Below are 55,604 nucleotides of genomic sequence, written 5' to 3' on the forward strand. Positions count from 1 at the left end.
GTTGGTGGCCATCGCCGACAGCCCACCGCCCCCGGGGTTGGTGCAGGCCACGCTGGAGACGGCGCACTGGGCCGGTAACCAGCTCGCCCTGGCCGAGCTGGATTCGTCCCGCGAGCGGCTGGCCCGCGCCGAGATCCGCGCGTTGCGGGCGCAGATCAGCCCGCACTTCATCTACAACGCGCTGACCGCGATCGGGTCGTTCGTCCGCACCGACCCGGAGCGGGCCCGCGAGTTGATCCTGGAGTTCGCGGAGTTCACCCGGTACTCCTTCCGGGCGCACGGGGAGTTCACCACCCTTGCCGAGGAGCTGCGCTCGATCGACCGCTACCTCACCATCGAGCGGGCTCGATTCGGTGACCGGTTGCAGGTGCGGTTGCAGATCGCCCCGGAGGTGCTCCCTGTGACGTTGCCGTTCCTCTGCCTGCAACCGCTGGTGGAGAACGCCGTTCGCCACGGGTTGTCCCGCAAGCCGGGCACGGGCATGGTGAGCATCGAGGCCCGGGACGCGGGCGCGGAATGCCACATCACGGTGGAGGACGACGGAGTGGGAATGGATCCGACCACGCTGACCGCCGGCATCGCCGAGCTGGCCCGCGGCACTGGCGACCCGGGCGACGACACGGGCCAGCACGTCGGTCTTTCCAACGTCGACGAGCGGCTGCGGTCGGTCTTCGGGGACCGGTTCGGCCTGGTCGTGGAGACCGGGCTGGGCTCGGGCACGAAGGTGAGCATGCGGGTGCCGAAGTTCCACCCCGGCGTACGGGCAGGGTCGTGAGCGAGCGAAGCGGGACGGGTGCGGTGAACGCGTCCGGTTTCCTGCGGGTGCTCGCGGTGGACGACGAGCCGCCCGCACTCGACGAGCTGGCGTACCACCTGCGGGCCGACCCCCGGGTTGCCCGGCTGCACACGGCCGGTGACGCGACGGAGGCGCTGCGGCTGCTCCGGGACGGTGACGTGGACGTGGTCTTCCTGGACATCCGGATGCCCGGGCTGGACGGGATGGAGCTGGCCCGGGTGCTGCGCCGGTTCGCCCGGCCGCCGGCGATCGTCTTCGTCACCGCGTACGACGACGGCGCGGTGGACGCCTTCGACCTGGGTGCCACCGACTACGTGCGCAAACCCGTTCGCGCCGACCGGCTGGCCGAGTCACTGCGTCGGGTGATCGGGTCGCGGGTGGTGCCGTCGCACCCGGCGGCACTGGCCCGCGCCGAGGAGGACCCGACCATCCCCATCGAGTTGGCCGGCACCACGCGGATGCTGCCCCGCTCGGCGGTGCGGTGGGTGGAGGCGCAGGGTGACTACGCCCGGTTGCACACCGCCGAGGGGTCGCACCTGGTGCGGGTCTCGCTGGCCACACTGGCGGAGCGTTGGGCGGATGCCGGTTTCGTCCGGGTGCACCGGTCGTACCTGGTGCAGTTGAAGTTGATCGCAGAGCTGCGGCTGGTCAACTCCGGCTACGTCGTGGTGATCGACTCCACCGAGCTGCCGGTGAGCCGGCGGCACACCCGGGAGCTGAAGGACAAGCTGGTCAGGGCCGCGAAGCAGGACTGGAGTCGCTGATCCGGGAATGAGACGACAGCTGCCGTACGTTGTACGCTAGTCCGTACGACTTCCGGAGGCTGCCGTGACTGATTCCCCGTTCGACGCCGAGACCGAGTTCGACCGTCAGGTCGACCGACTGGTCCAGCTCGGCTACCCCGCCCTCGCCGGGCTGCCCGAGCGCGCCTTCCGCGACCTGGTAGCGCCGCTGCGCGCGAGGGCGATCGAGGGTGCCGACGGGCTGTCCGCCCCCACCGACGCCCGGGTGCCCTTCCTGCTGGTCATCACCCGCGACCTGGTCGGCGTGCAGGAACGACTGGAGCTCACCACGCTGGCCGGCAAACGCAAGCCCGGCGTCCTGGACCGCCACTACGCCGAGGACGACCTGCCGCGCTTCGACCCGATCAAGGAGCTGGAGGTGCCGGCCGGACCGGCGTACCTGCTCTTCGACGTCGACCGGGGCGAGGAGTTCCGCAACCTGGCCCCGGCCACCGCCATGGAGGGGATCACCGCCCAGGGTCGGCTGCCGCTCACCATCGACGAAGGTCTGGCCTTCGTCACGCTGCACCCGGCCGCGCTGGCCAGCAACCGGTGCTTCTCGCTCGTCGGGTCCCGATGCGGCGACAAGCGGGTGCCTGCGCTCTGGATCAGCCAGGGCGCGCCGAAACTGGGGTGGTGCTGGTACGGCAACCCGCACACCTGGCTCGGCTCCGCCTCCGCCCGCCCGGAGCGCATCGGTCTGGAGTGACCGACGGCCGGTGCCACCAGGTCCGGCCTCGATCGACTCGGATTCCTGGAAGTCGGGGCATCCGGCCCGCCCGGATGCCCCGGCTCCCGCATGTCCAGCCCACAAGGCAGTTATCCACAGCCGTGAACCGTTCTCCACAGGTTATTCACAACGCCACCCACTGATCTCCACGGCGGCTCCCTACAGTCGAGACCCATGACGCAACGCCGGGTACTGGTGGTCGAGGACGAACGGACCATCGCCGAATCCATTGCCGCCCGCCTCCGCGCCGAGGGCTTCAGCGTGGAGATCGCGGCGGACGGGCCCAGCGCGGTCGAGCAGTTTCGCAGCGGCCAGCCGGACCTCGTCGTCCTGGACGTGATGCTGCCCGGCTTCGACGGCCTGGAGGTGTGCCGGCGGATCCAGGCCGACCGTGCGGTGCCGGTGCTGATGCTCACCGCCCGCGACGACGAGACGGACCTGTTGGTGGGGCTCGCGGTCGGTGCGGACGACTACCTCACCAAGCCTTTCTCGATGCGGGAGCTGGCCGCGCGGGTGCACGTCCTGCTGCGCCGGGTGGATCGGGCCGCCACCCCCGCGCCGCCAGCCATCCGCCTCGGCGACATCGAGATCAACGAGGCCGAGCGGCGGGTTCGCCGCGACGGCGCGGACGTGCACCTCACGCCGACGGAGTTCGACCTGCTGGTCCACCTCGCCGGGCGGCCCCGCACGGTGCTTCCCCGCGAACGGCTGCTCGCCGATGTCTGGGGATGGGTCGACGGGAGCGGCACCCGCACTGTGGACAGCCACATCAAGGCCCTACGCCGCAAGCTGGGCGCCGATCTCATCCGCACCGTGCACGGGGTCGGCTACGCCCTGGAGCTGCCGTCGTGACCGCCGCTATGCCCACCCGCCTGGACCGGGTGCTGGAACTGCTGCCCCGCCCGCTGGATCCGGTGCGCTCGATCAAGCTGAAACTGGGCGTGCTGCTGGTCGTCTCCGGTGCGGCCGGCCTCGGATACTTCTCGTACGGCATCGGCTGGCCACCACCGGTGACCTCGGCGACCGCCATCGCCGTCGCCCTGCTCACCTCCCAGGTCCTCGCCCACGGGATGACGTCGCCGCTGCGGGAGATGACGGCGGCGGCCGGCGCGATGGCCCGGGGCGACTACACACGACGGGTCCGCGCCACCTCCCGCGACGAGGTCGGTGAGCTGGCCCAGGCGTTCAACAAGATGGCCGCCGACCTCCATGCCGCGGACCAGCGCCGGCGTGAGCTGATCGCCAACGTCTCACACGAGCTGCGTACGCCGATCACCGCGTTGCAGGGCGTGTTGGAGAACATGGTGGACGGGGTGGCCGATCCCGAGCCCGCGGCGCTGCGCTCGGCGCTGGCCCAGACCGAACGGCTCGGACACCTCGTCGCCGACCTGCTCGACCTGTCCCGCCTCGACGCCGGGGTGGTGCCGCTGCGCCGGGTACGGATGGACGTGTGGGACTTCCTCGACGAGGCGGTGGAGCACGCGACGGCCAGCGCGTCCGGCGCCGGCATGGACGTGCACTTCGAGCTTCGCGAGTTGCTGACACCGCTGACGGTCGACGCGGACCCGTGGCGGTTGCACCAGGTGTTCGCGAACCTGCTCGACAACGCGGCGCGGCACAGCCCACCCGGCGGCGTCGTGCGGGTCAGCGCCGAGGAACACGGTGACCAGCTCCGGTTCGAGGTGAGCGACGAGGGCCAGGGCATTCCGGCGGACGAGCGTTCCCGGGTCTTCGAGCGGTTCACCCGCGGCGACCGGGCGGCCGGCGGCGGGACGGGTCTCGGTCTGGCGATCGCGCGATGGGTCGTCGAGTTGCACGGCGGTCAGATCCGGGTCCTCGATCCGGTCGGACCGCACCGGGGAGACCAGCCCGGCTGTCGCATCCAGGTCACCATCCCGATCGACGGGCCACACCGAAAAGAGGCCGCATGACCAGCCCTGGCAGCGTTCCCGTTCCGGCCACCGGGCCGACCGGAGCGCAGATCCCCCCACCCGTCAGACCCGGCACGGTTGCCCCGGCGGCCACCGGTCGGCCCCAACCGTGGCCGGTCACGCCGGCCCTGCCCAGGCCGCCGTCACTGATCGCGCGCCGCTGGCCAGGGCCGTCCGGCTCCGCCCGACCTCTGGTCCTGGCGGCCTTGACGGCGGCGACCGTCGTCGGCGCGTCCACGCTCACGATGGTTCGTCCCGGTCTCGGCTGGCTGGTGGCCGCGCTGGCCGGCACCGCCGCCCTCGTCACCGCCACGCTGAACACCACCGCAACGCCTCCGACGAACACCCCCACGACCGCGGCACCATCCGGGCCGACGAGCCCCGGAACGGTCGCCGCGACACCGACCGCCACGCCGGCTCCGCCAGCCGCGGCGACCACCGCCCGTCCCGGTGCCACGGGGGCACCGGGGCGGGCGGCACAAGTCGCCTGGGCTGCAGCGACGGTCGCCTTGGTCGCCGTCGGCACGGTCCGGGCCGCCGGCTGGCTCTTCGCCCTGTGCCTGCTCGCGGCCGCGGTGACCGGGACGCTCGCGGTGACCGGTGGGCGAAGCCCGCTCGGGATGCTGGCCGCCGCGACGCTGCCGCCCGCCGCGACGGTACGGGCGCTCCCCTGGGCGGTACGCGGGCTGCGGTTCGGGCAGCCGGCCACCTCGGGTATCGCGGTCGGGCGCATCCTGACCAGCCTGGCGATCTCGGCCGGCCTGCTGCTGCTGTTCGGTCTGCTCTTCTCCTCCGCCGACGCGGTCTTCGAGAACCTGGTCACCGGCCTGCTGCCGGATGTCTCGTCGGTCGGAGTGCTCGGCTGGCTGGCGCGGCTGGCGCTGATCGGCGGAGCCCTGCTCGGTGGCGCGTTCCTGGTCAGCCGTCCACCCGATCTGGAGGGGCTGCGCCCGACACCACCCCGACCGGCTCACCGGTTGGAGTGGACCCTCCCGCTGGTGTTGCTGGTCGCCCTGTTCAGCGTGTTCGTGCTGGTCCAGCTGACGGTGTTGTTCGGCGGCGCGGGGCACGTCCTGCGCACGGCCGGGCTCACCTACGCCCAGTACGCCCGCGGCGGGTTCTGGCAGCTGCTCGCCGTCACCGCACTCACCCTGCTGGTGATCGCGATCGCCGCCCGCCGGGCACCGAAGGCCACCCGGGCGGACCGCCTGCTGGTGCGCGTCCTGCTCGGCACGCTCACCGGGCTCACCCTGGTGATCGTCGCCTCGGCGCTGTACCGGATGCAGGTCTATGCGGACGCCTACGGCGCCACCCGGCTACGGCTCGTGGTGGCGACCATCGAACTCTGGCTCGGGCTGCTCTTCGTGCTGGTCGGGGTGGCGGTGGTGCGGTTGCGGGCCGACTGGCTGCCCCGGTTGGTGATCGGCGCGGCGGTGCTCGCCCTGCTCGGACTGGCCCTGGTGAACCCGGACCGGTTGATCGCCGACCGGAACGTCGACCGGTACCTGCAGACCGGCCGGCTGGACGTCACCTACCTGTCCGGGCTGTCGGCGGACGCCGTACCGGCACTGGCCCGGCTGCCCGAGCCGATGCGCGTCTGCGCGTTGGGGCAGATCGCCGCCGAGCTGCCCTCGGACGGCCTCTGGGGGACGAACCTCGGCCGGGATCGGGCGCGGCGTGAACTCAGCAGCATCCCGCTGACCGCGCGGACCGACTGCAACGGCGGCCGGTCCTGGTGACCGGAGCGGCTTGACAATCCCGCGCGGCGGGCGAGACTGCCGGGGTGGCCAAGCAACTCCCTGACGTGGGGTCGGGCGGTGCGGTACCGCCGCCCCGGCGGGCGCGGATCGTGCTGGCCGAGATCACCCGGCAGGACACCCGCGCCGAACGGACCCGCGCCGAGCTGGCCCAGCAGACCCAGGTCGGTGAGGCGCTGGTCCGCGGCCTGGTCCGGGCCCAACTCGCGCTGGCGTTGCGGCTCTCGCTGGTGGTGGTCATCGGGTTGGGTGGGCTGCCGTGGCTGTTCGCCATCGCGCCGTCGCTGGGCCGGACCACCATCGCCGGCGTCAACCTGCCGTGGCTGCTGCTCGGGGTCGCCTCCTTCCCGTTCCTGATCGGGGTGGGCTGGGCGTACGTGCGGCTGGCCGAGCGCAACGAGCAGGACTTCAGCGACCTGGTGCAGCGGCCGGAGCGCTGAGGTGAGCAACGATTTCGTGGTTCCGGCCATCGTGGCAGTCACCCTGGTCACCGTCGGGATCGGCTTCTACGGGCTGCGGCTGGCCCGGACCACGTCGGACTTCCTGGTCGCGTCGCGGGCGATCAGCCCAACGTGGAACGCCGCCGCGATCGGCGGGGAGTACCTGTCGGCGGCGAGCTTCCTGGGCATCGCCGGCCTGGTCCTCAAGGACGGCGTGGACGTGCTCTGGTACCCGGTGGGGTTCGCCGCCGGCTACCTCGCCCTGCTGCTCTTCGTGGCGGCACCGCTGCGCCGCTCCGGCGCGTTCACCCTGCCCGACTTCTGCGAGCTGCGGCTGGGGTCCCGCCGGCTGCGCATCCTGGCCACCGCCTTCGTGATCTTCATCGGTTGGCTGTACCTGGTGCCGCAGCTCCAGGGCGCCGGGCTGACGCTGGCAACGGTGGCCGGCTCCCCGTACCCGGTGGGCGCCCTGCTGGTGGCCGCCGTGGTCACCGCGAACGTGGCGCTGGGCGGGATGCGGGCGATCACCTTCGTGCAGGCGTTTCAGTACTGGCTCAAGCTGACCGCGCTCGCCGTACCGGTGATCTTCCTGGCGTTGCAGTGGCAGGCGGACGGCCGCCCGGCGGTGACCCCGCCCGACGGGCCGACGTTCCGGGTCGCGACCACCGTCGTGGTCGAGCACCGCGCGACCCTCACCCTGCCCGACGGCGAGATCCGGGAGGTACGCCCCGGCGACGAGCTGACCTTCGCCGCCGGCGACCCGGTGCCGGACGTGTCCGGGGCGGCCGCCGACGCCAGCGACTGGTTGCTGCCCAGCGCCGCGGGTGACGACGACCGAGGGCTCTTCGGGACGTACTCGCTGATCCTTGCCACGTTCCTGGGCACCATGGGCCTCCCGCACGTGCTGGTCCGCTTCTACACCAACCCCGACGGCGCGGCGGCCCGCCGGACCACCCTGGTCGTGCTGGCCCTGGTCGGTGCCTTCTATCTGCTGCCCACCCTGTACGGGGTGCTCGGCCGGATCTACACCCCGCAGTTGCTGGTCAGCGGGCAGACCGACGCGGTGGTGGTGCTGCTACCCGGCGCGGCCCTCGGCGACGGGACGGCCGGGCGGCTGCTCACCGCGCTGGTCTCGGCGGGCGCGTTCGCGGCCTTCCTCTCCACGTCGTCCGGGCTGCTGACCAGCGTCGCCGGGGTGATCTCGACGGATGTGCTCGGCCGAGGCTCGGTACGCGGCTTCCGTCTGGCCACGGTGATCGCCGGAGCGGTGCCGACGGTGCTGGCGCTGCACGTCTCCGGACTGGACGTGTCGCAGGTGGTCGGGCTGGCCTTCGCGGTCGCCGCGTCGAGCTTCTGCCCGCTGCTGGTGCTCGGCATCTGGTGGCGTGGCCTGACCGACCTGGGCGCCGCCGCCGGTGTGCTGGTCGGCGGCGGGGCGGCGATCGGCGCAGTGCTGGTGACGGTGCTTGGCCCGCCGCTGTCCGGCTGGCCGGCCACGCTCACCACCCAGCCGGCCGCCTGGACGGTGCCGTTGGCCTTCACCGTGATGGTCGCGGTGTCCATGGCCACCCGTCGCCGTGCCCCCGCCGACGTCGCGGCCACCATGCTCCGCCTGCACACCCCGGAAGCCCTCCGGATGTAGAGCGCTCTGAGGGCCTGTCCACCTCGGGGATGATCTCGGGTCCGCCCGTCGCGGGACGACAGAGCTGGCGATCGGCGGATAACGTCGGCGCATGACTGTTGAGCACCCCGCGCTCGCACTGCGTGGCCTGGCCAAGCGGTTCGACGGCACGATCGCGGTGGCCGGCGTCGACCTGGACGTCCCCGCCGGCTCCTTCTACGGCCTTCTCGGCCCGAACGGCGCCGGCAAGACGACGACCCTGTCGATGGCGGTCGGGCTGTTACGCCCGGACGCCGGCTCGGCCCGGGTGCTCGGGCAGGACGTCTGGCAGGACCCGGTGGCCGCCAAGCGGCTGCTCGGCGTGATGCCCGACGGTGTGCGCCTGTTCGACCGGCTGACCGGGGCGGAGCTGCTGGCGTACAACGGTTTGTTGCGGGGGATGGACCCGGCGGTGGTCGACCAGCGGGCCGCGGAGCTGCTGGACGTGCTGGCGCTCGGCGACGCCGGTCGGACGCTGGTGGTGGACTACTCGGCGGGCATGAAGAAGAAGATCGGCCTGGCCTGTGCGCTGCTGCACGGCCCTCGGGTGCTGGTGTTGGACGAGCCGTTCGAGGCGGTCGACCCGGTCTCCGCCGCGCTGATCCGGGACATCCTCACCAGGTACGCGGCCGGCGGCGGCACTGTGGTCTTCTCCAGTCACGTGATGGAGGTCGTCGAACGGCTCTGCTCGCACGTGGCGATCCTGGCCAGCGGCACCATCAAGCGGGTCGGGACGATCGGCGAGGTCCGTGGTGAGCGCTCGCTGGAGCAGGTCTTCGTCGAGGTGGTCGGCGGGCGCACCGCGACGGGTGAGGAGCTGTCGTGGCTGTCCCGGTGAGCACGGACGCCGCGCCCGTACGCACGGTCTCCGCCCGGCACTTCGTACGGCTCAAGCTGCGCGTGATGGGCAACAACTTCCGTGGCCAGGGCTGGCGGATCGCGATGTTCATCGGTGGCGTGTTCCTCGGCCTCTGGTTCGCCGCCAGCGGCTTCTTCCTCTTTGCCCTGCCCGGCCTGACGGGCGATGGGCAGTACGCGGTGCTGGTCGCGGCGGCGGGCGGTGGGCTGCTGGTGCTCGGTTGGCTGCTCCTGCCGCTGGTCTTCTTCGGTGTGGACGAGACACTGGACCCGGCCCGGTTCGCGCTGCTGCCGCTGCCCCGCCGCACCCTGGTGACCGGCCTGTTCGCGGCGGCTCTGGTGAGCGTGCCGGTGCTGGCGGTGCTGATCGCGTCGTTCGGGCTGGTGCTCACCGCCTGGTCGTTGGGCGGTTGGTCGGCAGGGCTGGTGGCGGTGGTCGGTGTGATCGCCGGGCTTCTGCTCTGCGTGGCCGCCAGCCGGGCGGTGACGAGCGCCTTCGCGACCATGTTGCGGTCCCGTCGGGTCCGCGACCTGGCGGCCGTGCTGCTGGCGGTGACCGCCGCGCTGCTCGGTCCGTTGCAGGTGTTCGGTCTCGCCGCGTTGCGGGAGGCCGACTGGACCCGGTTGACCGGTGTGGCGACCGTGATCGGTTGGACGCCGTTCGGCGCGCCGTGGACCGTCGGCATCGACGTCGCCCAGGGGCGGGTGTGGGCGGCCCCGGTCAAGTTGCTGATCACGGTGGTGGCGCTCGGTGCCCTGTTGGCGTGGTGGTCGCGGTCGCTGGAGTCGGCGATGGTGGGTGCGGCGAGCGCCGGTAAGGCTCCGGCGCAACGCGGTGTCACCGGCGGCGCGATCGCCCAACTCTTCCCCAAGGTCGCCGGCTGGGCCCGTCGGGACCGGTTCGGCGCACTGGTCGCCCGGGAGGCCCGTTACTGGTGGCGGGACGCCCGCCGCCGGGCCAACCTGATCACGATCGCGGTGGTCGGCATCTTCGTGCCCGTGATGATCAACCTGGGTGGCGCGGGTTTCGTGGCCGGGGACGGGCCCGATTCGACGACGAGTGCCGCCAACAGCTCACCGGTCCTGGTCACCATCTCCATGCTCTTCGTGGGTGTGGTCGCCGCGGTCACCCTGGCCAACCAGTTCGGCTTCGACGGCAGCGCGTACGCCGTGAACGTGGTGGCCGGGGTGCCCGGTCGGGTCGAGCTGGGCGCGCGGATGACGGCCTTCTCGCTGTACGTCCTGCCGATGCTGGCGTTCGTCGCGGTGGTGCTGTCGATCGTGCTCGGCCGGCCAGGTTGGATCGGGCTCACCATCGGCGGCCTGGTCGCCACCTACGGTGCCGGGCTGGCGGTGAACAGCCTGGTGTCGGTGCTCGGGGCGTACTCGCTGCCGGAGACGAGCAACCCGTTCGCCATGAACAGCGGCGCGGGTATGGCGAAGGGGCTGCTCACCCTGCTGGCCATGCTCGCCTCGGCGGTCGCGGCGGTGCCGATGGTGGTGGCCGCTGCGCTGCTCGGCGACGCCTGGCTCTGGCTGGCCCTGCCGGTGGGTGCGGCGTACGGGCTGGGGGCGGCGCTGCTGGGCGCGTACCTGGCCGGTGACGTCCTGGACCGACGCCAACCGGAACTGCTGGCCACGGTCACCCCACGCCGCTAGCCGGTCTGCCGGCTGGGGGCCAGGGCAGCGTCGGCGACGAAGCCACGCCAAGCGGCCGGAGCGAAGGCGAGGGTCGGGCCTGAGCGGTCCTTGCTGTCCCGAACCAGCACGACGCCGGGCAGATTGTCCGCCACCTCGACGCAGGCACCACCCGTGTCGCCGGACCTGGTCGACGTCCGCCAGCGGGGTTGAGGAACGGTCATGGCGTCACCTTCAGCTTCCGGATCAGATCCAGCGAGGCGCTTGTGGAGAGTGCTTCGCCGAGCAGGCTATCCCATTTCCGACCAATCAGACGCACGACGTCCGGGTCGTCGATGACGTGTCCACGAGCAACGTCTTCGACATAGGTGACCCGTTCACCGTCGGGCAGTTCAGCGAGCAGAAACCCGCCCGTCAACCCGACGTGGGCTCCGGCGTCAAGCGGCACGACGTGCAGTCTGACGCTCGGCATGACGGCGAGTTCCATCAGCCGACCAAGCTGAGCGTCCAGTACCGCCGGTCCACCGATCGGGCGGCGTAGAGCCGTCTCGTCCAGGACGAAGACGCATTGCGGCGACTCTGCCCGCTGCCACAACTGCTGTCGATCCATCCGAACCGTGACCAGCTCGTCCACCACCCTGGTCGGATTCAGGCCACCGGCGGAAATGACCGCGCGGGCATAGTCCTCGGTTTGCAGGAGTCCCGGAATCAGGCACGGCTCGAATTCGCAGAGCCGGATCGCCTGCTCCTCATGGTTGCGCCACGGCACGAACCACGTCGGCAGCCGCTGCCGATCAGCGGCCCGCAACAGTTCGGCGAGGAGGCCGCCGGTGGCGAGGGCCTCGTCGGCGGCGACCGCGAATTCCATTGTCGGCCGACGGCGCCCGGTCTCGATGGCGGCCACCGTGGACGGACTCCACTTGGTCAGCGAAGCCAGAGCCTCCTGGGACACCTCGGCACCGGCTCGGGCGGCCTTCAACGCCCGTACCCACATCTCGACGTTCATCCTTACCTCTCCGGTAAGTACGTGACCCCGCTGCGTAGTAAGCCCTGGCATCCTCCCCTCTCCGCGCCTCTCGGTCCAGGGTGGATGACACGCGGCCCGGCCGGTGGAGGCGATGTCCCGGCGTCCGGTCCTGCGTTCGGGCCGCCCTGGTCATCCCCCCGATCGGGGCGGCCCTCGTCGACCGGGAGGAGATCAGCCATGTTCGGGTTCATCCGTGGCAGGAACGGGGCGCGGTGGTCGCTCGTGGCCAAGATCCGCGCAACATCAGGGTTGTTGGTGCCTCCCGCGTGTCGGAGGCAGCAACATCCGGGAAGTTGCTCGGATCTTGGAGCGTGACGTGGAGCGTCACCGGTGAGCCGCCCGCACCTGCCGATGCGGCCGCTGTGGCGGTGTCGGGGCTGCGGCGCGCTCTGGCCGTGCCAGCCCGCACGGCTGGCGCTGCTCGCCGAGTACCGACACGACCGTGTGGGGCTGCTGGTCTACCTGGGCTCGGCGATGGCGGAGGCGGGCGATCAACTCGCCCGCCTCAATGGGCGCCCCGCCGACCTGCACGAGCGCTTCCTTGGTTGGGCGAGGGCCCGGGGCGGCACAATGTTTCACGTGAATCATGAGCCGGGCGCCGAGATCCATTCCACCGACCCGTTCGCGGTGCCGAGCGGGCAGCGATCGCCGGTGCGTCGACTGCGCGGCCGGCTCGCCGCGCCGGTGACCCTCTGGACGGCCCCCGGCCCGGCCGGGCTCACGGTGTCGTCCACCCTGGTCGCCGAGGGGGAGCCGGACCGGCTGGTCGGGCTGATCGACGCGGAGTCCGACTTCTGGGCGGCAGCCGAGGAGGCGGGCCGGTTCGCTGTCACGCCGCTCGGCCCGCCGCACCGGCAGCTCGCCGACCGGTTCGCCGGCCTGTTCCCCTCTCCGGGTGGGCTCTTCGCCGCGGACACGTGGATCGAGACGCCCTACGGTCCGGTGCCGGCGGACGCGGGCGGTTGGGCCGCCTGCCGGCTGGACACCGCCCGGGAGTACGGCTGGGGCCTGCTGGTGGAGGCCACCATCGAGGCTGTCGACCTGGCCGAGGAGGCCGCTCCGCTGCTGCACTATCGCGGTCGGTACCACGAGCTGCCGAGCTGAACGGACGGTCCCCGAGGACCGACCGGTCACCGGGGTGATCTGGGTCACTCGGCGCAGCCAGGCAACCGCTCGGCGCACTCGACGACCGACGTCGATCTCGGCCTTCCCCGTCGGGGAGCGCGCTCTTTACGGTGCGCGAAACTCCCTCTGACGCCTGTGAAGGTGGTGATCCACAGATGTCCACGGACACACCCGCTTCGGCCGCTTCCCAGTCGGACAAGTACCTGGCCGTACAACGGTCGGACGAGTTCGCCGGGCTGCGGCGTGCGCTGCGCGGCTTCGTCTTCCCGATGACCGTCGCGTTCTTCCTGTGGTATGCGCTCTACGTCATTCTCTCCGCGTACGCCCGGGACTTCATGGGCACGAAGCTGTTCGGCAGCAACATCAACGTCGCGCTGGTCTTCGGCCTGCTCCAGTTCGTCTCCACGTTCCTGATCGCCTGGCTCTACTCCCGGTACGCGGACCGGAAGATCGACCCCATCGCCGACCGGATCCGCGCCGAGATCGGGGAGGTGACCCGTGAAGACGGTTCACGCGGTTGAGACGTTCCTCGCGGCTGAGGCGGGCAATCACACCGCCCGCAACCTGACCATCACGCTGTTCCTGGTCTTCGTGGCGGTGACCCTGGCCATCACGATCTGGGCCAGCCGGCAGACCAAGACGGCAACCGACTTCTACGCGGGCGGCCGGTCCTTCTCCGGTTTCCAGAACGGCATGGCGATCGGCGGCGACTACATGTCGGCCGCGTCGTTCCTCGGCATCGCCGGCATCATCGCGCTCTACGGCTACGACGGCTTCCTCTACTCGATCGGCTTCCTGGTCGCCTGGCTGGTGGCCCTGCTGCTGGTCGCGGAGCTGCTGCGTAACTCGGGTCGGTACACGATGGCCGACGTGCTGGCCTTCCGGATGCGCCAGCGTCCGGTGCGTACGGCGGCGGCGGTCTCCACCATCACGGTGTCGATCTTCTATCTGCTCGCGCAGATGGTGGGCGCCGGCGCGCTGGTCGCGCTGCTGCTCGGCATCAAGCCGGGCACGACCTTCCTCGGCATGGACGCCTCCACCGCGAAGATCGCCACCATCATCATGGTCGGCGCTCTGATGATCATCTACGTCACCGTGGGTGGCATGAAGGGCACCACCTACGTGCAGATCGTCAAGGCGTTCCTGCTCATGGGCGGCGCGCTGCTGATGACGATCCTGGTGCTGGCGAAGTTCAACTTCAACCTGTCGGCGCTCCTGGGCCAGGCCGCCGAGGCATCCGGCAAGGGCAGCGCGTTCCTCGAACCCGGGTTGCGGTACGGGGTCGAGGTCGCCGGCAACTCGACGCAGACCTTCTACAACAAGGTGGACCTGCTGTCGCTGGGTATCGCCCTGGTGCTCGGCACCGCCGGTCTGCCGCACATCCTGATCCGCTTCTACACGGTGCCGACCGCGAAGGCGGCCCGTAAGAGCGTGCTCTGGGCGATCGGCATCATCGGCACCTTCTACCTGCTCACCCTGGCCCTCGGCTTCGGTGCGGCGGCACTGGTGGGCAGCGCGGCGATCACCGCGCAGGACAAGGCCGGCAACACCGCGGCGCCCCAGCTGGCCGAAGCGCTCGGAATCGACTTCTTCGGCGGCGAACTGGGTGGTGCGGCGCTGCTGGCGATCATCGCGGCGGTCGCCTTCGCCACCATCCTGGCGGTGGTCGCCGGGTTGACACTGGCCTCGTCGTCCAGCCTGGCGCACGACTTCTACGCCAACGTCATCAAGCGGGGTGACACGTCGGAGCGGCAGGAGGTACGCGTCGCCCGGATCTCCGCCCTGGTGATCGGCGCGGTGTCGATCGCCCTGTCGATCTACGCACAGAACCTCAACGTGGCGTTCCTGGTGGCGCTGGCCTTCGCGGTCGCCGCCTCGGGCAACCTGCCGGCGATCCTCTACAGCCTCTTCTGGCGGCGGTTCAACACCTCCGGCGCGGTGTGGGCGATCTACGGCGGTCTGGTCTCGGCCGTGCTGCTGGTGTTCTTCTCGCCGGTGGTCTCCGGCGCGGCGACGTCGATGTTCCCGGACCACGACTGGCAGTGGTTCCCGCTGTCCAACCCGGGCATCCTCTCCATCCCGTTCGGTTTCCTGTGCGGGTGGATCGGCACCGTCATCTCCAAGGAGCACGACGAGGACAAGTACGCGGAGCTGGAGGTGCGGGCCCTCACAGGCTCCGGCGCCCACTGATCCGAGCGCTCGTCACGAAGAGACCCCCTGTGCTCAACAGGGGGTCTCTTCGTGCAAATGGGGGTCGGTAGGCTGACCGGCATGAAGGTTGCTGAGCGCTTCGGTTCCGGTCACCGCGTTCTCGTCACCGGCGGCGCCGGTTTCGTCCCGTCGCACCTGGTGGATTCCCTGATCGCCCGGGGCTGCACGGTGGTGGCGCTGGACAACTTCGTGACCGGCTCCAAGGAGAACATCGCCCACCTGGTGGACCGGCCCACCTTCACGCTCGTCGAGGCGGACCTCTCCGACGGCCTGCCGACCGACCACCCGGCGCTGGCCGAGCGTTTCGACGCGATCCTGCACATGGCCTCGCCGGCCAGCCCCACCGACTTCGCCCAACTGCCGGTGGAGATCCTCCGGGTCGGCTCGGTGGGCACCCTGCACCTGCTGGAGCGCGCGGTCGCCGACGGCGCCCGGTTCCTGATGGCCTCCACCTCCGAGGCGTACGGGGACCCGAAGGAGCACCCGCAGCGCGAGACCTACTGGGGCAACGTCAACCCGATCGGGGTCCGCAGCGTCTACGACGAGGCCAAGCGCTTCTCCGAGGCCGCGACGATGGCGTACCACCGCTACCGCGGGCTCGACGGGGCGATCGTCCGGATCTTCAACACGTACGGCCCGCGGATGCGCCCGGACGACGGCCGCGCCATCCCCACGTTCATCTCCCAGGCGCTGCGCGGCGAGCCGATCACCGTGCACGGCACCGGCAACCAGACCCGTTCGATCTGCTTCGTCGAGGACCTGGTGCGGGGCATCCTGCTGCTGCTCGACTCGACCGAGACGGGCCCGGTCAACTGCGGCACCGAGCACGAGCTGACCATGCGGCAACTCGCCGAGTTGATCGTGTCGCTCTCCGACAGCAGCTCAGAGGTGACCTTCGTCACCCGCAGCTCGGACGACCCGGAGATGCGCCGCCCCGATCTCACGCTCGCCCGTGAACTGCTCGGATACGAGCCGACGGTCGCGCCCGAAGATGGCCTGCGACGCACGATTGAGCACTTCCGGGCACGGCTAGGGTAACCAGTTCACCGCGTACCGCCTGCCGCTGAGTGTCGCCTGAAGGCGGCGGTGGCTCCCGCTACGTACCCTGAGTTACATGTCCGCGACTTCGTCTGCCGGCGTCCCGCATCCGTACCTGCACCGCAGCGCCGGGCGCGCGTCGGTGCCCGGCCCCGATCGGGGCGCCTCCGGGCGTGCCCGTCCGACCGAGGCACGCTTCTACCCGTCGTACGACGAGGAGGAGCCCAGGCCCGGCGGCCCGGGTGGTGCCGGCGGGTCCGGGCGCCGTGGCCCGCGACCGCGCTGGGGTCGGATCGCCCTGGTGGCCGGGGTCGCGGTGCTGGTGCTGGCGTTGCTCGGCAGCGTGGGGGCCTGGTTCTACGCCCGCAACCTCAACAACGACCTGGCCCGCACCGACCCGTTCGCGGAGATCACCGGTGGCCGGCCGGTCAAGGCCGTCGACGGCGCGCTGAACATCCTGCTGGTCGGCAGCGACTCACGGGACCCGGACGCGCCTGTCGACACCAGGAGTGAGTGGCGCGCCGACACGGTCATCGTGATGCACATCCCGGCCGACCACCAGGAGGCCTACCTGGTCTCCATTCCGCGTGACCTCTACGTGCCGATCCCGGAGAGCGCCGGCGCGGACTGCGACTCCGGTGAGCGCGCGAAGATCAACGCGGCGTTCGCGTTCGGCGGGCTGCCGCTGGCGGTACGCACCGTGGAGTGCTTCACCGACGTGCGGATCGACCATGTGATGGCGATCGACTTCGGCGGGTTCAAGGAGGTCACCGACGCCCTCGGCGGGGTGGACCTGAAGGTGGAGCGGACGGTCACCTCGATCCACAAGCCGTACCGGACGTTCACCAAGGGCACCAACCACATGGACGGCGCGGAGGCTCTGGACTGGATCCGGCAGCGTAAGCAGTTCCCGGATGGGGACTTCGCCCGGATGCGGCACCAGCAGGAGTTCCTTCGGGCGCTGATGGACAAGGCGGCGAGCAGCGGCACGCTGGCGAACCCGAAGAAGCTCAACGATTTCCTCCAGTCGGTGACCGCGGCCGTAACCGTTGACCAGGGTTTCTCGGTTACAGACATGGCGCTGCAGTTCCGCAACCTGCGCAGCCAGAACCTCACCTTTGTGACCAGCCCGAACTCGGGCAGCGAGACGAGAAACGGCGAGTCGGTGGTCGTCTCGGACCGGGAGAAGGCGCTTGCGATGTACAAGGCCATGTCGGCGGACACCATGGCGGACTGGGTCAAGGCCAACCCGCCGAAGGGCAACGCCGGCGGCTGACCGAGGCGGGCACCCCGCTGCCGACGGCCCGACGGCGAACCCGCCGTTCGGGTCATCGAGTGGCGACGATCGACTGAATCCGGGAAGATCGACATCCGATTGATCCGAGATGAACTCGCCAAGTCGTTTTCATGTCCGTACAGTGGTGCCGCCCCCTCCTGATCACGAGCTGGAGCACGAATGCCGGTTCAGGCCAGTCGTCGCCCTTCCTCCTCCGGGTCTGCCGCGCCCAGCGGCCGGATCTCTGCGGCCATACCAGTGCAGCCACGCCCCGCCGGCGGTGGACCGGGCGGTCGTCCGCCCGGCGGCGGCGACGGCGGCAGTTCGGGTGGCGGCGGCGCGGGTGGCGGTGGGTCGGCGAAGAAGCGGACCAAGCGCAAGGACCCCCTCTGGGCCCGGTTGACAGTGGTGTTCGGGGCGGTGCTGATGCTCAGCAGCGGGGCGGCCATCGTCGGCAGCAAGGTGGTGATCGGGCAGGCGACCGGCGGCATCGCCCAGCGCGACCTGCTGGGTGGGGCCGGCAAGTCCGACGCCGAGGGCGGTGCGAGCCTGGAGGGGCCGATCGACATGCTGCTACTGGGCGTAGACGCCCGGGAGCGCTGGGCCGCCGATGACGTCCGCTCCGACAGCATCATCATCCTGCACATCCCGGCCACGCACGACCAGGCGTACCTGATCTCCATCCCCCGGGACACCGAGGCGCAGATCCCGGCGTTTCCCAAGAGCGGCTTCACCGGCGGCACCGACAAGATCAACGCCGCGTTCCAGGCGGGTGCCCGCAACGGTGGTGGCTGGGAGGGTGGCGCGCAGCTGATGGCGCAGACGATCAAGCGCCTCACCGGGATCAGCTTCGACGGCGCGGCGATCATCAACTTCGGTGGTTTCAAGAACGTCATCGACACCCTGGGCACGGTGCGCATCTGCGTCAGCCAGGAAGTCCAGTCGCTGCACATGTCGTACGTCGACGGCAAGCCGATGTGGAACGCCGACGCCAAGAAGACCGGCAAGCCGCGCACCCCGGTGGTGCACAAGAAGGGCTGCCAGGAGATGGAGGGCTGGGCTGCACTGGACTACTCCCGGCAGCGCAAGACCCTCCGCAACGGCGACTACGACCGCCAGCAGAACCAGCAGCAGCTGATCAAGGCAATGGCCAAGAAGGCCACCGACCGCGGGATGCTGACCAACCCGGCCAAGATCAAGCAGTTGATCAAGGCGGCCGGCGAGGCGTCCGTGCTGGACACCGGCGGCGTGCCGATCGAGGACTTCATCTTCACCATGCGCGGGGTCACCGGCAACGAGCTGACCATGCTCAAGACCAACAACGGCACCTTCCACGCCAACGGCAACAACACCGAGGGTCTGAACGAGGAGACCAAGGAGATGTTCCGGGCGGTCAAGCAGGACAAGCTCGCCGAGTTCGTCTTCACCCACCCCGAGGTGATCTCCAACCGCAAGTGACGGCCGGAAGTCGCGAAACCCAGCGACGGAATCGTCACCGCCCGTAGCCTGACGTGAGCAGGTTTCACGTATCGGCTGCGGGGAGGCGGTCACGTCCAGGTGGGGACGGAACGCGGCGGGCCGGGCCGGAGCGGCCCCGTCGGCCCGAGCACACCGCGCCCGCGGGTCGCGGATCCTGCTCGGCGTCGGCCTGGTCCTCGTCCTGCTGGCCGGGCTCGCCCTGGCCGGGATCCGGACACTGAGCAACCGGTACGAGCGAACGGTGACCAAGGAGCAGTTGCTCGACGCCGACTCCCGCACCGACCGCACCGACCTGGACGGGCCGCTCAACTACCTCCTGGTCGGCTCCGACCGCCGCCCCGGAGGCAGCGGGCCGGACCAACGCTCCGACACCATCCTCATCGTGCACGTACCCGCCGGCCAGCGGGAGGCGTACCTCGTCTCCATTCCCCGTGACCTGCTGGTCGCCATCCCGGCCGGGAACGGCTTCGGCGGCGGCCAGGACAAGATCAATGCGGCGTACGAGCACGGCGGCGGCGGGCAGGCCGGCGCCCAACTGCTCTCCGCCACACTGACCCGACTCACCGGCATCCGGTTCGACGGTGCCGCACTGATCGACTTCTCCGGCTTCCGCAAGGTCATCGACCTGCTCGGCGGGGTGCAGATGTGCGTGGACACCGAGGTCCGCTCGATCCACACCAACCGGGTCTTTCCCGTCGGCTGCCAGCAGATGGACGGGGCACAGGCACTGGACTACGTCCGGCAGCGCTACGACCTGCCCGGCGGCGACTACGACCGGCAGCACCACCAGCAACAGTTGCTCCGGGCGATGCTGGACAGCGCCGGCAGGGCGGACCTCCGCAGCAACCCGATCAAGCTCGACCAGGTGCTCCGGGCGGTCGGCGGGTCGTTGACCGTCGACACCAACGGCGTACCCCTGGAGGACCTGCTCCTCGCGCTGCGCGCGCTGCCGCCCGACGGGATGCGCGGCGTCCAGGTGCCCTCGTCACCGCAGACCATCGACGAGGTCTCGTACGTGGTGCTGGACAACGGGGGCAACGGGCTGTTCGAGGCGGTTCGCGGCACCCGGGTGCCCTCCTGGGCGCAGGCCAACCCCCGCTGGGTGACCCGGTTGTGACGGTGTCGACGGCCGGGTCGGTGCCGAACCGGCCGACGAGGATCTAGTGTTGCTTCCTGTGTTCGGACCCCAGGTTCCCACCGTGCCCGTGACCGAGATCGCCGACGAAACCTACCTGCTGGATGTGCGGGAGGACGACGAGTGGGCGGCCGGCCACGCCCCCACCGCTCACCACCTGCCGATGATGGAGTTGCCGGCACGGCTGGCCGAGGTGCCCACCGACCGGGAGGTGGCGGTCGTCTGCCGTTCCGGCGGGCGCTCCGCCCAGGTCGTCGCCTACCTGATCAACAACGGCTGGGAGCAGGTGCGTAACGCCGACGGCGGCATGCGCCAGTGGGCTGCCGTCGGCCGACCGGTGGTCGACGCGAACGGGCAGCCCGGCCAGGTCATCTGAGGCGGACGGGATGGGCGGGCCACTGGTCTTCGCGCACCGCGGCGCCTCGTACGACCTTCCCGAGCACACCCTCGCCGCGTACCTTCGCGCTCTCGACGAGGGCGCCGACGGCCTGGAGTGCGACGTCCGGCTGACCCGGGACGGGCACCTGGTCTGCGTACACGACCGTCGACTCGACCGCACCAGCAACGGTCGCGGTCTGGTCAGCGCGCGTACGCTCGCCGAGCTGGACGCACTGGACTTCGGCTCGTGGCATCCGGGCAGCGCACCGGGCGGCGACCTGCCGCCGGACGACTCGCACACCCGGCTGCTCACCCTGGCCCGGCTGCTGGACGCGGTGCTCGACGCCGGCCGGCCGGTCCGGCTGCTGGTCGAGACGAAGCACCCGTCCCGCTACGGCTCGAACGTGGAACGCCGACTGGTCAGCCTGCTGCGCCGCTACGGGCTGGCCGACCCGGCGCCGGACGACCCCGTGCAGGTCACCGTGATGTCGTTCTCCCCGCTGGCGGTCCGCCGGGTGCGCGAACTCGCCCCGACGCTGCCCACCGTGCTGTTGCTGGAGGTGTTGCCGCCCTGGCTGCGGTTGGGCCGGCTGCCGTTCGGCTCCCGCATCGCCGGGCCGGGTATCGGCCTGGTCCGGGGCCGTCCGCAGCTGCTGCCCGCGCTCCAAGCGGCCGGCAACGAGGTGTACGTCTGGACGGTCAACGAGCCCACCGACCTGGAGCTGGTGCTGTCCGCCGGGGTGGACGGGATCATCACCGACCGGCCGGCGTACGCCCTCGCCCGGCTGGGCCGCTGACGGGCGGGGGTGCCCAAATCCGGGTCGACGGGGCAGACTCGCCCCCATGCCGGAGCGTATTGACTTCCCCGCTCTCCTCGCCGGCCACACCGTCGTGATCGAGATGATCAATTCTGGGGACGCCGGCCTGCCGGTCCTCACCCAGCTCCTCCGGGTGGCCCAGCCGGCACTCGGCGCGACCGGTATGGCGTTCGTCGAGTTCGGTCCGACCGGTGGTCGCGTGATCTCCGCGACCGGCGCGGCGGAATGGGCCCTCGGTCGTCCGCTGGCCGCCGACGACCCGGACACCGTCTGTCTGCTCGCCGGGCCACGGGTACGCCAGGTACGCGTGGACCACCTCAACGGCAAGCTGGCCGGCGAGCTGAGCGGCAGCGACCTGCACTGGATGGTGGTCTCCCGGGCGGAGATCGGCGGCCACATCGTCGGGAGCATGCACGCGCTCTACTCGGACGACGACGAGCCGGGCCCGGACCAGCAGGCGGTGATCGGCTACCTCGCCTCCTGCGTCGCGCACATGTACGGCGACCAGAGCGGCCTGCCGGTGCACGGCGACGGCCCGGTGGTGGCGGCACTCGCCGACGGGCTCGCTGTCGTCGACCGGGACGGGCACGTCCGACTCTGGAACCCGGCCGCCGCCCAGGTCACCGGGCGGTCGGTCGAGCAGGCGCTGAGCGCGCCGTTGCCGTTCCCGCTGCCCCCCTCCGGCCAGGTCCGGGACCACCGGATGCCGGACGGCCGCTGGCTGCGGATCACCTCCGGCGAGCTGCCCGGCCCGGGCACGTTGCGGGTGGTCACCTTCCGCGACATCACCGACCAGCAGCGCCGCGACCACGACCGGGAACTGTTCGTCGCGGTGACCAGCCACGAGCTGCGCACCCCGGTCACCGTCATCAAGGGGTACGCGGACACCCTCACCGACCACTGGGAGTCGCTCACCGAGGTGGACAGGCGGCAGGCCGCCCGGGTGATCGGGCAGCGTGCCAACGAGTTGGCCCGGTTGGTCGACCGTCTCCTCTCCTCGGCCGCCGAGGCGGGGCCGGGGGACGACCCCGCGACCCCCTTCGACCTCGGCGAGGCGCTGCGCTCCGCCGTCGGCGACCTGCCGGCGGACCTGCGTCGCCGGCTGGTGCTGCTCCTCCCGACCGACCTGCCCAAGGCGCTCGGCCACCGGCCCAGCCTGGCCACGGTGTTGACCGAGCTGACGACCAACGCCGGCAAGTACTCGACACCGGACTCCCCGATCGAGATCACCGCCTCCGTGGACGGTCAACTGGTGGCGTTCCGGGTCAGCGACCGGGGCATCGGCATCCGACCGGAGCACGTGGAGCGGGCCTTCGACCGGTTCTGGCAGGGCGAGTCCGGCGACCGGCGCGGCTATCCGGGGGCAGGGCTCGGCCTCTATCTCGTCCGCCGGATCGTTGAACAACAGAATGGATGGGTATCCCTACGTCCGAGGACCGGCGGCGGTACGGTCGCAGAGGTGCGGCTACCACGCGGTTGACCGAGGTGGCGCGACGTGGAGGCGACGGTGGCAGCGGCAACGAGGGAGCGGGCGTGGTGCGTGGTGGTTCCCCACCACCCGGTCGGGGCACGACTGGCCCGGCACCGGCTCGCCGGCGAGTTGGCGGACGTCGTACCCCCGACGCTTCTCGCGGATCTGATCGCGGTGCTCGCGGAGCTGGTGGGTAACGCCGTGCGGCACGCCCGGCCGCTGCCCGGCGGAGTCATCCGGGTGGCCTGGCACCTACGCCCCTCGGCCGAGGGCGATCTGATCCAGTTGCGGGTCACCGACGGCGGTGCGAGCACCGGGCCGCGGATCCGGACAGCCAGCCTCGACGCGGCGGACGGGCGAGGGCTGCACATCGTGGCCGGTCTGGCCACCCGTTGGGGAGTCGAGCGCGACGGCATGGGCCAGCGCGTCTGGGCCGAGTTCGACCCGGTGCCGGCACCCCGACCCGACCTGGTGCCGGCACGCTGACCGTCACTGATCCTGACCTCGTCGGTGCGACCGGTGCTCGACGGGCTCGGGATGGGTGGGTCCCGCCCACGGAAAGCCGGTCGGGGCTCTAGGCTGTGACGCCGTGAGCAAGCGTCGAAAGAGCCAGCGCACCGCAGCCGACAGCGCCCCCCGCCGGGAGAAGGTGCGGGACATCTTCGTGCCGCGTCCGTTCGACGGGCTGGTCGACGAACCCGAGTGGATCGCCCTGCGCGAGTTGGTGCCGGCCGCCTCCGCGCCGCTGCGACTGGCACCCGCCCTGGTCGAGGAGTTCGGCGACCGGTCGGCGACGCTCGCCACGGTGCTGCCGATGGCCGCCCCGGCGATCAGCAAGCCGGACGGTCGGGTGCTCATCGGCCTCCAGCGCCACCAGCAGTCCGGTGACGTTTCCCGGGACCTGGCCGAGGCGCTGCTCTGCGCACTGCGGACCGAGCCGGGTGGCCAGGTGGCCGTGCCGCCGCTGCCCGGCCCCGGCCCACGCCTCCAGGACATCCTCGCGGACGGTCCACTGGACATCACGATGCACGAGGGTTTCGAGTTCTGGCTCGACCCCGGGGCCGGCGATGATCCGACCGTCCAGGCGTCTCTGGAGCGGGCGAACGCGGCGATCTACCCGACCGTGCGGTTGACCGCCGCGAAGGCCGCGTACTGGTGTCAGGTCCCGGAGAAGGCACACGTGCGCTGGGTGTTGCCCGAGGACGAGGACGCCGCCCTGGACGCGCTGGCCCGCCTCGGCGCGGCCGGTTCGCTGACGCTCGGCGAGCAGACCAAGTTCGCCGGCATGTTCCGCGCGCACGGCCGTCTGGTGCCGGTCTGGGACCTGCCGGAGGAGACTCCGGCGGCCGACTGGGAGGACCCGGTGGCGCAGTTCGCGAAGCGGTACACGGAGGCGCTCGCCGCCACCGACCCGCTGGACGCCGCCGGCCGACGCGCCCGTCAGGGGCTGCTCGGCCGCCAGCTCACCCTCCGCTGAGCCCGACCCGGCCCGTTCCGGCCGGCAACGGCTCGCGGGTGATCGGGCAGGACATGCAGCGCGGCCCTCCCCGACCGGACCCCAGCTCGGAGCCGGCGATCGGGATCACCTCGATGCCGGCTCGCTCCAACTGTGCGTTCGTCTCGGTGTTGCGCTCGTAGCCCACGCAGAGCCGGGGCGCCAGCGCGAGGGTGTTGTTGCCGTCGTCCCACTGCTCGCGTTCCGCGGTGACCGGGTCCAGCCCGGTGTCGATGACCCGGAGCAGGTCGAGGTCCATCGCGTCGGCGGCGGCCCGCAGGAACGGCGCCGGCCCGTCCACCCGCGGGTCCTCACCGTCCGCGCCGGCGATGACGGTGTACGCCGACAGCGTGCTCGCGATGTTGGGGTACATCAGCACGGCGTCCACGTCGACCATCGTGCAGACGGTGTCGAGGTGCATGGTGGCGCGCTTCTGGGCGATCGGCACCACCAGGATGGTGTGGGCCAGGCCGGCGGCGAAGACCTGCCGACCGAGGCGTTCGGCACCGGCCGGTGTGGTCCGTTCGCCCACCCCGACCGCCAGCACCCCGGGCGCGAGCAGCAGCACGTCCCCGCCCTCAAGGTGTTCGAGGTTGGGGCGGTAGACGAACTCGGTGCCGGCGAAGCGCGGGTGGTGCCGGTAGATGGCGTCGGTCAGCGTGGTCTCGCGGCGGCGGGCGGGCATGGCCAGGCTGGTGACGCCGACCCGGTCGCCGATCCAGAGCGACGAGTCTCGGGTGAACAGCAGGTTGGGCAGCGGGTCGATGACGAAGTCGTGCCGATCCATCAGGGTGTAGACCAGCCCGCCGGGCCGCTCCGAGCTGATCCGCAGTTCCTCGTGGGCCAGCCCGGCGGTCAGCACGTCGGCCAGTGCCGCCGGGTCCAGGTAGGAGAGGTGGTCGGCGACGCGGGCCCGCAGGGTGTCGCCGAGACGTCGGGAGCGCAGCACCTGTTCGGTGAGCTCGGCGCGGGCGTCCGCGACGGCAAGCGTCTCGGCCAGCAGGGTGGCAAGGTAGAGCACCTCCACCCCGCGCTCGCGCAGGGCGGCGGCGAACGCGTCGTGCTCCTCCTGGGCCCGCCCGACCCAGGGGATCGCGTCGAACAGGAGCGAGTCGTTGTTGCGTGGGGTGAGCCGGGCCAGTTCGGGGCCGGGCCGGTGCAGCAGTACGGTGCCGAGCCGCCCGACTTCACTGTCGACGTAGTGGGTCACTCCCGCAGCGTAGGGCAGGGTTTGGCGGCATCCGAGAAAAGAACTGTGGATGAATATGGCATTCATCCACAGTCATTCCGGCGCTCCGGCTTGCCGAACCCCGGTAGTGGCAACGTAGGGTAGTGGGGACATAACTTCGAGGGACCTTTTGCCGGAGGTCGACGACGATGACTGTCTTTCCCGCACGACGAGCCGTACCGTCCGCTCGGGCACTGCCGCCCGTCGCGGTGCCACACCCCCGTGCCGAGTCGACGGGGGTTCTCGAACCAGTCCGTCCGACACCGCTCGAATGGGCCCGCCGCCGTCGGGCCGAGCGAGGGGCGCGCCGCCTGGAGGCGGCCGGGGCGCGGGCGCTGGGCCAACTCGATCACCTCGGGCCCGCCTGGCACGTGATCGAGTGGCCGCGCACCGACGTGACAGACATCCTCGACCGCGGTCAGGACGAGCGCGCCGGGTTCCTCGCCATCGGGCCGAGCGGCCTCTTCGCCGTGACCATCGCCGACCACGGCCGGGCCAGAGTGCTCGTCGCCGGGGACGTCGTGCAGATCAACGGCAAGCGACCGCCGTACGTGGCCGAGTCCCGCCGGGACGCCAAGCGGGCCAGCAAGGCCCTCTCCGACGCGGTGGGGCTGCCCGTCCCGGTGACGCCGGTGCTGACCTTCGTCGGCTCCGGCGTTATCAGTGTCTACGGCCTTCCGAAGGACTGTCTGATGGCCACCCACCGCGAGCTGGATCGGCTTCTCGTGGCCGGTGGCAGTCGGATCAGCCCCGCCACGGCCGAGAAGCTGTCCCGGGTCGCACAGCACCCTGGCACCTGGCTGAACGGCACGTACCGTCCAGCTGCCGACTACCGGTGGTATGACGAGGGCCGAACGGCCGCTGACAAGCCGGCCAGTCGCCGGTAACGTCACCGGCGACGCCACGCGGCTCCGGTCCCCCCGTCCACCTCACCGGCTTCCCGCGCCGTCACCGGCCGCCTCGGTTCAGGCTGTGCGGCCTGGGTGACCAGGTGCGCTCGGTGATTCGTCGGCGACCCGCTAGCGTGGACAGTCGATCGGTGCACATAGGAGGCGCGGTGGCCCACGTCGAACTTTCGCTCTCGGAAGCGTTCGTGCCGGCGGCGCGGGCCTCGACAGAGCCGGAGTCCGACAATGTCGGCCAATGGTCCTCGACAGTGTCCCGGGCCGACGAGCCCTGCCTGCTGATCGACGCCGACACGAGGGTGGTGGCGATCTCCACGGCCGGCTGTGAGCTGCTCTGTCTGGGCGAGCCGGACGCTCTGATCGGGCGACCGCTGCTCGACGGAGGGCTGCGCCTGCTCGACTTCACCGCCAACCGGGGCGAGCTGACCGAGGCCGAGGCCGACAAGATCCCGCCCCTGCTGGCGCTCTCCTCCGGCCGACTCGCTCGTGGGCTGCTCCGGGTGCAGGCCGCCTCGGCCGACAACTCCGACGCGACCGTCGACGCGATCTCCACTCCGGTGCTCACCGACGGCACCGTCGCCGGTTCGCTCACCTTCTTCTCCGAGGTCTGACCTGCGGCGGAGTGTGTTGTTCACCGCACGCGGCGTTGCTGGGATGAGCCCGCGCGCAGGCCGTAGGGTGCCCTCATGCTGGATATCGCGCTGCTGCCGGGGGATTACGCCGTGTGCCGCCTGGCCGCCGGCACCACCCTGCCGTACGCGTTGTCCAGCGGGCTTCGCCACACCGACGTAGTCACGGTGAGCTGGACCTCCGACGGGATCTCCGTGATCTGCCCGACCGACCGGGCTCCGGCACAGGCCGTGGTGGAAACCGTGTGGCGCTGTCTGCGGGTCACCGCCCCGGTGGGGATGGCCGCCATCGGCAGCCTGGCCGCGCTGGTCGACCCGCTGGCCGAGGCACGGGTCAGCGTGGTCACGTTCTCCACCTTCGACACCGACTATCTGCTGGTGCCGGCCGTCCGGCTGACCGAGGGCACTGCCGCGCTACAGCGCGCCGGGCACCGCGTCACCGGCTGAGCTTCACCCCCACCGGCTGCTCACCCTACGATGGGCTCGGCCACCCCGGCCGCGACGAATTCTCCGATGTCCCGAGGATCGGCCCGTGCCGTTCACCCCACCCCGCCCCGCGTCTCCCCCATCGCGGGCAACGATCCACATCTCACCGGCGACTCGTGGCCGGTCGACCGGTCGCGTCCCCGTGCGGACCACCGCCCGGGTCCTGCCTGTCGCACTCGCGGTGTTCGTCGTCACGGTGCTGGTCGGCTGTGGCGCCCCACCCGAGCTGAGTGAGCCGACCGCCCTCCCCACCCACACCGCGGCACCGACGCCACCTGGCGCGAGCACCGCTCCCGCCACCCCGCAGGTGACCGCACCGCCGCCCGTCGCGGTCACGCCCACCGCCGATGCCGGTCTGGTCGCGACCGCCTGCCGCAACGGGCCGACCGGGCAGCGGGTGGTGCAACTGTTGCGCGGGCGGGCGGGAGTCCTCCCGGCCAACGTCCGGGTCCAGGTCCGCACCGGCCCACTCTGCGCCGCCGACTGGCAGTTCACCGTGCTCGAGGTGACCGGCCACGAGGAGCTCCAGGTGGTAACCCGGGGCCAGGCGGCCGCACCGACGCTGGTCACAGCCGGCACGGACGTCTGCACCATCGAGGTACGCGCCACCGGCCCCGCCGGGATCCGTGCCCTCGCCTGTGAGGCCGGTCCGGCCGCCGGCCCGGGTGCGTAGGCTGATCGGCATGCCGGGAACACCGCCGACACGTTTCGTCTACCTCGGGCCGGAGGGCACCTTCGCCGAGCAGGCCCTGCGTTCCGTCCCCGCCGCCGAGCGCGGCACCCGTACGCCCGCCCGGAGCGTCGGTGAGGCGCTGGACAGCGTCCGTGACTCCGACGCCGATGCCGCGCTGGTGCCGCTGGAAAACTCGATCGGCGGCGCGGTCGGCGTCACGCTGGATGAGATGGCCGAGGGCGAGCCGCTGGTGATCACCCGGGAGGTGATCCTGCCGGTGGAGTTCGTGCTCGGTGCCCGACCCGGCACGTCGCTGACCTCGATCCGCACGGTGGCGGCCCACCCGCAGGCGTCCACCCAGTGCCGGGGCTGGCTGCGCGACCACCTGCCCGACACCGTCGTGGTCGACGTGCTGTCCAACGGCGCGGCTGCCGCTGGTGCCGGCGCCGGCGAGTACGACGCGGCGATCTGCGCACCGATCGGGGCGACCCGGCACCGGCTCGCGATACTCGCCGACAAGATCGCGGATCATCCCGACGCGGTGACCCGGTTCGTGCTGGTGTCCCGTCCCGGGCCGCCCCCGCCGCCGACCGGCGACGACCTCACCTCGCTCGCGGTCTACATCGCCCACGACCGTGTCGGCGCGCTGCTGTCGGTGCTGATGGAGCTGGCCGTCCGCGGAGTCAACCTGACCCGCATCGAGTCCCGCCCGACCGGGGAGGCACTGGGCCGGTACGTCTTCTTCCTGGACTGCACCGGTCACGTGGCCGACGTACGCCTGGGCGAGGCGTTGCAGGGGCTCCGCCGGGTCTGCGCCGACGTCCGGTTCCTGGGCTCGTATCCCCGGCACCGGTGGGCCGAGTCGGCGGGCGAGCGGCCGGTGCCCGCACCGGCCGGCCTCTCCGACGTCGACTACGCCGACGCGGCGGCCTGGCTGGCCCGACTGCGCACCGGCGAGCTGACCTGACCGGGCGGGACGCCCCCAAACTCGGGAGCGCCCGCACCGCCGCTGTCAGCTCAGCAGACCGCCGAGCAGACCGCCCTCCTGCTGCTGCTGGCCACTGCCCACGACCGGCGGCTCCTCGGACGGCTGCACCACCACGAAGCCCTGGCCGGCGAAGCTCATCGTGAACGACTCACCGGTGCGTCGGCCCAGCAGCGTGCCGAGGCCCATCTGCTCGGCCCGGTGGTAGCCGGTCTGGAGGTTGGCCGACCAGCAGACCGCAGCCTGCGGGTCGACGTACGTCGGGGCGTCCACGTTGAGCACGACCGGCGTGCCCCTGGTGGTGATGGCGATCCGGCCGTAGCCGCTGAACACACAGTTGAACAGGCCGGACGACGAGGCCATCCCGGCGCCGCCGACCATCCTGATGTCGTACTGCAGGGTCGAGTCGAAGGCGAGCACGCTGGAGCCGTTGATGGAGAGGGCGTCGCCGGGCTCCAGGTCGATGATGTGCACGTCCTTGGCCAGCTCGGCGAGGAAGACGTCACCCTGGCCGGAGACCTTCATCAGCGGGACGCCCTCGCCGGTGAGCTTCTGCTTGAGGAACTTGCCGAGCCCACCCGAGCCCAACGCCTGGAACTGCACATTTCCCTGGTAGGCGACCATCGACCCGACCCGGGCCATCGCCTCACCGTTGAGCTCGATCTTCAACATCTTGGAGTTTTGCAGCCGCATGCCGGGCTGTGCGGACTCCTTTTCCAGATTCTCCGAGGAGAACAGCTCGCTGCGCATGTAAGGGTGCCTCCTGACAGGGTTGCGGTCGCTGCACCGAAGGTAGGCGACCCGGGCAACCACGTGCCAGCGGCCGCGCTGCGAGGACCGGCTGCCGCCGACCGGTGGCGCTCAGCCCCAGCCCAGCGCGTGCAGCCGCTCGTCGTCGATGCCGAAGTGGTGGGCGATCTCGTGCACCACGGTCACCGCCACCTCGTCGACGACATCGTCGTCGTTGTCGCAGATCCGCAGGATCGGGTGTCGGTAGATGAAGATCCGATCCGGCAGGACGCCGGAGTAGTCCCAGCCGCGGCTGGTGAGGGCGTGACCCTCGTAGAGACCGAGCAGGTCGGCCTCGCCCGGCGGCGGGTCGTCCTCGACGAGGATCACCACGTTGCTCATCAGGCCGAGCAGTTCCTCGGGCACCTCGTCGAGGGCATCGCCGACCAGTTCCTCGAAGCGCTCGCGGGTCATCTCCACCGGCACCTCACCCATTCTGCCCGATGCGGGGTGCGCCCGGCCCGGTCAGTTGGAGCACCGCAGGGATCCGCGGGGCCACGGAGAGAGTGATTCCCGAGGTGGGCGACGACTCTCTCCGTGGTCGAGCGGTTGGTGGGTCGACCGGCTCAGGAAGCCAGGCGGGCGTTGAGGGTGATCTCGGCGCCGGGCGAGAGCAGGCGGGAGATCGGGCAGTTGGCCTTGGCGGCCTCGGCGAGCTTCTGGAACTCCGCGTCGTCGATGCCCGGGACCTGGCCGACGGTCTCCAGGTCGATCCGGGTCACGGTCATCCCGGCATCGGTCTTGTCCAGGTGGACCTTGGCGGTGGTCTCGACCGAGCTGGCCGTCGAGCCCGCGTCGGCGAGGGCCTTCGAGAACGCCATCGAGAAGCAGCCGGCGTGCGCGGCGGCGATCAGCTCCTCGGGGTTGGTGCCCTCGCCCTCCTCGAAGCGCGACTTGAACGAGTAGTTGCCCGACAGGCCGCCCTTACCGGTGCGGACGGTGCCGGCGCCCTCGGTGAGATTGCCCTGCCATTGTGCTGAAGCGGTACGGATAGGCATGGGGAGAACGCTAGCGGAAAGGTGACCGCCGAGCGACCGACCGGGGCGGACGCCCGCCCTGCGATCCCCGTCACGCACAGCTGGCTGTGTCATGATGCGACCCAGGTCCGTGACCGGGCGGAAGGATGACCGATGTCCGAGGAGCTTCCCATCCCACGGCAGGGCGACCGCTCCGACGGTCTGGCCGTGATCGAGTGGGGTGCCGACGACGACCCGGCCCCGCGCCGCCGGTTCGGTTGGTCCCTGGCCGGGCTCACCCAGGACCCTCGGCTGCCCCTGCTGCTCGCCGGTCTGGGCGCGGTGGCCGGGGTCGCCTCGATGGTCGGTGAGTGGCTGGTGATGAGCCTGCCGAACGGCGGGCCCGAGGGGGACGCCACGATCGAGGTGCCCGCCGGGGTGTCCGAGGTCGGCGGCTTCGGAATCGGCTACCTGGTGGGGCTTCTCGCACTGGTCTGCACCGTGGTGTTGGCGCTTCGCGGCACCGCGTCCGTGCGGTCGAATGCCCGGCTGACCGGCCTCACGCTGGCCGGTGCCCTGCTGGCGTTGCTGGTCGCCGCCACGGCCACCCTCAACGATTCCGGTCAGCGCACCTTCTTCTACTCGGCACAGGACGGCTTCAAGGCCGAGTACGGTCGCGGCCTGATCATGGCCTTCGCCGCCTGTGTGCTGCTCGGTGCGGCCCTGCGGCTGGCCCCGGCCGGGACGCCGGAGGACGACCGGCCCGGGGACGCGCCGGCGGCCCGTGCCTGGCGCCGTCGCCGGGACCGCGACCCGGTGCAGGAGGACGGCCTGCCGGCACCGGCCGACCTCACGGTCACCCCCGCCGCGCCTTTCGCGCGCCCCGACACCCCGTCCTGAGCTGCGCGGATCCCGGCAACGGCTGTCCTCGCCGGGCCGCGACCGGCGGACACCCGAGGGGTGCCGCTCGTTGGCGTCCGATTCGCCTGGAAGCCATGGATGCGACCCGTTCCGCGAGGTACGGTTGCTGCCCGCCGTTACGCCGGGCCTCGGCTTTTCCGACCGCACGGCAGGCTGCGACGGCGGCGGGCGAAGGAGGAACGATGACCCGCCCGGGACTACCCAAGCTGATCGCGACCGACCTCGACGGGACACTGGTCCGCGGCGACGAGACCGTCTCCGCGTACACCCATGGGGTGCTCGACCGGGTGCGGGCCGCCGGAATTCCGGTGGTCGGCGCGACCGGTCGCGGCCCCCGGCTGACCGAACTGACCCGCAACGACATCCGCGCCGCCGACTTCCTGGTGATGGCCGGCGGCGGACGGGTGGTCGACCAGAGTGACCCCTCCGGCCCGCTGGTGCTGCGCGACGAGCGGCTGCCCGCCGAGGTGCTGGCCCGGCTGCTCGCCGACCTGGAAGCCGAGGTCGGCCCGCTGACCGTGATGGTCGAGGCGTCCGACGAGCATGACGCGCCGCTCTGGGGTGACTACCACGAGAGCTGGCCCTACCAGGACCGGTTCGAGGCGCGGACCCGCGCGGAGTGCCTCTCCTGCGATGTGATCAAGGCGTTCGCCCGGACCGCCGACCACCACGTGGACGAGCTGCTGGCGGTGGCCCGCCGGATCGTCTCACCGCAGGTCGCCACGCTCACCCAGGCCGGGCTCGGCTTCCTCGAGATCTGCCCGCCCGGCGTGGACAAGGCGAGTGGGCTGACCGTGGTGGCGCAGACCCTCGGGGTCGACCCGGCCGACGTGCTGGTCTTCGGTGACATGCCCAACGACCTGCCGATGTTCGAGTGGGCTGGCTGGGCGCGGGTGGCGGTGGCCAACGCGCACCCGGACGTCCGGGCCGCCGCCGACGAGGTGACCCTGCGCAACGACGACGACGGAGTGGCGGTGTACCTCGACCGGCTACTGTCCCGGTGATGCAAGAGACACCCCGCCTGATCGCCACCGACATCGACGGCACGCTGATCCGCGACGACCACACCGTCAGCCCACGCACCGCCGACGTGCTCGCGCGGATCTCCGCGCAGGGCACGCCGGTCGTCCTGGTCACCGGCCGTCCGGTCCGCTGGCTCAAGATGGTGTACGACCAACTGGCCGAGCCTCTGCCGGCCGTCTGCGCCAACGGGGCCGTGGTCTACGACCCGTTCTCCGACGAGGTGCTGCGGGCTGACCCTCTGGCGCCGCAGCACCTGGCCGAGGTGGCCCGGAGGCTGCGCGCCGAGGTGCCCGGCATCAGCTTCGCCGTCGAGATCCTCAACAGCCGGGAGATGCGACACGAGGCGCACTACCCGCTGCGCTGGGACGCCGACGCCGCCGGCATCCGACCGATCGAGACGCCGGAGGAGTTGCTCTCGCTGCCAGCGGTGAAGCTGCTGGCCCGGGCCGGCGAGCAGGACCCGGACGCGTTCGCCGAGCTGATCGCGGCAGCGGTGGTGGGGCTGGCGGAGGCCACGCACTCGTCGTCGTCCGGCCTGGTGGAGATCTCCGCCGCCGGGGTGACCAAGGCTGCCGGCCTGGACTGGTACTGCGATCGACTCGGGGTGAGCGCCGTCGACGTGCTGGCCTTCGGCGACATGCCCAACGACGTGCCGATGCTCACCTGGGCGGGGCGGGGCGTGGCGGTCGCCAACGCGCACCGCGCCGTCCTGGCGGTCGCCGACGACGTGACGACGGCGAACACCGAGGACGGCGTGGCGGCGTACCTGGAGAAGGTCTTCGGTCTGGACTGAGCGGGCCGCGACCGGTCAGAGGTACTGACCGGTGTTGTGGCCCTCACCGCCGCCCGGCTGGGCGATGCCCGGCATCCCGGGGACCATCCCACCGGGGCCGCTGGGCAGCGCCTGCCGGCCGCCACGCATCTGCTCCAACTGGACCCGGGCGGCCATCTGCTGGGCCACCAGGGCCGCCTGGATGCCGTGGAACAGGCCCTCCAGCCAACCGACGAGCTGGGCGTGCGCGATCCGCAGCTCGCCCTCACTGGGGGCCTTGTCCTCGGCGAAGGGCAGCGAGATGCGCTCAAGCTCGTCGCGCAGCTCGGGGGCGAGGCCCTCCTTCAGCTCGACGATCGACCGCTCGTGGATCTCCCGCATCCGGTTGCGGCTGGCGTCGTCCAGGGGTGCGGCCTTCACCTCCTCCAGCAACTGCTTGATCATGCTGCCGATCCGCATCACCTTGGCCGGCTGTTCGACCAGGCGGGTCGGGTCCTCGCCCTGGCCCTCGTCGGTCTGCATCGTGCCGATCGGCCGGCCGTCCGGGCCGACCACCACAACGGTGCCGGAGTGGCCGGAATCGTCGGGGCCGGGCTCGTCGTCTTGTCCAGCGGAGCGCGCTTCGGTCATGGGGTCCATCTTTACCCAGCGAGCGCGACCCATGCCGCCCGGGACCTACTCCCGGGGCCGAAACACCCGGGCGGGGCGCGCTACCGTCGCGCCATGCCTGTCGACCCGCGCGCCGTGCTGACCCGACCCGCGCCGGAACCCGACCGGACCGTCGCGTACGGCGACCACCCGGATCAGGTGGCCGACCTGCGCTTCCCGGCGGGCACCGGCCCCGCGCGACCGCTGGTCGTCGTGGTGCACGGCGGTTTCTGGCGGGCCGAGTACGACCGGCGGCACACCGGCCCGCTCGCGGCCGCTCTCGCTGCCTGCGGCTACCCGGTGGCGCAGCTGGAATACCGGCGGACCGGGCAGCCGGGAGGCGGTTGGCCGGGCACGTTGACCGACGTGCTGACCGGCGTGGCCGAGCTGCCGGCGCTGGCCGCCGAGGCGCTGCCCGGCCGGGTGACCCGGGCCGCGCCGATCCTGCTCGGGCACTCTGCCGGCGGCCACCTGGCGATGTACGTGGCGGCCAGCGCCCCGGCGACGGTGGCCGGGGTGCTCGCCCTGGCCCCGGTCGCCGACCTGGGCGAGGCGTACCGGCGGGACCTGGACGCGGGCGCGGTGGCGGCGTTGCTCGGCGGCGGCCCGGCGGAGGTGCCGGACCGGTACGCAACGGCGGATCCACGAATGTTGGTACCCGTTCGAACACGCACCGTAGTCATTCACGGCTCGGAGGATCAACAGGTTCCGGCGGAGATGAGCCGCGACTTTGTCACAGCAGCCCGTGGCGCAGGATCCGATATCTCCCTTGTTGAACTGCCCGGATGCGAGCATTTCGGGCTGATCGACCCTGAGTCGTCTGCCTGGCCTCAGGTTCTCGACGCTTTGCGGGCCCTGCACGATGATCTATAGCCATTGACGCAGCGTCGCGGACCAGGTAGAACGCCGGAGGGGCGGTGTTCGGCCCTGCAACGCTCCTTGGAAGGAACTCGGTGTCGCAGATGAATCGCAGGCGGGCGCTCCAACTGTTGGCCGCGCTCGGTACCACCGGGTTCGTCGCCGGGTGTGGCTCCGACACCGACGCCCAGCCGACCGCCAACCGCAGCCCGGTCAAGATCGGGTTGATCACGCCGCAGGGCGGCGGGTTCAAGAGCATCGGCGACGACATCACCAACGGCTTCCAGCTCTTTCTCGACCTGCACGAGCAGCGGCTGGGCGGCCACCCCGTCGACCTGCTGACCGCCGACGAGGGTGACACCGCCAAGAGCGGCAAGGCCGCCGTCGAAGGCCTGCTCAAGCAGGGCGTGCTGGCGCTCACCGGCGTGGTCAACTCGGCGGTGATGGTCGGCATCCGCGACACCGTCGAGGAAGCCCGCGTCCCGCTGATCGGCTCCAACGCCTCACCGAGCAGCCTGCAGAGCGTCTTCTACATCTGGCGGACGTCGTACGTGCTGGACGAGGCCGGCCGGGCGCTGGGCCGCTACCTGCGCGACCAGCTGCCGGCGAACGGCCGCGTCGCGATCATCATGCCGGAGAACGTCGGCAGCCCGGACGTGGTGCGCGGCTTCCGGCAGGAGTTCGGCGCGAACGACCCGCGCATCTCCGACCCGGTGACCTACACGAGCGCCAACCCCAACCCGGGCAAGACGACGTACGCCTCGGACATCACCAAGGCACTGGCCAAGAAGCCCACGGCAGTCTTCTGCTTCTTCGCCGGGGCTGCCGCTGTGGAGTTCATCAAGCAGCTCCGGGAGAAGTTCGCCGGCCCGGTCTACGCACCCGGCTTCCTCACCGAGGGCTCCGTGCTGGAGAACCTGAGGGACAACGCACTGGGCATCCAGACCGCGCTGAACTACTCGGCCGACCTGAACAACACGTCCAACCGGGTCTTCGCCTCGGCCTACCGCAAGAAGTACCAGGTCACCCCCACCACCTACGCGATGGCGTCGTACGACGCCGCGCAGGTCCTCGACCAGGCCATCCAGCTGACCGGCGGGAAGCCCACGCCGCAGCAGGTCAACCTGGCCCTCGGCAAGATCGGCCAGATCGACAGCCCGCGCGGCATCTGGCAGTTCAACCAGCCGCGCACGCCCCAGCAGAAGTGGTATCTGCGGGAGGTGCAGCGCGACGGTCAGGTCATGTCGAACGTGCTGATCAACGAGCTGGCCACGCTGGGCTGAACGCCCACCCGGAGCACGATTCGGGGCCGGTCTCCCAGTGGGAGGCCGGCCCCGAGGCGTCCGCGGGTCAGTGCCGCAGTTCGGCGATGCAGCACTTCACGCTGCCGCCGCCCTTCTTCAGCTCGGCCAGGTCGACCGCCACCGGGTTGTATCCGGCGGCCTTCAGCTTGCCGGCCAGCCGGGTGGCCTCGCTGTTGAGCACCACGTTGGCGCCGTCGCTGACCAGGTTGAGCCCGAAGGCCATCGCGTCCTCGTCGTCGGCGATCACCGCGTCCGGGAAGAGCTGGGTGAGCACCCGCTGGCTGGCCGCGGAGAACGCGCCCGGGAAGTAGACGACGTTCGAGTCGTCGATGGCCGCGAGCGCCACGTCCAGGTGATAGAAGCGAGGGTCGATCAGGCGCAGCGACACCACCGGCCGACCCAACGCCTCCTGCGCCTCGCCGTGTGCCGGAAGCTCGGTGCGGAAGCCGTGCCCGGCCAGGATGAGCCCGCCGTGCGCCTCCGGCACGTACGCGAAGTCGCCCTCGCCCTCGTTGGTCTCGCTCGGTGCGATGAACCGCCAGCCCTGCGACTCGTAGAAGGCGTGGTGAACGGCGGCCTCGGCGGCCCGCTGCTCGTGCTTGAACCGAGCGCCGTACACGCTGCCGTCCACGGTGAAGCCGCCGTTGGCGGCGTAGACCATGTCGGGCAGGCCCTGCTCGGGGGTGAGCAGGTGCACCTCGTGACCGAGGCCGACAAGCGTCTCGCGCAGCCGGTCCCACTGTTTGACGGCCAGGTCCCTGTCGACCGGGGTGGTCACGTCCATCCACGGGTTGATCGCGTACTCAACCGTGAAGTGCTCCGGCGAGCACAAGAGATATGTCCGCTTTCGCGGGACTCGGTGCTGGTTCACGGTCACCAAGAGTAGGTACCGTTGAACTTTGGTAACAGCCACAACCGTTGCTTCCCAGAGGCGGAACGTTGCAGATAGACGCGGTAGACCAGCGGATCATTGCGTTACTCGTCGCCGACGCCCGTGCGTCGTACGCCGACATCGGCACTCGGGTGTCACTCTCCGCCCCGGCAGTCAAGCGTCGCGTCGACCGACTGCGGGCCACCGGCGTGATCAGGGGATTCACCGCCGTCGTGGACCCGGCCGCCGTCGGGTGGACCACGGAGGCGTTCGTCGAACTGTTCTGCGCGGGCCGGACCACCCCCGCGCAGATCGGGGTGGCCGCACGTCGACACCCGGAGGTCGTCGGCGCGTACACGGTCTCCGGGGAGGCGGACGCGCTCGTGCACCTGCGCGCCGCCGACATCGCCCACCTGGAGGCGGCGCTGGAGCGGCTGCGCGCCGAGTCCTTCGTGACCTCCACCCGCAGCACCATCGTGCTTTCCCGGCTGGTCGAATCCCCGGGCGTGGGTCCCTCCACCCGACCTTGACCTCAAGCCCGCTTCAACAGGTGCAATGGTCGTGGCGTGGCGCGAGGCCCGCCGAGGCCGAGGGGGACCACATGCGGGCGATCTGGTTGCGGGAGTTCGGCGGGCCCGACGTGCTGGTGCCGGGCACCGCCCCCGACCCGACGCCCGGCCCCGGGCAGGTGCTGATCGACGTCGCGCACGTGAACATCACCTTCGTCGAGACGCAGCAGCGCTCCGGTCGCCCCGGGCCGTTCCAGGTCACCCCACCGCTGATCCCCGGCAACGGCGTCGGCGGGATGATCACCGCCGTCGGGCCGGACGTCGACCCGGCACTGATCGGGCGACGGGTGGTCAGCGCCACCGGCGGCTCCGGCGCCTACGCCGAACGCGCGGTGGTGGGCGTGTCCGCACCGATCGAGGTGCCCGCCGGGTTGGCGCTGGACGACGCGGTGGCACTACTGGCCGACGGGCGTACCGCCACCATGCTGATCGAGGCGGTGGGCGTACACCCCGGTGACCGGGTGCTGGTGGAGGCCGCCGCTGGCGGCGTGGGCAGCCTCCTCGTGCAGCTCGCGTCCCGGGCCGGCGCCCGGGTGATCGGCGTCGCCGGCGGGCCCCGCAAGGTGGAGCTGCTGACCGGCCTGGGCGCCGACCTGGCCGTCGACTACCGCCTGCCCGACTGGGCCGACCGCATTCGAGCTGCGACGGGTGGGGTCGACGTGGTGCTCGACGGGGTCGGCGGGGCGGTGGCCCGAGCGGCATTCGAGCTGGTGGACCCGGGTGGCCGCATGGTCAGCTTCGGATTGGCCAGCGGGGAGTGGTCGCCGGTCTCCGGGGAGGCCGCCACGGCACGGCAGGTCACACTGATCCGGCCGGACGTGCCGCCCACGCGGCTGCGGGCGTACACCGAACAGGCCCTGGCGGACGCGGCGGCCGGCCGCCTGCGACCGCTGATCGGCCAGCGATTCCCACTGGACCGCGCCGTCGACGCGCACGCCGCCATCGAGGCGCGCGCGACGGTCGGCAAGACCCTGCTGGACGTGTCCTAGAGATACATGCCGGTGCGGTGCTCCGAGTCGTCGCGTCGGACCGGCTTGTCGCCCTCACCGAAGAACCGCTTGCCGCCGAACTCGCCGTGCAGACGGTCGTCCAGTTCGTCGGCGAGACCGGTCATCACCTGCACCGCCAGCATCAGGTGGGTGGCCTGGAAGTTGCGGCCGAAGACCGGGATCGACGCCCAGACCGTGTCGTCGGCGCAGTAGAGGCGGCCGATCGGCATCCGGTTGGTCAACTCGGAGAGCTTGACGTAGAGGCGTTCGGTCGGCTCCACCTCGGTGAGAACCGGGGAGAAGACGTCCACCAGAGGTGGATTGTCCCGCACCCGCACGAAGACCATCGCCGAGCCGGCGCGGATGGTGATGTCGCCGTCCGAGTCGATCTGCAACCGGTCGGTGTCCGACTTCAACATCGTGGAGACCACCGTACGGACCCGGTCCGCCAGGTCGAGCACGTCGTCCCGATCGACCTGCGCGGCGGCCGCCTCGGCGAGCGCCTCCTCCAGGTCCGCCTCGACATCGGCGTCCGGGCCGAACTCGCTGCGCGCGGTGCCGAGCGGTTCCGAGGACAGCGGTTCGCCCTCGGCGTCGTGCACCAGATAGACCAGGAAGGCCGGGTGCGGAGCACCGTAGACGTCGCGCAGCGTGCGGGAGAGCAGCGTGGCGACCCTGGTCGACTCGCCCGTCGTGGCGTTCAGCCCGAAGGAACCACCGGAGCCGGGGACCACCCCCGGCGGGGACCAACCGAGCGCGACCATGTCCGCCACCGCGCCCCGGTCCAGTCGGTAGCCCGCCGGCAGGGCGGCGTTTCCGACCGCACGGGCGGACAGCACGCCGTCGGCGTCCACGTCGATGCTGATCGAATAGACGGCGTCTCCGGTGCCGGAGGCGGTCGGGTCCAGCGTCACGTCGAGATGCGCCCCCACCGGAAGGTCCCGCAGTCGCACGGCGAGCGCGCGGGCGAACTCCTGCCACGCCTCGGTCACCTTCGCCCGCAGGTCGGTGGTGCTGGGCTCGTCGAGCAGGATCGATTCCACCGGCTCAGCCGTAGCGCCAGGCAGCTCACCGTGCGGCGCCGAGGGGTGGTCAGCCGTCATGATCGCCTCCGTCCGTCACGATCACCCTACCCACGCCGCCCATGGGCCGAATCAGCCCGGACCGGGATCGGACAACGGCGGTCAGGGCGCCGTCGGGTCCGCAGGGTCGGCGCCCAGCTCGACGGGCCAGGTGCCCGCCAGCGCGCTGACCCGGGCCGCGGCATCGGCCGGGTCCGCCCCTCGACCAACCGCCAACCCCAGGAGGTACGCGGTGACCGGCGCCCCGGGCCGCAGCACCTGGTGGGCGACGTCCCGGGCCAGATCCAGCACCGCCGGCACCGGCACACCGGCCGGATCCAGATCCAACTCCGTGCACACCGCCGTGACCCAGTCGTCCATCACCGTCATCGCGCCCACTCCTCCGCCCGGCGTACGTCCTCGTCAGTGTCGCAGTCGAACCAGGGCGGCGGGCCGTCGCCGGACCAGGGCACCTCCCGTACGACGAGCCCGGCCAGCAACGCCCGGACCGGCGCCCCGTTCAGGCTGCCGCCGCGCTCGACCGCCAGCCGGTCCAGCCCGGCGCGCAGCGCGGCGACGCGCCAGACACCGCAGAGCGACTGCCGCCGCCCGTCCCCGTCGACGAAGCAGGCCCCGTCGGGCCGTCGTTCGCCACCGCCTGCCGCAGCCTCCTCGGCGACGTGACCCAGCAACTCCCCGATCGCGGAGCGGGTGAGCAGCGGCAGGTCGGCGGCGAGAAGCGCGACAAGTGCCGTGTCGGGATCCAGCAGCGCCAGGCCGGCAGCCGCTGCGGCGACCGGCCCGCCGCCGGGTGGGTCCTCCCGGATGACCCGCACGCCTGCGGGGACGGCGTCGGCCGAACCGACCAGCACCCGGAGCGTGGCATCGCTGACGGCGGCCAGCACCCGGTCGCGCATCGGCCGGCCACCGACCGGAAGCGCGGGTTTGTCGACTCCGCCCATCCGTCGGGCGGCCCCACCCGCGAGCACCACGGCGGCGTACGTCCCCATCCGGCCACCGTAGCCGTGTGGACGCCCCGGCGGCGGCTGGCCATGTGGATGCCAGACGCGCTCGCTGCCGGTGCCTGGTGGCCGGTGGCCGTGCGGGCGTGCCGACCTGGGGTGGAGGATGGCGGGATGGGACGGGCAACTGATCGACGGGGCGTACTCCGGATCGACCTGGACGCGGCGGCTGACGGACGCGGGTCGGTCCGCCGACCGGACACGCTCGCGGTGGAGGAGCCGCTGGAGATCCGGGTCGGTGCCGCCGGTCCCGGCCGCCGGCGACCGCTCGCCGTCACGATGCGCACCCCGGGCGACGACCTGGACCTGGCCATCGGGTTCCTGCTGACCGAGGGGCTGATCCGGTCGACCGATGACGTGTTGACCGCACAGCTCTGCGCCGGCGCGGAAACGCCGAACACGTACAACGTGGTGGACGTGGTGCTCGCGCCCGGTGTGCCGGAACCGACCACCGACCCGTCCCGGAACTTCTACACGACCAGTTCCTGCGGGGTCTGCGGCAAGGCCAGCATCGACGCGGTCCGCACCCGGTCGCTGTTCCCGGTCTCGGAGGATCCGCTCAGCGTGCCGGCCGCCCTCCTCACCGAACTGCCGGACCGGCTGCGCGCCGCCCAGCGCGGCTTCGATCGGACCGGCGGACTCCACGCGGCGGGGCTGTTCACCCCGGACGGTGAGCTGGTGGTGCTCCGGGAGGACGTGGGCCGGCACAATGCCGTGGACAAGGTGATCGGCTGGGCGGTGCGGGAACGGCGGCTGCCGCTGGCCGGGCACCTGTTGCTGGTCTCCGGACGGGCCAGCTTCGAGTTGACCCAGAAGGCATGGATGGCGGGGTTGCCGCTGCTGGCCGCTGTGTCCGCGCCGAGCACCCTCGCCGCCGAGTTGGCCGAGGAGGCCGGCATGACGCTGGTCGGCTTCCTGCGCGGCAACACCATGAACCTCTACGCCCGTCCCGAACGGGTCACAGTCTGATCACCAGCTCGTCGAGCAGCCCCAGCCGAATCACGGCATCGCGGGCAACCAGGAAACCGGCGATGCCGAGGACCCAGCCGAGCATACCGCCGGAGTGGCGTGCGATCCAGCCGTTGAGCCGCACCAGCACCGGCTCTACCAGCCTCGGCCACGCCATTCGCGCCACGAGCAGCAGCACCGCAGGCAGGACCATGACCACGCAGTAGGCAGCGAGCAACCCCACCATCTCCGCCGCACCGATCCCGGAGGTGGTCAGCAGACCGACCGCACCGAGGTACGGCAGCATCGTCGCCACCTCCGCGAGCGCGGCGAGTAGCGCCAGCCCCACCAGCCAGCGCATCGAGGAGTCACCGGCGGTGACCCGGTCCCGCCACCGCAGCACCCCGCCGCCGCGTGGCCGTCGTTTCCCGTCGTACCGGAAGCTGAGAGCGAACAGCCCAACGCCGAGAACGAGCTGCGCCCAGAGCACCGGCCGGTTGTCCATCGCCCCGCCGAGGACGTCGGCCAACTGGCTGCCACCCACGGCGAGCAGCAGCCCGACGGCGAAGTAGAAGAGGGCGATGGTGCCCAGATAGACGAGGATCCGCCGCGCGTTGACCGTCCCGGGCGCGAGCAGCAGCCAGATCGGGATGAAGAGGGTGCCGATGCTGGTGCTGTCGATCAACGCCAGCCCGGCCAGCGACAGCAGCAATTCGGGGGTCACGAGATCATTCTCCGGTGGTTGTGGCGCTGCCGCGTCGGCCGTGGACAGGAGCACCGCCTACATCCTTCGACGGATGCCCTGGACCTTCGCGCACGGATCGCTGAGCGACTCGGGTTCGTTGAAATCGGGGTATCGCGGAAGCGGGGACACCCCGAGTTCCGGAAAGCGGAGTCGATCAAACCCGAGTCGATCAAGCCGGCCTGCCGCCCACCTGGACGCCGCACGCCGACGGCCTCGCCGTCGGGTCGCCTGGTCAGGCCAGGTCGAGGATGCTCCAGTTGGTCGGCAGCACCTTCGCCGCCAGCTTGGGCTGCACTGTCGCGTAGTGCGCCTCGTGGGCGAGTGCCGCACTGGCGGCCTGACCGAGCGAGATGTCTCCATCAACGGCACGGGCCAACGTGCCGGTGTCCCGCACCTCGGCTGCGTCGAGCGGCAGCAGACAGATCACCGGCGCGCTCATCATCAGGGCCAGCAGCGCCGCGCCGACCTCGTCGCCCGCGCCCGCGATGGCGGCCGCCAGACAGGTGGCCGGGACGGCAACCTGCCGGCCCTCGTCGGCGACCTCCAGCATCAGCTCCCCCACCGAGACGTTGCCCTCGATGTAGGCCGTCAACGCCGACGCGTCGAACACGGCCGCGATCTGATCGCTCATCCGGCCCGTCCCAGCATCCGGCGGGCCTCCGCCAGTGCGTCCGCCGGAATCGGTGTGGCCAGTCGCGCCCGCCACCGCGCCCGGCCCGCCTCGGTCGGCTCAATGCCGGCTCGCCGCAGCACCTCGTGAAGATGCCCGGCGGCCATCTGGGCACGCACCGCAGCGGTGATCGCGGCCGAGACGTTGGGCTGCTGATCGAGCCACTCCGCGACGTCGTCGGGGAGGCTCACGGAGCGCTTCACGGTCATACCCGGCAGCCTACCCACTCTGGTAGCACCCACGGTATTACCATGCTGGTCAGCGGCGGCCACGTCGGCTCCGTCTGCGGGGACGGACCACGCCCGGCATTCCGACCGAGGGCCAGCCGTCCAGCTCGGACGGGGGCACGCCGCGGCGGAGCAGGTCGTCCAGCAGCACGGCGAGCGAGTAGTCCGGGTGCAGGCTCAACGTGCGTTCCAGTGCGACCGCCGCCAACGCCCCCTGCCCCGCTCGCCACGCCGCGAACGCCAGCAGCGCGCCCGGGGCGGCAACCAACTCCGGCTCGACCCGACGCAGCACGTCGGTCCAGAGGGCGATGTCCCGGTCCCGACCGTCGGTGCGTTCCCAGGCGTGGTCGCGGACCGGCAGGTGGGTCATCAGCAGGCTCAACCAGGCCACCTCGTCGTCGTCGAGCCGCTCACCACGTCGCTGCCGGCGCTGGGCCTCGCGGACCGCCGTCACCCCTGCGGAACGCACCGCACGACCGCCGAGCAGATCACTCTCGGGCGCCTGCTCGATCAGCTCGGCCAGCCTCAGCCGGGCCCGAGCGGTCGCCGCGCGCGCATCCTCCCGGGCCGAGCCGTCCACGGGTGACACCTGCGCCACGAGGGCGGCCCGGTCGGGGAGCGCGACCTGGCCGGCGAAGACAGCGGATGCGGTCAACGGGTTGGCGTCGGGGTCGTAGCGCCGGCCCTCGGGTGGGCAGCAGTCGGGCTCGGTGCAGAGATAGGACCACCACCGGCCGTCGGTCACGCGCAGCGCGTCGAGCACGTCCATCCCGCCGGCGCTCAGTGCGGCGCGCACCGCGTCCACGGCCGGCGTCACCCGATCGGGTTGCCCGTAGCCGACCACGGTGGCGGCCTCCGCGCCCTGCCGGCGGATCACACCGGCCAGGTGCCGGGCCCGCTCGACCTGGTCGGTCGACGGGTCGGGCAGGTCCGCACGAGCGGCGAAGATGATCTGCCGACCGAGCAACGCCACGGCGACCACGCTGTCGGTGGGATGAAAGCCGAGCAGGTACGGCACTGCGGCGATCAGGTCGGCGGGTGAGCGGACGGCGAGCTGGGGGCGGTCGGTCGAGGTCATGACGGAAGCGTGCGGCGGGTCCGCCCGGCTCGACAGACCCTGTGGATGACACGCGGCTTATCCACAGCTACTCAGCGTGTTTTCCCTGCTCAGCCCGCACCTACGGGTTGCCGGAACGGTGTCGGTGTCCTCGGGCGGGACCGTGCTGTCGTGGGGAGCGGTTACGGTGCGCTGATGGACCTGGCGTACCTGCGCGCGCACCCGGCACACCTGCCGACCTTCCGGACCCATCAGCGGCTCCGGGAGACGCCGGTGGCCGGTGGAAACATCTGTGCTGCCGCCCGGCTCACCCTGGACGACGGCCACTCCGTCTTCGCCAAGTCCTGGCCGGAGGGGGCCGACCGACCGGCACCGGAGGGCTTCTTCGCCGCCGAGGCGGCCGGCCTGCGCTGGCTGCGGGAGGCCGGCGCTGTCGGCGTACCCGAGGTGGTCGTGGCATTGCCGGACCTGCTGGCGCTCGACTGGGTGGAGCCCGGCGAGCCGACGCCGGAGGCCGCGGATCGCTTCGGCCGTGAGTTGGCCGAGCTGCACCGGGCGGGTGCGGCCACCTTCGGCGCCGCGTGGTCCGGTTTCATCGGGTCACTTCCCCAGGACAACACCCCGACCGACGGGCCATGGTCGACGTGGTTCGCCGAGCGACGCCTCACCCCCTACCTGCGGCGCTCGGTCGACGCCGCTGCGCTGACCAGCGCCGACGTCCCAGTGATCGAGCGGGTGATCGAGCGGGTCGGCGGGCTCGGCGGCGACGAGCCACCCGCCCGCATCCACGGCGACCTGTGGCCGGGCAACGTGCTGTGGGGCGCCGACGACCGGGCCTGGCTCGTCGACCCGGCGGCGCACGGCGGGCACCGGGAGACGGATCTTGCCCAGCTCGCCCTCTTCGGCGGCATCCCCCACCTGGATCGGGTGCTGGCCGCCTATCAGGAGAGCTGGCCGTTGCCGGACGGCTGGCGCGAGCGGGTGCCACTGCATCAACTGCATCTGCTGCTCGTGCACACCGCCCTGTTCGGCGGCAGTTACCGAGATGTGGTGGTCCAGACCGCCCGTGCCGCCCTGGGCGGCGCCGAGCGCGCTACGGTCGACAGGTGAGCGCCGCCCCGGGGACCAACGGGGTCCTCGTCGACCGGTACGGCCGCGTCGCCCGGGACCTGCGCGTGTCCCTCACCGACAAGTGCAACCTGCGCTGCACCTACTGCATGCCGGCAGAAGGTCTGCCCTGGCTGGCCGGCCCCGAGTTGCTGACCGACGAGGAGATCGTCCGGCTGGTCCGGGTGGCCGTCGAACGGCTCGGTGTGACCGAGGTGCGGTTCACCGGCGGTGAACCGCTGATCCGGCCCGGGCTCGTCGGCATCGTGACCGCGGTCGCCGCGTTGCAGCCCCGCCCCCGGATCTCGCTGACCACCAACGGCATCGGGCTGGACCGGCTGGCCCCGGCGCTGAGCGCCGCCGGCCTGGACCGGGTGAACGTCTCACTGGACACTCTGGACGCGGACCGGTTCACCCGGCTCACTCGCCGTCCCCGCCTCGACGCGGTGCTGGCAGGGCTCGCCGGTGCGGCGGCCGCCGGGCTCAGTCCCGTGAAGATCAATTCTGTGCTGATGCGCGGTGTCAACGACGACGAGGCGCCGGCCCTGCTGCGCTTCGCCCTCGACCATGACTATCAGCTGCGAATCATCGAGCAGATGCCGTTGGACGCCCAGCACGGCTGGGACCGCAGCACGATGGTCACCGCGGAGGAGATCCTGACCTCCCTGCGGACCGCCTTCGACCTCGGTCCCGACCCGGCGGAGCGGGGCGCGGCACCCGCGGAGACCTGGCTGGTCGACGGGGGCCCCGCCCGGGTCGGTGTGATCGCCAGCGTCACCCGCCCCTTCTGCGGAGACTGCGACCGCACCCGGTTGACCGCGGACGGCCAGGTCCGCGCCTGTCTCTTCGCCACGGAGGAGTCCGACCTGCGTGCCGCCCTGCGCACCGGCGTGGACGACGACGAGCTGGCCCGACGCTGGCGCACCGCGATGTGGGGCAAGCGCGCCGGGCACGGCATCGACGACCCCACCTTCCTCCAGCCGACCCGGCCGATGTCGGCGATCGGGGGCTGAGCCGTGACCCCGGGCCCGCTGACCGTCCGCTACTTTGCGGGCGCCCGCGCCGCCGCCGGCCAGACCGAGGAGGTCCTGCCCGCCGGCCGGTCCCTCGACGACCTCACGGCCGAGCTGGTGCGGCGCCACGGCGACCGGCTCGCCGCAGTGCTGCGAGTCGCGAGTTTCCTGGTGGACGGCGTCACCTGTCATGATCGTCAGGCACCCCTGCCGGCCGGGGCCACGATCGATGTCCTGCCCCCGTTCGCGGGCGGCTGAGGGAGGCGCACGCATGTTGGCGGTTCTGGGGTTCGTGGCCGTCCTGGCCCTGATCACCGGCTTGATCCACCTCTACCTGTGGAAGCGGCTCGTTCGGGACACCACCACACCTGGCCGCTGGCGCCGGATCGGCGCGATCGCCGCCCTGGTGCTGGCGCTGCTCGTGCCGGCCACCCTCGCCGGGACGCAGGCCGGGCTCTACTGGCTCGCCTGGCCGGGCTACGTGTGGCTCGCGCTGATGTTCTACCTGCTCGTCGTGCTGATCGTGCTCGAAGTGCCGATGCTGGTCACCCGGCTGGTGCTGCGTCGCCGGGTGGTCGCCGCGGAGCCGACCGCCGCCGCGCCCGAGCCGGTGCTGGTCGGTGCCGCCGGGCCGACCGACCCGCCGGCCGCCGGCGCCGTCGCGGCACCGGATCACGACCCGGGCCGCCGGCTGCTGCTGGCCCGTGGAGCGGCCATCTTCGCCGGTCTCACCGCCGCCGGCACCGTGGGGTACGGCGTCCGCACCGCCCTCGGCCCACCACGACTCGACCGGGTGCAGATCCCGCTCGCCAAGCTCCCCCGCAGCATGGACGGCCTGCGCATCGCCACCGTCTCCGACATCCACCTCGGTCCGCTGCGCGGCCGCGCCCACACCGAGCGGATCGTCGCCGCGATCAACCGCCTCGACGCGGACCTGGTCGCGGTCGTCGGGGACCTGGTCGACGGCTCGGTCGCCGAACTCGGCTCGGCCGCGGCGCCGCTGCGCGACCTGCGCTCCCGTTACGGCAGCTTCTTCGTCACCGGCAACCACGAGTACTACTCGGGGGTGGAGGAGTGGGTCCAGGAGGTCGACCGTCTGGGCCTGCGGGTCCTGCAGAACCGGCGTCAGGAGATCCAGGCCCGGGGTGGCGTGCTGGACCTGGCCGGCGTGAACGACCTGGACGCCACCGGAGACATCGGCCTGGCGGCCGGGCCGGACTTCGCCGCCGCGCTCGGTGACCGTGATCCGAGTCGCCCGGTGGTGCTGCTCGCCCACCAGCCGTTGGCCGCGGTTGAGGCGGCCCGGTACGGCGTCGACCTGCAACTGTCCGGGCACACCCACGGTGGGCAGATGGTGCCGTTCAACCTGGCCGTGCGGCTGGAGCAGCCGGTGGTCAGTGGGCTCGGCGAGGTCGACGGCACCAAGGTCTACGTGACCAACGGCGCCGGTTTCTGGGGGCCACCCGTCCGGGTCGGTGCCGAGCCGCAGATCAGTCTGGTCGAGTTGCGCTCGGCATAGCGGACGTCACGTCCGCGCGTGGCGGCGGGCGGCCGGCGCGGCGGGCGTGACAGGATGCGGCGTGCCTCCGTTCAGCGCCGTACCCCCCGGTGGCCTCCCGCCATTCGTCGCGGACCTGCACATCCACTCGAAATACTCGCGCGCGTGCAGCCGCGACCTCACGCTGCCGAATCTCGCGTGGTGGGCCCGGCGTAAGGGCATCGGTCTGCTCGGCACCGGCGACTTCACCCACCCCGCCTGGTACGACCACCTGCGGGAGACCCTGCGCCCGGCGGAGCCGGGGTTGTACCGGCTGGACGCCGAGGCGGAACGGGACATCGCCCGCCGGCTGCCGCCGCGGCTCGCCGGGACGGCGGAGGCGGACCCGGTCCGGTTCATGCTGAGCGTGGAGATCTCCACCATCTACAAGCGGGACGACCGGACCCGCAAGGTGCACCACCTGATCTACCTGCCGGACCTGGACGCGGTGGCGCGGTTCAACACCGCGCTCGGCCGGATCGGCAACCTCGGCTCGGACGGCCGGCCGATCCTCGGCCTGGACTCCCGCGACCTGCTGGAGATCACCCTGGAGGCCAGCCCGGACGGCTACCTGGTGCCGGCGCACATCTGGACACCGTGGTTCTCCGCGCTGGGCTCGAAGTCGGGCTTCGACGCGATCGCGGACTGCTACGCCGACCTGGCCGAGCACATCTTCGCAGTGGAGACCGGTCTCTCCTCCGACCCGGCGATGAACTGGCGGGTCGGCAGCCTGGACGGCTACCAACTGGTGTCCAACTCGGACGCGCACTCCCCGCCGGCCCTGGGGCGGGAGGCGACGGTGCTGACCGCCGAGCGGGACTACTTCGCCGTCCGGGAGGCGCTGCGGACCGGTGACGGCCTGGCCGGCACGATCGAGTTCTTCCCGGAGGAGGGCAAATACCACGCGGACGGGCACCGGCTGTGTGGGGTCAACTGGTCCCCGGAGCGCACTCGCGCGGCTGGCGGGCGCTGCCCCGAGTGCGGCAAGCCGCTCACCGTCGGCGTCCTCAGCCGCATCGAGGAGCTGGCCGACCGACCACAGGGGCACCGGCCGGCGCACGCCCGGGACGTCACCCACCTGGTGCCGCTGGCCGAGATCCTCGGCGAGATCAACAAGGTGGGTGCCCGGTCGAAGAAGGTCGAGGGGCGGTTCAACGAGCTTCTCGCCGCGCTCGGCCCTGAGCTGGAGATCCTGACCACGACGCCACTGAGCGACATCGCGCAGGCGGGTGGCGAGCTGCTCGCGGAGGGCATCGGGCGGTTGCGGCGCGGCGACGTCCGCCGGGTGCCGGGTTACGACGGCGAGTACGGGGTGATCACCCTCTTCGACCCGGCCGAGCTGGGCGCCCACGCGGGCACGGCACAGGAGACGCTGTTCGACGTACCCGTGCCGGCGCAGCGGCGACCCGCGGAGCCGGCGGCCAAGGCCACGGCCAAGCGCCCGGCGGCGGCCAGGGCGGAGCCGAAGCGCAAACCGGCCCCGGCGCCGCCGATCGCGTCACCGCCGTCTCCCCACGAACCGTTCGAGCCGATGCTCTCCGGGATGGAGGAGGTCGGCACCGGCCTGCTGGACCGGCTGGACGCGATGCAGCGGGTGGCCGCCTCCGCACCCGGTGGTCCGCTGCTCATCGTGGCTGGTCCGGGCACCGGCAAGACCCGGACGCTCACCCACCGGATCGCGTATCTCTGCGCGGAGCTGAACGTCTTCCCCGAGCATTGCCTGGCGATCACGTTCACCCGCCGGGCCGCCGAGGAGCTGCGGCACCGCCTCGACGCCCTGCTCGGCCCGGTCGCCGAGGACGTCACCGTCGGTACGTTCCACGCGCTGGGGTTGACCATCCTGCGGGAGAACGCGGACGCGGCCGGCCTGCCGGTCGACTTCCGCATCGCCGACGACGCCGAGCGCGCGGCCGCCCGCGCGGAGGCGGGCGACGACAACGCCAGCTACGCGGCGCTGCTGCGCAAGCAGGACCTGGTCGACCTGGACGAGCTGGTGAGCCTGCCGGTGGAGTTGCTGCGGGCCGATCGGAAGCTGGTCGCGCGCTACCGGGACCGCTGGCAGTGGATCTTCGTCGACGAGTACCAGGACGTGGACGCGACGCAGTACGAGCTGCTGCGGCTGCTCAGCCCGGCGGACGGCAACCTGTGCGCGATCGGCGACCCGGATCAGGCGATCTACTCGTTCCGGGGCGCCGACGTCGGCTACTTCCTGCGCTTCTCCGCGGACTTCACGGACGCGCGGTTGGTGCGGCTCAACCGCAACTACCGCTCGTCGGCGCCGATCCTGGCCGCCGCCGTGCAGGCCATCGCGCCGTCCTCGCTGGTTCGTGGCCGGCGACTGGACCCGGCCCGGCTCGACCCGGAGGCCCCGCTGGTCGGGCGCTACCCGGCGGCGTCGGTGGCCGAGGAGGCCGACTTCGTGGTCCGTACCGTCGACGAACTGGTCGGCGGGCTGTCCCACCGCTCGCTGGACTCGGGTCGGATCGACGGCCGGTCCACCTCGTTGTCCTTCTCCGACATCGCCGTGCTGTACCGCACCGACGCGCAGGCCGCGCCGGTCGTCGATGCCCTGACCCGGGCCAACATCCCGGTCCAGAAGCGGTCACACGACCGGCTGCGGGACCGGCCCGGGGTGGCGGCCATCGCCCGCGAGCTGCGGCACGCCGACGGGCTGGCCGGCTCGCTGGCCGCCCGGGTGCGGCTGGCCGGCCAGGTGGTAGCGGAGCGGTTCGCCGTGCCCACCCTGGACGGCGCCGCCAGCACGGTCCGTCCGGATGACGTCCGCTCGGCCGTGGACCTCCTGACCCCGCTGGCCCGGCGCTGCGGCGACGACCTGGAGACGTTCCTGTCGCAACTGGCCACCGGAGCGGAGGTGGACGCGCTCGATCCGCGCGCGGAGGCGGTCACGCTGCTCACCCTGCACGCCGCGAAGGGCCTGGAGTTCCCGGTGGTCTTCCTGGTCGGCGTCGAGGACGGGTTGCTGCCGCTGCGCTGGCCGGGCTCCACGCCCGACGAGGACGCGGTCGCAGAGGAGCGGCGGCTCTTCTTCGTCGGCCTGACCCGCGCCCAGGACCGGCTGTACGTCACGCACGCGGCCCGCCGGACCCGGCACGGTGTGGAGCGGGACTGCGCCCCGTCACCGTTCCTCGGCGTCATCGACCCCGGCCTGTTCGAGCGGTTCGGTGAGGCGGAGCCGCGCCGTCCGAAGGACCGCCAGCTCCGGTTGATCTGACGATCGCCACGCCGTCCCGGCCACGGCGCCGGCGACGGGTCCGGTGGGCGCCGGGGCATCACCCTGAGGAACGCCGGTCAGCCGGCGAGCACGCCGAGCCACGCGCCAGCGAGCAGAGCCGGCCCGAGTGGCAGCAGCGTGTCCCGGCGTACCCGCCGCGCGGCGAGCAGACCGAGCACCAGAGCACCGTGCAGCACATGCGCCAGGATCAGCCCGGTGAGCAGGGCGTCCCGGCCCAGGCAGCCAAGCGGCAGGCCGAGGACGGCAGCGAGTTTCACGTCTCCGAAGCCCAGCCGGGAGCCGGGGAGCAGGGCCAGCAGCACGTGCGCCGCCCCGGCGACGACCGAGCCGGCCAGCGCGCCGAGCAGCCGGTCCGGGTCGTCGGCCAGCACCGCCACGCCGGCCAGGCCGGCGAGGGCCAGCAGCCCGGCGGCGAGGACGAGCGGGTTGGGCAGCCGCAGGCAGGCCAGGTCGACCGCAGCCAGCACCAGCCCCACCGCCGCCAACGCGAGGAACACCGGCAGCGCGGGGTCGTCACCCCGAGCGACGGCGAGGCTGCCGTACACGACGGCCGCCACCGTCGGGCCGAGCAGGACCCAGGCACCGCGCACAGGTCGCGGCCGGGCCGGCGGGGTCGCGAAACGCCGGGCCAGCGGGGGTACGACGAGACCGACCAGCCCGCCGAGCAACGCCACCCCGACCAGTGCAGCGGTCGGCATGAGCCGGACGTTAGCTGTGGTCGCCCGTCGGCGCGGTCCCCGATCGCGCTTCCGCGCTCACCCGACGGGGGCGTTCGGTGCTCACCACCAGGGCCACCCCGGCGACGATGACCGCGCCGCCGAGCAGCACCTGCGGGGTGATCGGCTCGGCGACCACCAGCGCGCCGAGGGCCACCGCGACCGCCGGGTTGACGTAGGCGTACGTCGACACCAGCGAGATGGGCGCGTTGTGCAGCAGCCAGACGTAGGCGGTGAACGCGACCAGCGAGCCGGCCACCATGAGGTAGCCCAACGCCAGCCAGGATCGGGTGCTGACCGCGGCCGGGTGGAAGTCCCCCAACTCACCCCGACCGGCGGCGACGACGGCCAACACCAGCGCGCCGGCCATCATCTCGTACACCGTGGCCACGAAGGGGTCGGCCGGCATCCGGATCCGTCCGGACAGGAACGACCCGACCGACCAGGAGGTGGCCGCTGCCACCACGGTCAACGCCCCCACCAGCGGTACGGCGTCCGAGCTGCCGGCGGGCAGCACCAGCAGGACCAGACCGGCGAAACCCACTGTGACCCCGGCGAACGTCCAGAGCGGCGGCCGGTCCCCGTTGGCGGAGCGCAACAGCACCACGAGCAGCGGGACGGTCGCGACCAGCAGCGCGGCGATGCCGGAGGGCACCGCCACCCCGGGCGGTCCGGATTCGGCGAGCACCACCAGTCCGTTGCCGCCGGCGAGCAGGAGCACCCCGACCAGCGCGGCGGAGCCGAGTTGCCGGCGGTCCACCCGCAGTGCGCCGGGTCCTCGGCGGAGCCGCAGCACCACCGCCAGGATCAGTCCGGCCACGGCGAACCGCAGTGCGGCCGACAGCAGCGGCGGCAGCGTCTCCACTGTGATGCGGATGGCCAGATAGGTGGAACCCCAGAGCAGGTAGACCACGACCAACGCGGTCCAGATCAGGGTCGGCGTGGCGCCGGCGCGGCGGCCGGCGAGGGCTGCGGCGCTCGGTGGAGGTGAGCTCATCAGTGGACCACGCTACGGTGACCTCGGAGTCGGCGTCCCGCATTGGTGGCCGGCCTCTCACCACTCGTGCAGGAGGGCGGCATGACGAACTACGGACCACCGGGTGGCGGCAACCCGGGACCGTGGCGTGGACAACGACCCGACGAGACGCCCGGACGGCCGGTGCAGCAGCCGTACCCGCCAGCAGCGGAGCCCTACCCGCCGGCGGTCCCGTCCTACCCGCACGCACCCCAGGGGCATCCCGGGCCGTACAACGGCCCACCCGCCGCGCCCTACGGTGGCGGAGCGCAGCCGCCCTACGGCGGTGAGCAGGGTGCCCCCTACGGCGGGGCCGAGACGCCCTACGGTCGCGAACCCGGTGCGCCCTACGGCGGCTCGTACGGGTCGGCAGGGGTGAACCCGACGTACGGCGGGCAGCCGTACCGGCCGGAGGGCGATCCGTACGGCGGCGATCCGGCTCCGGCACCGGGCCGGCGCGGTCGAGGGCCGCTGATCGCGGTGCTGGCCGTCGTACTGCTGCTGGTGGTGGCCGGCGGTGCGTTCTGGTTCCTGCGCGGGCAGGGCGACGACGCGGCGCCAGTGGCCGCGCCGTCCGGTTCGGCGGTTGCCGGTGAGCCCAGCGCGGACGCGGCCGAGCCGGTGCCGAGTGCCGCAGCGCCGGAGTCGTCGGCCGATCCCCGCTTCGCCAAGGTCGGCCAGTGCGTCCGTAACGAGGGCGCCGCAGGCGGCAAGCCCAAGTTGGTGATCAGCGGTTGCGCCGCCAAGTCGTACGAGGTGCTGAGCCGGATCGACGGCGCCACCAGCGGCGAGCGGGACGCCGAGGCCAAGTGCGGCAAGGTCGAGGGCTACACGAACTGGTACTTCTTCGACAGCGAGCTGGACACTCTCGACTTCGTCCTCTGCCTCAAGCAACGCTGAGACCACCCGGGGATGACATGACGACCTACGGACCAGCGGGCTCCGGTCAGCCGGACGACCCTTACCAACGCCCACCCACCGGGTCCGACGGCTCGCCGCCGGTCGATCCGACAGTGCCCCAGTGGGGCCCGCCGCCGCCCGCCGAGGATCCGACCCGGCAGCAGTGGGGCCCGGCACCGAGCGGTGGGGAGCCGCCCACCGCGCCGATGTGGGCGCCCCCGCCCACCTCCGGCCCGGGCTATCCACCGCCCGGTCCGTTCCCGCCCGCCGGTCCGATGCCGGGTCAGCAGCCCACGCCGTGGGGTCAACCGCCTCCCGGCGGCAACGGGATGCCGCCCGCCGCACCGGTGAAGAAGACCGGCGGCAGGATCGCCCTCATCGTCACGCTGGTGGTGCTGCTCGTGCTCTGCCCGTGCCTCGGCCTGGCCGGTTGGGCGGTCTGGAAGATCGCCGACGCCAGCGACGACGTCGCGCCCAGGCCGTCGTCGAGCGCGCCGGTCTTTCCACCCGCCCTGCCCAGCGACGCACCGCCGTCGGCGGCACCGACCCCGGACCGGGAGTTCGCCAGGGGCGACTGCGTGGTGAACGAGGGCACCGAGGAAAACGCGGAGCTGCGCAAGGTGCCGTGCGGTCCGAACACCTACCAGGTGCTGCTGCGGATTCCGGCGACCACCGACGGGGACCGGTGCGAGACGCTCGCACCGCAGGCGACCGCGAACTACGTGCACGACAACTCGGTCGACCTGTTCGACTACGTGCTCTGTCTGAAGAAGCGGTAGCTCACGATTGCCGAAACTAGGGCTGTCTAGCGTCCAGGCTAGACAGCCCTAGTTTTGTCTCGACGGTGTCGACACGCCGGTAGCCCCATCTATCCATGTCTAGCCCCGCAGCTAGATGGCCCGATACTCTCCGATGCGTGGATCCGGTCCGCAACCCGTACGCGCCGGGCGCCGGCCAGCGCCCGCCCGAACTCGCCGGGCGGGGGCGGGAGCTGGACGTCTTCGACATCGTGCTGGAACGCATCGCACGGGGGCGCCCCGAACGCAGCCTGATGCTCACCGGGCTGCGTGGCGTCGGCAAGACGGTCCTGCTCAACACGCTCCGGTCGCAGGCGATCAACCGCCTCTGGGGCAGCGGCAAGATCGAGGCACGTCCGGACCAGTCGTTGCGTCGCCCGGTCGCCGCCGCGCTGCACATGGCGGTCCGGGAGCTCGCCCCCCGACACCGCGCGCCCGATCGGATCGACGCGTTCCTCGGCGTCCTCAAGGCCTTCGCCCAACGATCCGCCCCGACCGGCCGGGCCGGTGCCGCCCCGAAGCTGCGCGACCGGTGGCAACCCGGCATCGACGTGCCGGCGGCCAGCGGCCGGGCCGACTCCGGCGACATCGAGATCGACCTGGTCGAGTTGCTCAGCGACGCCGCCGCGGTGGCCAGTGACGTGGGCACCGGCATCGCCATCTTCATCGACGAGATGCAGGATCTCGGCCCGGAGGACGTGTCGGCGCTCTGCGCCGCCTGTCACGAGCTGTCCCAGCTCGGCGCGCCGCTGATCGTCGTCGGCGCCGGCCTGCCGCACCTGCCGGCGGTGCTCAGCGCCGCCAAGTCCTACTCCGAACGGTTGTTCCGCTACCAGCGCATCGACCGGCTCGACCGGATCGCCGCCGACCAGGCGCTCTGCGCGC

60 protein-coding genes (2 of these 60 running past the window's edge) are annotated in these 55,604 nt (G+C 71.8%); 43 read left to right on the forward strand and 17 right to left on the reverse strand.

The genetic code is table 11. From position 1 onward, the window contains the following. From CLT68_RS05945 to CLT68_RS05990, 10 genes are all read left to right on the forward strand, one after another. Positions 1 to 775: the 3' portion of a histidine kinase gene (locus CLT68_RS05945; protein WP_099849366.1), read on the forward strand. It extends 452 nt beyond the left edge of the window; only the last 775 of its 1,227 coding nucleotides appear in the window; the start codon falls outside the window, past its left edge; its stop codon occupies positions 773 to 775. A 23-nt stretch (positions 776 to 798) separates the two neighbouring features. Continuing rightward, positions 799 to 1,560 carry a LytR/AlgR family response regulator transcription factor gene (locus CLT68_RS05950; protein ID WP_088950711.1) on the forward strand — a complete coding sequence of 254 codons (762 nt, stop codon included), beginning with the start codon at positions 799 to 801 and terminating at the stop codon, positions 1,558 to 1,560. Between the two features lie 64 nt (positions 1,561 to 1,624). After that, a complete protein-coding gene (locus tag CLT68_RS05955) occupies positions 1,625 to 2,287 on the forward strand; it encodes a DUF5701 family protein (RefSeq protein WP_099849368.1) in 663 nt (220 codons plus the stop codon). Between the two features lie 195 nt (positions 2,288 to 2,482). After that, on the forward strand, positions 2,483 to 3,160 hold the full coding sequence (locus CLT68_RS05960) for a response regulator transcription factor (protein WP_088950714.1): 678 nt from the start codon (positions 2,483 to 2,485) through the stop codon (positions 3,158 to 3,160). 8 nt (positions 3,161 to 3,168) lie between these two features. Further along, positions 3,169 to 4,239, forward strand: a complete 1,071-nt coding sequence (locus tag CLT68_RS05965) for a sensor histidine kinase (RefSeq protein WP_099849371.1) — start codon at positions 3,169 to 3,171, stop codon at positions 4,237 to 4,239. A 245-nt stretch (positions 4,240 to 4,484) separates the two neighbouring features. Further along, entirely contained in the window at positions 4,485 to 5,978 is a 1,494-nt protein-coding gene (locus CLT68_RS05970; RefSeq protein WP_486482088.1) for a DUF4153 domain-containing protein, read from the forward strand. 44 nt (positions 5,979 to 6,022) lie between these two features. Continuing rightward, the gene (locus CLT68_RS05975) at positions 6,023 to 6,436 is read left to right on the forward strand and encodes a DUF485 domain-containing protein (RefSeq protein WP_231927173.1); all 414 of its coding nucleotides are present in this window, start codon (positions 6,023 to 6,025) and stop codon (positions 6,434 to 6,436) included. Between the two features lies 1 nt (position 6,437). Continuing rightward, entirely contained in the window at positions 6,438 to 8,078 is a 1,641-nt protein-coding gene (locus CLT68_RS05980) for a sodium/solute symporter (RefSeq protein ID WP_099849374.1), read from the forward strand. 91 nt (positions 8,079 to 8,169) lie between these two features. Continuing rightward, a complete protein-coding gene (locus CLT68_RS05985; protein WP_099849376.1) occupies positions 8,170 to 8,934 on the forward strand; it encodes an ABC transporter ATP-binding protein in 765 nt (254 codons plus the stop codon). Then, positions 8,919 to 10,613: an ABC transporter permease gene (locus CLT68_RS05990; protein WP_099849378.1), complete on the forward strand. Its 1,695-nt coding sequence runs from the start codon at positions 8,919 to 8,921 to the stop codon at positions 10,611 to 10,613. Before CLT68_RS05985 ends, CLT68_RS05990 begins: the two co-directional genes overlap by 16 nt. Here the strand turns inward: CLT68_RS05990 and CLT68_RS05995 are convergent. Both CLT68_RS05995 and CLT68_RS06000 read right to left on the reverse strand, forming a co-directional pair. Next, entirely contained in the window at positions 10,610 to 10,816 is a 207-nt protein-coding gene (locus CLT68_RS05995) for a DUF397 domain-containing protein (RefSeq protein ID WP_099849379.1), read from the reverse strand. The two genes, CLT68_RS05990 and CLT68_RS05995, sit on opposite strands and share 4 nt — an antisense overlap. Next, complete coding sequence (locus CLT68_RS06000) at positions 10,813 to 11,598, reverse strand: Scr1 family TA system antitoxin-like transcriptional regulator (protein ID WP_099849381.1); 786 nt, start codon at positions 11,596 to 11,598, stop codon at positions 10,813 to 10,815. The genes CLT68_RS05995 and CLT68_RS06000 overlap by 4 nt, the downstream gene beginning before the upstream one ends. A 372-nt stretch (positions 11,599 to 11,970) precedes the next feature. Here CLT68_RS06000 and CLT68_RS06010 point away from each other — a divergent pair, with 372 nt between their 5' ends. The 12 genes from CLT68_RS06010 to CLT68_RS06065 all read left to right on the forward strand — a co-directional run bounded on the left by CLT68_RS06010 (position 11,971) and on the right by CLT68_RS06065 (position 24,027). Beyond that, positions 11,971 to 12,723 (forward strand): flavin reductase family protein, encoded by a 753-nt coding sequence (locus CLT68_RS06010; protein WP_099856836.1) that lies wholly within the window; start codon positions 11,971 to 11,973, stop codon positions 12,721 to 12,723. A 176-nt stretch (positions 12,724 to 12,899) separates the two neighbouring features. Next, the gene (locus CLT68_RS06015) at positions 12,900 to 13,265 is read left to right on the forward strand and encodes a DUF485 domain-containing protein (RefSeq protein ID WP_099849382.1); all 366 of its coding nucleotides are present in this window, start codon (positions 12,900 to 12,902) and stop codon (positions 13,263 to 13,265) included. Then, the gene (locus CLT68_RS06020) at positions 13,243 to 14,934 is read left to right on the forward strand and encodes a solute symporter family protein (RefSeq protein ID WP_099849384.1); all 1,692 of its coding nucleotides are present in this window, start codon (positions 13,243 to 13,245) and stop codon (positions 14,932 to 14,934) included. Before CLT68_RS06015 ends, CLT68_RS06020 begins: the two co-directional genes overlap by 23 nt. 81 nt (positions 14,935 to 15,015) lie before the next feature. Continuing rightward, positions 15,016 to 15,993, forward strand: coding sequence for an NAD-dependent epimerase/dehydratase family protein (locus CLT68_RS06025; RefSeq protein WP_099849385.1), 978 nt, complete (start codon positions 15,016 to 15,018; stop codon positions 15,991 to 15,993). 76 nt (positions 15,994 to 16,069) lie between these two features. Further along, the gene (locus CLT68_RS06030) at positions 16,070 to 17,269 is read left to right on the forward strand and encodes an LCP family protein (protein ID WP_099849387.1); all 1,200 of its coding nucleotides are present in this window, start codon (positions 16,070 to 16,072) and stop codon (positions 17,267 to 17,269) included. 180 nt (positions 17,270 to 17,449) lie between these two features. Then, complete coding sequence (locus CLT68_RS06035) at positions 17,450 to 18,727, forward strand: LCP family protein (protein ID WP_099849389.1); 1,278 nt, start codon at positions 17,450 to 17,452, stop codon at positions 18,725 to 18,727. A 262-nt stretch (positions 18,728 to 18,989) separates the two neighbouring features. Then, positions 18,990 to 19,865, forward strand: a complete 876-nt coding sequence (locus CLT68_RS06040) for an LCP family glycopolymer transferase (protein ID WP_099849391.1) — start codon at positions 18,990 to 18,992, stop codon at positions 19,863 to 19,865. A gap of 58 nt (positions 19,866 to 19,923) precedes the next feature. After that, on the forward strand, positions 19,924 to 20,259 hold the full coding sequence (locus CLT68_RS06045) for a rhodanese-like domain-containing protein (RefSeq protein WP_030487745.1): 336 nt from the start codon (positions 19,924 to 19,926) through the stop codon (positions 20,257 to 20,259). Positions 20,260 to 20,269: 10 nt separating this feature from the next. Continuing rightward, positions 20,270 to 21,058 carry a glycerophosphodiester phosphodiesterase gene (locus tag CLT68_RS06050; protein WP_088950726.1) on the forward strand — a complete coding sequence of 263 codons (789 nt, stop codon included), beginning with the start codon at positions 20,270 to 20,272 and terminating at the stop codon, positions 21,056 to 21,058. A 46-nt stretch (positions 21,059 to 21,104) separates the two neighbouring features. Then, positions 21,105 to 22,559, forward strand: a complete 1,455-nt coding sequence (locus tag CLT68_RS06055) for an ATP-binding protein (RefSeq protein ID WP_099849392.1) — start codon at positions 21,105 to 21,107, stop codon at positions 22,557 to 22,559. Positions 22,560 to 22,619: 60 nt separating this feature from the next. Further along, positions 22,620 to 23,036 carry an ATP-binding protein gene (locus CLT68_RS06060; protein WP_099849394.1) on the forward strand — a complete coding sequence of 139 codons (417 nt, stop codon included), beginning with the start codon at positions 22,620 to 22,622 and terminating at the stop codon, positions 23,034 to 23,036. Positions 23,037 to 23,139: 103 nt separating this feature from the next. Next, positions 23,140 to 24,027 carry a DUF5926 family protein gene (locus CLT68_RS06065; protein ID WP_099849396.1) on the forward strand — a complete coding sequence of 296 codons (888 nt, stop codon included), beginning with the start codon at positions 23,140 to 23,142 and terminating at the stop codon, positions 24,025 to 24,027. Here the strand turns inward: CLT68_RS06065 and CLT68_RS06070 are convergent. Further along, on the reverse strand, positions 24,014 to 25,255 hold the full coding sequence (locus CLT68_RS06070) for an arginine deiminase (RefSeq protein WP_099849398.1): 1,242 nt from the start codon (positions 25,253 to 25,255) through the stop codon (positions 24,014 to 24,016). The two genes, CLT68_RS06065 and CLT68_RS06070, sit on opposite strands and share 14 nt — an antisense overlap. A gap of 167 nt (positions 25,256 to 25,422) precedes the next feature. Here CLT68_RS06070 and CLT68_RS06075 point away from each other — a divergent pair, with 167 nt between their 5' ends. The 5 genes from CLT68_RS06075 (at position 25,423) to pheA (ending at position 28,933) form a co-directional block, all read left to right on the forward strand. Further along, on the forward strand, positions 25,423 to 26,160 hold the full coding sequence (locus tag CLT68_RS06075; RefSeq protein WP_088950731.1) for a hypothetical protein: 738 nt from the start codon (positions 25,423 to 25,425) through the stop codon (positions 26,158 to 26,160). A 170-nt stretch (positions 26,161 to 26,330) separates the two neighbouring features. Further along, positions 26,331 to 26,789: a hypothetical protein gene (locus CLT68_RS06080; protein ID WP_099849399.1), complete on the forward strand. Its 459-nt coding sequence runs from the start codon at positions 26,331 to 26,333 to the stop codon at positions 26,787 to 26,789. 75 nt (positions 26,790 to 26,864) lie between these two features. Then, complete coding sequence (locus CLT68_RS06085; protein ID WP_099849401.1) at positions 26,865 to 27,254, forward strand: ACT domain-containing protein; 390 nt, start codon at positions 26,865 to 26,867, stop codon at positions 27,252 to 27,254. 181 nt (positions 27,255 to 27,435) lie between these two features. Further along, positions 27,436 to 27,966: a hypothetical protein gene (locus tag CLT68_RS06090; RefSeq protein WP_486482089.1), complete on the forward strand. Its 531-nt coding sequence runs from the start codon at positions 27,436 to 27,438 to the stop codon at positions 27,964 to 27,966. Positions 27,967 to 27,976: 10 nt separating this feature from the next. Beyond that, positions 27,977 to 28,933 (forward strand): prephenate dehydratase, encoded by a 957-nt coding sequence (gene pheA, locus CLT68_RS06095; RefSeq protein WP_099856839.1) that lies wholly within the window; start codon positions 27,977 to 27,979, stop codon positions 28,931 to 28,933. Positions 28,934 to 28,978: 45 nt separating this feature from the next. Here the strand turns inward: pheA and CLT68_RS06100 are convergent, their stop codons facing one another. The 3 genes from CLT68_RS06100 to CLT68_RS06110 form a co-directional block, all read right to left on the reverse strand. Then, positions 28,979 to 29,701 (reverse strand): AIM24 family protein, encoded by a 723-nt coding sequence (locus tag CLT68_RS06100; RefSeq protein ID WP_099849403.1) that lies wholly within the window; start codon positions 29,699 to 29,701, stop codon positions 28,979 to 28,981. A gap of 111 nt (positions 29,702 to 29,812) precedes the next feature. Then, complete coding sequence (locus CLT68_RS06105) at positions 29,813 to 30,160, reverse strand: metallopeptidase family protein (RefSeq protein ID WP_199177210.1); 348 nt, start codon at positions 30,158 to 30,160, stop codon at positions 29,813 to 29,815. Between the two features lie 146 nt (positions 30,161 to 30,306). After that, positions 30,307 to 30,738 carry an OsmC family protein gene (locus CLT68_RS06110; protein ID WP_099849404.1) on the reverse strand — a complete coding sequence of 144 codons (432 nt, stop codon included), beginning with the start codon at positions 30,736 to 30,738 and terminating at the stop codon, positions 30,307 to 30,309. 132 nt (positions 30,739 to 30,870) lie between these two features. Here CLT68_RS06110 and CLT68_RS06115 point away from each other — a divergent pair, with 132 nt between their 5' ends. From CLT68_RS06115 to CLT68_RS06125, 3 genes are all read left to right on the forward strand, one after another. Then, complete coding sequence (locus tag CLT68_RS06115; protein WP_099849406.1) at positions 30,871 to 31,596, forward strand: hypothetical protein; 726 nt, start codon at positions 30,871 to 30,873, stop codon at positions 31,594 to 31,596. A 203-nt stretch (positions 31,597 to 31,799) separates the two neighbouring features. Then, positions 31,800 to 32,621 carry an HAD hydrolase family protein gene (locus CLT68_RS06120; protein ID WP_099849407.1) on the forward strand — a complete coding sequence of 274 codons (822 nt, stop codon included), beginning with the start codon at positions 31,800 to 31,802 and terminating at the stop codon, positions 32,619 to 32,621. Then, positions 32,621 to 33,433, forward strand: coding sequence for an HAD family hydrolase (locus tag CLT68_RS06125; protein ID WP_099849409.1), 813 nt, complete (start codon positions 32,621 to 32,623; stop codon positions 33,431 to 33,433). The genes CLT68_RS06120 and CLT68_RS06125 overlap by 1 nt, the downstream gene beginning before the upstream one ends. Before the next feature lie 15 nt (positions 33,434 to 33,448). Here CLT68_RS06125 and CLT68_RS06130 read toward each other — a convergent pair whose 3' ends face one another. Further along, the gene (locus tag CLT68_RS06130) at positions 33,449 to 34,051 is read right to left on the reverse strand and encodes a bacterial proteasome activator family protein (protein ID WP_088950739.1); all 603 of its coding nucleotides are present in this window, start codon (positions 34,049 to 34,051) and stop codon (positions 33,449 to 33,451) included. An 84-nt stretch (positions 34,052 to 34,135) separates the two neighbouring features. Between CLT68_RS06130 and CLT68_RS06135 the strand changes: the two genes are divergently transcribed. Together CLT68_RS06135 and CLT68_RS06140 are read left to right on the forward strand one after the other, a co-directional pair. Then, positions 34,136 to 34,933, forward strand: a complete 798-nt coding sequence (locus CLT68_RS06135; RefSeq protein WP_099849410.1) for a serine aminopeptidase domain-containing protein — start codon at positions 34,136 to 34,138, stop codon at positions 34,931 to 34,933. Between the two features lie 80 nt (positions 34,934 to 35,013). After that, positions 35,014 to 36,201, forward strand: a complete 1,188-nt coding sequence (locus CLT68_RS06140; RefSeq protein ID WP_099849412.1) for an ABC transporter substrate-binding protein — start codon at positions 35,014 to 35,016, stop codon at positions 36,199 to 36,201. Positions 36,202 to 36,268: 67 nt separating this feature from the next. On the opposite strand, the gene ddaH is transcribed toward CLT68_RS06140, so the two are convergent. Further along, complete coding sequence (gene ddaH / locus CLT68_RS06145; RefSeq protein WP_486482090.1) at positions 36,269 to 37,102, reverse strand: dimethylargininase; 834 nt, start codon at positions 37,100 to 37,102, stop codon at positions 36,269 to 36,271. A 59-nt stretch (positions 37,103 to 37,161) separates the two neighbouring features. Between ddaH and CLT68_RS06150 the strand changes: the two genes are divergently transcribed. Then, the gene (locus tag CLT68_RS06150) at positions 37,162 to 37,623 is read left to right on the forward strand and encodes an Lrp/AsnC family transcriptional regulator (protein WP_088950743.1); all 462 of its coding nucleotides are present in this window, start codon (positions 37,162 to 37,164) and stop codon (positions 37,621 to 37,623) included. Positions 37,624 to 37,694: 71 nt separating this feature from the next. Beyond that, positions 37,695 to 38,651 (forward strand): zinc-binding dehydrogenase, encoded by a 957-nt coding sequence (locus tag CLT68_RS06155; RefSeq protein WP_099849416.1) that lies wholly within the window; start codon positions 37,695 to 37,697, stop codon positions 38,649 to 38,651. Here CLT68_RS06155 and CLT68_RS06160 read toward each other — a convergent pair. The 3 genes from CLT68_RS06160 to mobA all read right to left on the reverse strand — a co-directional run bounded on the left by CLT68_RS06160 (position 38,648) and on the right by mobA (position 40,722). Next, positions 38,648 to 39,754 (reverse strand): T3SS (YopN, CesT) and YbjN peptide-binding chaperone 1, encoded by a 1,107-nt coding sequence (locus tag CLT68_RS06160; RefSeq protein WP_099849417.1) that lies wholly within the window; start codon positions 39,752 to 39,754, stop codon positions 38,648 to 38,650. The two genes, CLT68_RS06155 and CLT68_RS06160, sit on opposite strands and share 4 nt — an antisense overlap. 81 nt (positions 39,755 to 39,835) lie before the next feature. After that, positions 39,836 to 40,102: a DUF6457 domain-containing protein gene (locus CLT68_RS06165; RefSeq protein WP_088952096.1), complete on the reverse strand. Its 267-nt coding sequence runs from the start codon at positions 40,100 to 40,102 to the stop codon at positions 39,836 to 39,838. Next, positions 40,099 to 40,722 carry an NTP transferase domain-containing protein gene (gene mobA, locus CLT68_RS06170; protein WP_099849419.1) on the reverse strand — a complete coding sequence of 208 codons (624 nt, stop codon included), beginning with the start codon at positions 40,720 to 40,722 and terminating at the stop codon, positions 40,099 to 40,101. The genes CLT68_RS06165 and mobA overlap by 4 nt, the downstream gene beginning before the upstream one ends. Before the next feature lie 126 nt (positions 40,723 to 40,848). Between mobA and fdhD the strand changes: the two genes are divergently transcribed. Continuing rightward, on the forward strand, positions 40,849 to 41,703 hold the full coding sequence (fdhD, locus tag CLT68_RS06175) for a formate dehydrogenase accessory sulfurtransferase FdhD (RefSeq protein WP_099849421.1): 855 nt from the start codon (positions 40,849 to 40,851) through the stop codon (positions 41,701 to 41,703). Here fdhD and CLT68_RS06180 read toward each other — a convergent pair. The 4 genes from CLT68_RS06180 to CLT68_RS06195 all read right to left on the reverse strand — a co-directional run bounded on the left by CLT68_RS06180 (position 41,693) and on the right by CLT68_RS06195 (position 44,402). After that, complete coding sequence (locus tag CLT68_RS06180; RefSeq protein ID WP_099849423.1) at positions 41,693 to 42,406, reverse strand: GAP family protein; 714 nt, start codon at positions 42,404 to 42,406, stop codon at positions 41,693 to 41,695. The two genes, fdhD and CLT68_RS06180, sit on opposite strands and share 11 nt — an antisense overlap. Positions 42,407 to 42,659: 253 nt before the next feature. Next, the gene (locus CLT68_RS06185) at positions 42,660 to 43,058 is read right to left on the reverse strand and encodes a hypothetical protein (protein WP_099849424.1); all 399 of its coding nucleotides are present in this window, start codon (positions 43,056 to 43,058) and stop codon (positions 42,660 to 42,662) included. Further along, a complete protein-coding gene (locus CLT68_RS06190) occupies positions 43,055 to 43,306 on the reverse strand; it encodes a hypothetical protein (protein ID WP_099849426.1) in 252 nt (83 codons plus the stop codon). The genes CLT68_RS06185 and CLT68_RS06190 overlap by 4 nt, the downstream gene beginning before the upstream one ends. 49 nt (positions 43,307 to 43,355) lie before the next feature. After that, positions 43,356 to 44,402 (reverse strand): DUF4192 domain-containing protein, encoded by a 1,047-nt coding sequence (locus CLT68_RS06195; protein ID WP_099849427.1) that lies wholly within the window; start codon positions 44,400 to 44,402, stop codon positions 43,356 to 43,358. A gap of 174 nt (positions 44,403 to 44,576) precedes the next feature. Here CLT68_RS06195 and CLT68_RS06200 point away from each other — a divergent pair, with 174 nt between their 5' ends. The 5 genes from CLT68_RS06200 (at position 44,577) to CLT68_RS06220 (ending at position 51,270) form a co-directional block, all read left to right on the forward strand. Further along, the gene (locus CLT68_RS06200) at positions 44,577 to 45,491 is read left to right on the forward strand and encodes a fructosamine kinase family protein (protein ID WP_099856842.1); all 915 of its coding nucleotides are present in this window, start codon (positions 44,577 to 44,579) and stop codon (positions 45,489 to 45,491) included. Then, complete coding sequence (moaA, locus tag CLT68_RS06205; RefSeq protein ID WP_088950752.1) at positions 45,488 to 46,501, forward strand: GTP 3',8-cyclase MoaA; 1,014 nt, start codon at positions 45,488 to 45,490, stop codon at positions 46,499 to 46,501. Before CLT68_RS06200 ends, moaA begins: the two co-directional genes overlap by 4 nt. Before the next feature lie 3 nt (positions 46,502 to 46,504). After that, positions 46,505 to 46,759 (forward strand): MoaD/ThiS family protein, encoded by a 255-nt coding sequence (locus CLT68_RS06210; protein WP_099849429.1) that lies wholly within the window; start codon positions 46,505 to 46,507, stop codon positions 46,757 to 46,759. 13 nt (positions 46,760 to 46,772) lie between these two features. Continuing rightward, entirely contained in the window at positions 46,773 to 48,020 is a 1,248-nt protein-coding gene (locus tag CLT68_RS06215) for a metallophosphoesterase (protein WP_099849430.1), read from the forward strand. A 61-nt stretch (positions 48,021 to 48,081) separates the two neighbouring features. Then, positions 48,082 to 51,270, forward strand: coding sequence for a UvrD-helicase domain-containing protein (locus CLT68_RS06220; protein WP_099849432.1), 3,189 nt, complete (start codon positions 48,082 to 48,084; stop codon positions 51,268 to 51,270). Between the two features lie 77 nt (positions 51,271 to 51,347). Here the strand turns inward: CLT68_RS06220 and CLT68_RS06225 are convergent, their stop codons facing one another. Both CLT68_RS06225 and CLT68_RS06230 read right to left on the reverse strand, forming a co-directional pair. Continuing rightward, a complete protein-coding gene (locus CLT68_RS06225) occupies positions 51,348 to 51,989 on the reverse strand; it encodes a prepilin peptidase (protein WP_099849434.1) in 642 nt (213 codons plus the stop codon). 10 nt (positions 51,990 to 51,999) lie between these two features. Continuing rightward, positions 52,000 to 53,004 carry an EamA family transporter gene (locus tag CLT68_RS06230; protein ID WP_099849436.1) on the reverse strand — a complete coding sequence of 335 codons (1,005 nt, stop codon included), beginning with the start codon at positions 53,002 to 53,004 and terminating at the stop codon, positions 52,000 to 52,002. 393 nt (positions 53,005 to 53,397) lie between these two features. On the opposite strand from CLT68_RS06230, the gene CLT68_RS33080 reads away from it, so the two are divergent. The 3 genes from CLT68_RS33080 to CLT68_RS06245 form a co-directional block, all read left to right on the forward strand. Further along, on the forward strand, positions 53,398 to 53,922 hold the full coding sequence (locus CLT68_RS33080; RefSeq protein WP_199177211.1) for an LppU/SCO3897 family protein: 525 nt from the start codon (positions 53,398 to 53,400) through the stop codon (positions 53,920 to 53,922). A gap of 329 nt (positions 53,923 to 54,251) precedes the next feature. Continuing rightward, complete coding sequence (locus tag CLT68_RS06240) at positions 54,252 to 54,701, forward strand: LppU/SCO3897 family protein (protein ID WP_099856845.1); 450 nt, start codon at positions 54,252 to 54,254, stop codon at positions 54,699 to 54,701. 137 nt (positions 54,702 to 54,838) lie between these two features. Continuing rightward, positions 54,839 to 55,604 carry the 5' portion of an ATP-binding protein gene (locus tag CLT68_RS06245; RefSeq protein ID WP_099849437.1) on the forward strand. It continues 476 nt past the right edge of the window, so 766 of the gene's 1,242 nt are visible here — the first part of the coding sequence; it begins with the start codon at positions 54,839 to 54,841; its stop codon lies off the right edge, out of view.

The organism is Micromonospora sp. CNZ299 (assembly GCF_002754415.1).

Bases quoted from the DNA above. Each gene is read 5' to 3' on its own strand.
- CLT68_RS06085 (WP_099849401.1), top strand. From the start codon at position 26,865: ATGCTGGATATCGCGCTGCTGCCGGGGGATTACGCCGTGTGCCGCCTG.
- CLT68_RS06115 (WP_099849406.1), top strand. From the start codon at position 30,871: ATGTCCGAGGAGCTTCCCATCCCACGGCAGGGCGACCGCTCCGACGGT.
- CLT68_RS06025 (WP_099849385.1), top strand. From the start codon at position 15,016: ATGAAGGTTGCTGAGCGCTTCGGTTCCGGTCACCGCGTTCTCGTCACC.
- mobA (WP_099849419.1), bottom strand. From the start codon at position 40,722: ATGGGGACGTACGCCGCCGTGGTGCTCGCGGGTGGGGCCGCCCGACGG.
- CLT68_RS06195 (WP_099849427.1), bottom strand. From the start codon at position 44,402: ATGACCTCGACCGACCGCCCCCAGCTCGCCGTCCGCTCACCCGCCGAC.
- CLT68_RS05970 (WP_486482088.1), top strand. From the start codon at position 4,485: ATGGTTCGTCCCGGTCTCGGCTGGCTGGTGGCCGCGCTGGCCGGCACC.
- CLT68_RS06050 (WP_088950726.1), top strand. From the start codon at position 20,270: ATGGGCGGGCCACTGGTCTTCGCGCACCGCGGCGCCTCGTACGACCTT.
- CLT68_RS05985 (WP_099849376.1), top strand. From the start codon at position 8,170: ATGACTGTTGAGCACCCCGCGCTCGCACTGCGTGGCCTGGCCAAGCGG.
- CLT68_RS06165 (WP_088952096.1), bottom strand. From the start codon at position 40,102: ATGACGGTGATGGACGACTGGGTCACGGCGGTGTGCACGGAGTTGGAT.
- CLT68_RS06035 (WP_099849389.1), top strand. From the start codon at position 17,450: ATGCCGGTTCAGGCCAGTCGTCGCCCTTCCTCCTCCGGGTCTGCCGCG.
- CLT68_RS06135 (WP_099849410.1), top strand. From the start codon at position 34,136: ATGCCTGTCGACCCGCGCGCCGTGCTGACCCGACCCGCGCCGGAACCC.
- CLT68_RS06160 (WP_099849417.1), bottom strand. From the start codon at position 39,754: ATGACGGCTGACCACCCCTCGGCGCCGCACGGTGAGCTGCCTGGCGCT.
- CLT68_RS06225 (WP_099849434.1), bottom strand. From the start codon at position 51,989: ATGCCGACCGCTGCACTGGTCGGGGTGGCGTTGCTCGGCGGGCTGGTC.
- pheA (WP_099856839.1), top strand. From the start codon at position 27,977: ATGCCGGGAACACCGCCGACACGTTTCGTCTACCTCGGGCCGGAGGGC.
- CLT68_RS05960 (WP_088950714.1), top strand. From the start codon at position 2,483: ATGACGCAACGCCGGGTACTGGTGGTCGAGGACGAACGGACCATCGCC.
- CLT68_RS06010 (WP_099856836.1), top strand. From the start codon at position 11,971: ATGCGGCCGCTGTGGCGGTGTCGGGGCTGCGGCGCGCTCTGGCCGTGC.
- CLT68_RS06075 (WP_088950731.1), top strand. From the start codon at position 25,423: ATGACTGTCTTTCCCGCACGACGAGCCGTACCGTCCGCTCGGGCACTG.
- CLT68_RS06030 (WP_099849387.1), top strand. From the start codon at position 16,070: ATGTCCGCGACTTCGTCTGCCGGCGTCCCGCATCCGTACCTGCACCGC.
- CLT68_RS05995 (WP_099849379.1), bottom strand. From the start codon at position 10,816: ATGACCGTTCCTCAACCCCGCTGGCGGACGTCGACCAGGTCCGGCGAC.
- CLT68_RS05965 (WP_099849371.1), top strand. From the start codon at position 3,169: ATGCCCACCCGCCTGGACCGGGTGCTGGAACTGCTGCCCCGCCCGCTG.
- CLT68_RS06110 (WP_099849404.1), bottom strand. From the start codon at position 30,738: ATGCCTATCCGTACCGCTTCAGCACAATGGCAGGGCAATCTCACCGAG.
- CLT68_RS06155 (WP_099849416.1), top strand. From the start codon at position 37,695: ATGCGGGCGATCTGGTTGCGGGAGTTCGGCGGGCCCGACGTGCTGGTG.
- CLT68_RS06000 (WP_099849381.1), bottom strand. From the start codon at position 11,598: ATGAACGTCGAGATGTGGGTACGGGCGTTGAAGGCCGCCCGAGCCGGT.
- CLT68_RS06130 (WP_088950739.1), bottom strand. From the start codon at position 34,051: ATGGACCCCATGACCGAAGCGCGCTCCGCTGGACAAGACGACGAGCCC.
- CLT68_RS06125 (WP_099849409.1), top strand. From the start codon at position 32,621: ATGCAAGAGACACCCCGCCTGATCGCCACCGACATCGACGGCACGCTG.
- CLT68_RS06215 (WP_099849430.1), top strand. From the start codon at position 46,773: ATGTTGGCGGTTCTGGGGTTCGTGGCCGTCCTGGCCCTGATCACCGGC.
- CLT68_RS06230 (WP_099849436.1), bottom strand. From the start codon at position 53,004: ATGAGCTCACCTCCACCGAGCGCCGCAGCCCTCGCCGGCCGCCGCGCC.
- CLT68_RS06120 (WP_099849407.1), top strand. From the start codon at position 31,800: ATGACCCGCCCGGGACTACCCAAGCTGATCGCGACCGACCTCGACGGG.
- CLT68_RS06185 (WP_099849424.1), bottom strand. From the start codon at position 43,058: ATGAGCGATCAGATCGCGGCCGTGTTCGACGCGTCGGCGTTGACGGCC.
- fdhD (WP_099849421.1), top strand. From the start codon at position 40,849: ATGGGACGGGCAACTGATCGACGGGGCGTACTCCGGATCGACCTGGAC.
- CLT68_RS06200 (WP_099856842.1), top strand. From the start codon at position 44,577: ATGGACCTGGCGTACCTGCGCGCGCACCCGGCACACCTGCCGACCTTC.
- CLT68_RS06190 (WP_099849426.1), bottom strand. From the start codon at position 43,306: ATGACCGTGAAGCGCTCCGTGAGCCTCCCCGACGACGTCGCGGAGTGG.
- CLT68_RS06240 (WP_099856845.1), top strand. From the start codon at position 54,252: ATGCCGCCCGCCGCACCGGTGAAGAAGACCGGCGGCAGGATCGCCCTC.
- CLT68_RS06100 (WP_099849403.1), bottom strand. From the start codon at position 29,701: ATGCGCAGCGAGCTGTTCTCCTCGGAGAATCTGGAAAAGGAGTCCGCA.
- CLT68_RS06015 (WP_099849382.1), top strand. From the start codon at position 12,900: ATGTCCACGGACACACCCGCTTCGGCCGCTTCCCAGTCGGACAAGTAC.
- CLT68_RS06055 (WP_099849392.1), top strand. From the start codon at position 21,105: ATGCCGGAGCGTATTGACTTCCCCGCTCTCCTCGCCGGCCACACCGTC.